The 41802-nt window shown below is 49.5% G+C and carries 36 protein-coding genes; 13 read left to right on the top strand and 23 right to left on the bottom strand.

All coding sequences use genetic code 11. From position 1 onward, the window contains the following. Window positions 1-115 precede the first annotated feature (115 nt). From NGM62_RS16195 to NGM62_RS16175, 5 genes are all read right to left on the bottom strand, one after another. A complete protein-coding gene (locus tag NGM62_RS16195) occupies window positions 116-796 on the bottom strand; it encodes a DUF3823 domain-containing protein (RefSeq protein WP_262249306.1) in 681 nt (226 codons plus the stop codon). A gap of 11 nt (window positions 797-807) precedes the next feature. Continuing rightward, on the bottom strand, window positions 808-2736 hold the full coding sequence (locus NGM62_RS16190) for a RagB/SusD family nutrient uptake outer membrane protein (RefSeq protein WP_262249305.1): 1929 nt from the start codon (window positions 2734-2736) through the stop codon (window positions 808-810). Window positions 2737-2748: 12 nt separating this feature from the next. After that, the gene (locus NGM62_RS16185; RefSeq protein ID WP_262249304.1) at window positions 2749-5958 is read right to left on the bottom strand and encodes a SusC/RagA family TonB-linked outer membrane protein; all 3210 of its coding nucleotides are present in this window, start codon (window positions 5956-5958) and stop codon (window positions 2749-2751) included. Window positions 5959-6124: 166 nt separating this feature from the next. Next, on the bottom strand, window positions 6125-8101 hold the full coding sequence (locus tag NGM62_RS16180) for an alpha-L-arabinofuranosidase C-terminal domain-containing protein (protein ID WP_262249303.1): 1977 nt from the start codon (window positions 8099-8101) through the stop codon (window positions 6125-6127). A 31-nt stretch (window positions 8102-8132) separates the two neighbouring features. Continuing rightward, window positions 8133-10064, bottom strand: a complete 1932-nt coding sequence (locus NGM62_RS16175; protein ID WP_262249302.1) for a glycoside hydrolase family 97 protein — start codon at window positions 10062-10064, stop codon at window positions 8133-8135. Window positions 10065-10407: 343 nt separating this feature from the next. On the opposite strand from NGM62_RS16175, the gene NGM62_RS16170 reads away from it, so the two are divergent. From NGM62_RS16170 to NGM62_RS16150, 5 genes are all read left to right on the top strand, one after another. After that, window positions 10408-11106, top strand: coding sequence for an NUDIX hydrolase (locus NGM62_RS16170; protein ID WP_262249301.1), 699 nt, complete (start codon window positions 10408-10410; stop codon window positions 11104-11106). Between the two features lie 107 nt (window positions 11107-11213). Continuing rightward, window positions 11214-12872, top strand: coding sequence for a ribulokinase (locus tag NGM62_RS16165; RefSeq protein WP_262249300.1), 1659 nt, complete (start codon window positions 11214-11216; stop codon window positions 12870-12872). A gap of 13 nt (window positions 12873-12885) precedes the next feature. Next, window positions 12886-13584, top strand: a complete 699-nt coding sequence (locus tag NGM62_RS16160; protein ID WP_262249299.1) for an L-ribulose-5-phosphate 4-epimerase — start codon at window positions 12886-12888, stop codon at window positions 13582-13584. Window positions 13585-13673: 89 nt separating this feature from the next. Then, the gene (araA, locus tag NGM62_RS16155) at window positions 13674-15173 is read left to right on the top strand and encodes an L-arabinose isomerase (protein WP_262249298.1); all 1500 of its coding nucleotides are present in this window, start codon (window positions 13674-13676) and stop codon (window positions 15171-15173) included. A gap of 84 nt (window positions 15174-15257) precedes the next feature. Next, window positions 15258-16235, top strand: a complete 978-nt coding sequence (locus NGM62_RS16150; RefSeq protein ID WP_262249297.1) for a sugar phosphate isomerase/epimerase family protein — start codon at window positions 15258-15260, stop codon at window positions 16233-16235. Window positions 16236-16321: 86 nt separating this feature from the next. Here NGM62_RS16150 and NGM62_RS16145 read toward each other — a convergent pair whose 3' ends face one another. The 4 genes from NGM62_RS16145 to NGM62_RS16130 form a co-directional block, all read right to left on the bottom strand. Next, window positions 16322-17470, bottom strand: a complete 1149-nt coding sequence (locus NGM62_RS16145) for an aldose epimerase family protein (protein WP_262249296.1) — start codon at window positions 17468-17470, stop codon at window positions 16322-16324. Window positions 17471-17601: 131 nt separating this feature from the next. Beyond that, on the bottom strand, window positions 17602-21111 hold the full coding sequence (locus tag NGM62_RS16140) for a PVC-type heme-binding CxxCH protein (protein WP_262249295.1): 3510 nt from the start codon (window positions 21109-21111) through the stop codon (window positions 17602-17604). An 87-nt stretch (window positions 21112-21198) separates the two neighbouring features. Further along, the gene (locus tag NGM62_RS16135) at window positions 21199-22332 is read right to left on the bottom strand and encodes a Gfo/Idh/MocA family oxidoreductase (protein ID WP_262249294.1); all 1134 of its coding nucleotides are present in this window, start codon (window positions 22330-22332) and stop codon (window positions 21199-21201) included. A 47-nt stretch (window positions 22333-22379) separates the two neighbouring features. Beyond that, entirely contained in the window at window positions 22380-23246 is an 867-nt protein-coding gene (locus NGM62_RS16130; RefSeq protein WP_262249293.1) for a sugar phosphate isomerase/epimerase family protein, read from the bottom strand. Between the two features lie 318 nt (window positions 23247-23564). Here NGM62_RS16130 and NGM62_RS16125 point away from each other — a divergent pair, with 318 nt between their 5' ends. Next, on the top strand, window positions 23565-24440 hold the full coding sequence (locus tag NGM62_RS16125) for a helix-turn-helix transcriptional regulator (RefSeq protein ID WP_262249292.1): 876 nt from the start codon (window positions 23565-23567) through the stop codon (window positions 24438-24440). Between the two features lie 118 nt (window positions 24441-24558). Here the strand turns inward: NGM62_RS16125 and NGM62_RS16120 are convergent, their stop codons facing one another. Both NGM62_RS16120 and NGM62_RS16115 read right to left on the bottom strand, forming a co-directional pair. Then, window positions 24559-25701, bottom strand: coding sequence for an acyl-CoA dehydrogenase (locus NGM62_RS16120; protein WP_262249291.1), 1143 nt, complete (start codon window positions 25699-25701; stop codon window positions 24559-24561). Further along, window positions 25698-26225, bottom strand: coding sequence for a VOC family protein (locus NGM62_RS16115; RefSeq protein WP_262249290.1), 528 nt, complete (start codon window positions 26223-26225; stop codon window positions 25698-25700). The genes NGM62_RS16120 and NGM62_RS16115 overlap by 4 nt, the downstream gene beginning before the upstream one ends. Before the next feature lie 58 nt (window positions 26226-26283). Between NGM62_RS16115 and NGM62_RS16110 the strand changes: the two genes are divergently transcribed. Then, the gene (locus tag NGM62_RS16110) at window positions 26284-26706 is read left to right on the top strand and encodes a secondary thiamine-phosphate synthase enzyme YjbQ (protein WP_262249289.1); all 423 of its coding nucleotides are present in this window, start codon (window positions 26284-26286) and stop codon (window positions 26704-26706) included. Between the two features lie 62 nt (window positions 26707-26768). On the opposite strand, the gene NGM62_RS16105 is transcribed toward NGM62_RS16110, so the two are convergent. The 9 genes from NGM62_RS16105 to NGM62_RS16065 form a co-directional block, all read right to left on the bottom strand. Further along, a complete protein-coding gene (locus tag NGM62_RS16105; RefSeq protein ID WP_262249288.1) occupies window positions 26769-27458 on the bottom strand; it encodes an OmpA family protein in 690 nt (229 codons plus the stop codon). A 77-nt stretch (window positions 27459-27535) separates the two neighbouring features. Further along, window positions 27536-28285 (bottom strand): carboxypeptidase-like regulatory domain-containing protein, encoded by a 750-nt coding sequence (locus NGM62_RS16100; protein WP_262249287.1) that lies wholly within the window; start codon window positions 28283-28285, stop codon window positions 27536-27538. Between the two features lie 63 nt (window positions 28286-28348). Further along, window positions 28349-28747: a hypothetical protein gene (locus NGM62_RS16095; RefSeq protein ID WP_262249286.1), complete on the bottom strand. Its 399-nt coding sequence runs from the start codon at window positions 28745-28747 to the stop codon at window positions 28349-28351. Window positions 28748-28776: 29 nt separating this feature from the next. Next, entirely contained in the window at window positions 28777-30198 is a 1422-nt protein-coding gene (rlmD, locus tag NGM62_RS16090) for a 23S rRNA (uracil(1939)-C(5))-methyltransferase RlmD (protein ID WP_262249285.1), read from the bottom strand. Window positions 30199-30232: 34 nt separating this feature from the next. Then, on the bottom strand, window positions 30233-30808 hold the full coding sequence (locus NGM62_RS16085) for a TetR/AcrR family transcriptional regulator (protein WP_262249284.1): 576 nt from the start codon (window positions 30806-30808) through the stop codon (window positions 30233-30235). Window positions 30809-31242: 434 nt separating this feature from the next. After that, window positions 31243-32280, bottom strand: a complete 1038-nt coding sequence (pheS, locus tag NGM62_RS16080) for a phenylalanine--tRNA ligase subunit alpha (RefSeq protein WP_262249283.1) — start codon at window positions 32278-32280, stop codon at window positions 31243-31245. Window positions 32281-32348: 68 nt separating this feature from the next. Next, window positions 32349-32801, bottom strand: a complete 453-nt coding sequence (locus NGM62_RS16075) for a single-stranded DNA-binding protein (protein WP_262249282.1) — start codon at window positions 32799-32801, stop codon at window positions 32349-32351. 18 nt (window positions 32802-32819) lie between these two features. Next, on the bottom strand, window positions 32820-33869 hold the full coding sequence (gene mutY / locus NGM62_RS16070) for an A/G-specific adenine glycosylase (RefSeq protein WP_262249281.1): 1050 nt from the start codon (window positions 33867-33869) through the stop codon (window positions 32820-32822). A gap of 38 nt (window positions 33870-33907) precedes the next feature. Next, window positions 33908-34657, bottom strand: coding sequence for an EcsC family protein (locus tag NGM62_RS16065; protein WP_262249280.1), 750 nt, complete (start codon window positions 34655-34657; stop codon window positions 33908-33910). Window positions 34658-34816: 159 nt separating this feature from the next. Here NGM62_RS16065 and NGM62_RS16060 point away from each other — a divergent pair, with 159 nt between their 5' ends. Beyond that, complete coding sequence (locus tag NGM62_RS16060; RefSeq protein WP_262249279.1) at window positions 34817-35452, top strand: peroxiredoxin; 636 nt, start codon at window positions 34817-34819, stop codon at window positions 35450-35452. An 84-nt stretch (window positions 35453-35536) separates the two neighbouring features. Here NGM62_RS16060 and NGM62_RS16055 read toward each other — a convergent pair whose 3' ends face one another. Together NGM62_RS16055 and NGM62_RS16050 are read right to left on the bottom strand one after the other, a co-directional pair. Beyond that, window positions 35537-36640 carry a S1 family peptidase gene (locus NGM62_RS16055; RefSeq protein WP_262249278.1) on the bottom strand — a complete coding sequence of 368 codons (1104 nt, stop codon included), beginning with the start codon at window positions 36638-36640 and terminating at the stop codon, window positions 35537-35539. 12 nt (window positions 36641-36652) lie between these two features. Continuing rightward, on the bottom strand, window positions 36653-37228 hold the full coding sequence (locus tag NGM62_RS16050) for an RNA polymerase sigma factor (RefSeq protein WP_262249277.1): 576 nt from the start codon (window positions 37226-37228) through the stop codon (window positions 36653-36655). Window positions 37229-37351: 123 nt separating this feature from the next. Here NGM62_RS16050 and NGM62_RS16045 point away from each other — a divergent pair, with 123 nt between their 5' ends. Together NGM62_RS16045 and NGM62_RS16040 are read left to right on the top strand one after the other, a co-directional pair. Further along, window positions 37352-38326 carry a polyprenyl synthetase family protein gene (locus NGM62_RS16045; protein WP_262249276.1) on the top strand — a complete coding sequence of 325 codons (975 nt, stop codon included), beginning with the start codon at window positions 37352-37354 and terminating at the stop codon, window positions 38324-38326. 163 nt (window positions 38327-38489) lie between these two features. Then, entirely contained in the window at window positions 38490-39281 is a 792-nt protein-coding gene (locus tag NGM62_RS16040; protein ID WP_262249275.1) for an amidohydrolase, read from the top strand. A gap of 170 nt (window positions 39282-39451) precedes the next feature. Here the strand turns inward: NGM62_RS16040 and NGM62_RS16035 are convergent, their stop codons facing one another. Then, entirely contained in the window at window positions 39452-39832 is a 381-nt protein-coding gene (locus NGM62_RS16035; RefSeq protein WP_262249274.1) for a hypothetical protein, read from the bottom strand. Between the two features lie 80 nt (window positions 39833-39912). Between NGM62_RS16035 and NGM62_RS16030 the strand changes: the two genes are divergently transcribed. From NGM62_RS16030 to NGM62_RS16020, 3 genes are read left to right on the top strand one after another with little or no spacing between them, the layout of a single operon-like run. Beyond that, on the top strand, window positions 39913-40410 hold the full coding sequence (locus tag NGM62_RS16030) for an RNA polymerase sigma factor (protein ID WP_262249273.1): 498 nt from the start codon (window positions 39913-39915) through the stop codon (window positions 40408-40410). After that, a complete protein-coding gene (locus NGM62_RS16025; RefSeq protein ID WP_262249272.1) occupies window positions 40397-41002 on the top strand; it encodes a hypothetical protein in 606 nt (201 codons plus the stop codon). The genes NGM62_RS16030 and NGM62_RS16025 overlap by 14 nt, the downstream gene beginning before the upstream one ends. Window positions 41003-41047: 45 nt before the next feature. Further along, a complete protein-coding gene (locus tag NGM62_RS16020) occupies window positions 41048-41746 on the top strand; it encodes a phosphoribosylaminoimidazolesuccinocarboxamide synthase (protein ID WP_262249271.1) in 699 nt (232 codons plus the stop codon). Window positions 41747-41802 lie beyond the last annotated feature (56 nt).

Here is a 41802-nt window from a genome sequence, read left to right as displayed (position 1 = left end):
CAAATATTTCAAAGAACAATTTCAGATTTTAATGGGACAGCAATGTCAAAAATATTACAAAAAAGGGTATCCACTCACTGGATACCCTTCAACTAGCGACCTCATTTGCCGCACATTACAATGCGATACGTTCGGGATGGGAATACACATATTCGGCCACACCGTTTGCTTTAACACCGATACGGGCAAAAAGGTATCCTTTACTGGCCAAAGACGCGGGTATACTCACCTGGAGATCGATGGGTTGGGTGAAATCGTCTACATCACCCGACGCTATTTCGGCGCGGGCAGCACTGTTATTCTGGTCCACAATCAGCGTCTGTCCCAAATAGATCGCCACACGCTCCAATGCGCGCGAAGTATTTACTTGTTTGACGGTAACGGTGCCCGTAATCACATCGCCGCTCCGCTGGAACGACTGGTTGGTGATAATGAAGTAAGGGTCGACAGTAATATCTATCGAAGCAGTTCCCTTAAGGTTTACATCCAACGAATCCGTATTATCGGCCCATGGGCCGTTGCCACGCAATAGTACGAGCTTGTAGTTACCATCAAACAACCTGGCGGAAAACGTTCCATCCTGATCGATATATACCGGAATCTTGGAAAACAGGTCGTACCCATGCTGCCACAGTTCCATCTGTACGCCTCCGGATCTCAATCCCAAAGGCTCACCATCGTAAACCACCCGTCCGGTAAGCATGGATGTCGGTGCTTCATAATTATCTTTTTCGCAGCCCATTACTATGGCCATTGCGATGGCGAAGAAGCAATATATATATTTGTTAACTTTCATGATACTTATAATTAATGGAATGGATTTCTCACGATTTTCGGATTGTTATCGATCACACTTTGGTCGATGGATGAGTAGTAGTTGCCCATCTGGAAAAACCGGGGTGCCCGGAAACGGGGGGCCACCATCTTCACAAATACAAATTTACCATCACGCGCAGCATCGCCGGGTCGTACCACACGGTAGGGATAAAGCGCGTAAACAACCGCGTCGGGGCTATTGGAGCTTCCATTCCAAACTTCATGCGCGGTACGCCAGCGTTTCAGGTCCCACACACGGTGGTCTTCGAAAGCCAGCTCAACCCGCCTTTCGTTCCTTATCCGTGCCATCGTGATGGTCGATGCGGTTATGCTATTGGCTCCGAAGCCCGCGCGCTCCCGCAATGTACTCAAGTACTGCGCAGCTTCGGCCTCGCGACCCAGCTCCAGTGCGGCTTCTGCGGCATTGAGATAAACCTCACCTAATCGGAACCACACCCACCATACATCACTACGGATACCCCTGGTACTGGTTCCTGGTCCTGAGTCGAGGTATTTGCGTAGATAGAACCCAGTGTTAGAAACTTCCTGTATGGAGCGGTGCGGGCCACCGGCAGCGGTCAGAAGCTTCCCATCACCGTTGGGGTACCCATCTCCGCCCCAGCTTGAGCCCAGGTCGGCTCCTTCTATGGTTTGGTACGAGCCCGATGAGGCGTTCCATGCCATCACACCGGCCTGCATTTCAACGGTGAGTCCTTTGAACGACGCACCGGGGTAGATGACCGTACCGTACAGCCGCGCATCCTTGTTGGCAAAAACATCGGTTACGTTGTCGTAATAAATGAAATCGCTATTATCTGCGGTGCGTACCTTTAGCTCGCCACTGCTCCCATCGAGGTATTCGTAGCTCTCTACGAGGTTCAGCGATGGCGTGATGTTGGACGAGCTGAGGTTATCTTCGCGGATGCTGCGCGGGATGTTATCGTAGGCAAACCAGTGGCGCTTATCTTTTGACGATAGGAAATCCCATGCAAATATCACTTCATTATTGCCGTTCTTCCTTACCACCGCCTCATAGAAGTTCTCACCCAAATCGGGGTTATTCTGGTATAATGAGTAATTGCCACTATTGATGATCTCGGCCGATGCCGCAAGCGATTGTTCGAAATATGCGGCCGCTCGATTGGCGGGTATACCCACCTCACCGCCCGGCGTGGTAATGGGCCCTCCCATCTCATTATTGTATTTGGCCAGCGACCCTGCATAGAGCATTACCCTGCTTTTCAACGCCAGTGCGGTGTATTTATTGGCGCGTGTGTTACTGCCCACATTACCCAGTTTGTCTTGGATGGCATCTATCTCACTCGCGATGAAGTCGTAGACCTCGGCTTCGGTGGCTCGCGGTGTCTGCAAATACGATGGGTCGCCACTGTAATCGTAAATAAGCTGTGTGGTAATGAGCGGCACGCCACCCATCCGTTTCACAAGCTCAAAGTAATTGTAAGCACGCAGGAACCGGAGTTCGGCGGTGAACTGCGCTTTCTGGTCCTCGCTCAGGCTTTCGGCATATTTTTCGATGTTTTCCAATGCCAGATTGATATCGCGCACCAAGCTGTAGTTCCAAACTCGCCAGCGATCGAACGAGTAGCTGACGATATTGTTTCGCCCTTCTTCATTGGAAAACCCAGACCACATGGCGTCGTCATAATCTGCCATCCTACGCCATTGGGCCTGCCGTTCCTGATTGATGTCTATCGACGTATGGTCAGGGTCGGTCAACCCCATGTCTGTGGGAAGCCGATCGTAGAAATTCGCCAGCAACCCCAAAATCTGCGTCGGATCGTTCCAGACCTGCTCTTCTAAGATAATATTCTTTGGCTTCCGTTCCAGCCAGTCTTTCTCGCAAGAGAGAAACACGACTGGAAAGGCACCGAGTATGATCAATTGATATATTCGTTTCATGGCTATCAAGTTTTAAAGCGATAAATTAAATCCAAACGTATATAGTTTCTGCTGTGGATAAACCAATCCGTTTGTACTGCTTATCTCTGGATCGATTTCAAACTTCTTTACGTTATCGAAGGAGAACAGATTGGTGCCGTTCGCGAAAATGCGTAATCCCGAGATACCCACCCTTTCGATGAGCTGCCGCGGGAAGCTGTAACCGACTTCCAGGTTACGAAGTCTGAGGTAGCGTACATTCGTCACCCAGAAATCGCTCCTGCGGTAGTTGACGTGTGTGTTCAAGTCTTTCCGCAGTGCGGGATACGTGCCGGGTATCCATTCGCTGTTTGGGTCGTAAGGGTCGGTACGCCGCCAGTGGTCGTCGGCAAAAGACCGGAGCAGATTGCCGTTATTTTGGAATGGATACTTCAACTCCCAATCCCTGAAAAACGTCTGCATACCCGCCCCTACGAAATCAAACGCGATACTGATGCCTTTCCAGGCAACACTGCCGTTTATACCGTAGTTAAAGTATGGCAGCGCCCCTTCGGCGTATCCTATCGGTTCTACGTCCAAGTCGTTGATAATGCCGTCGTTGTTCACATCTTTGAATATAAGGTCGCCGGGAAGCAGGCTGCGGTTGCCCTGACCGTCAATATTGACCGGGTGACTGTCAATCTCTTCCTGCGACTGGAATTGGCCTATTACCTGATAACCCCAATTGACACTCGCCCAACGGTCTTCCGCAGCGCGACGGTACTCGTCGTACGAGTTACCGAAACGGGGTTTGTATGTGCTGAGGCTACGTAGTCGTGCCAACGTTCCGTTCACGCCGATGGAATACTGCACATTGCCCACTTGGTCTTGCCAGGTAATCATCCCGTCCATCCCACGCGTGGCATCCGAATTAAGGTTTTCGTTTGGCAACGTATAACCCACCTCACTGGGCAATAAAACGTCATATCGTGCAGCAGGCAACCCGGTACGCCTACGTTCGAAAAGGTCGAACTGGCCGCTCAGCCGGCCGAGCACCGTGAAGTCAAACCCAATATTCTGGGTGCGGTTAGTAACCCACGAAAGGTTGGTTATCGGCAGGCCCCGCGGCCGCAGACCGCTTATAAAGTTTCCGTCTAACACGGCGTTCCGACCATCATTCACACCGCCGCCACCGAAAGTATAGCCAGGCAGGTAAGCAAATGCACCGATACCGATTTCGCTTCCCGTCTCTCCGTACGACAAGCGCAGTTTAAAATCGTCTAACCAACCCCCCACACGATTTTTCACAAAACCTTCTTCGCTAAGCCGCCAACCTACCGAAACACCGGGGAAAAACCCCCAGCGATGGTCTGGCGCATAGAGGTAAGAACCATCGTACCGGCCCAACACCTCTAAGAGGTACTTCTCGGCAAAGTTGTAATTGATACGGCCGATATAACCCGCCCGCGCTTCTACGCTCCACTCATCTGCCAGGTAATCCTGCTCGGCAAACAGCATCAATGGGATGTAGTTATTCGAGGGGATGGTATGTATCACATTATAAGAATTCTCGTTATCTGAGCGCTCGTATGCGGCGACTGCCGCAATGGAGTGCTGTCCGATTTGTTTGTCGTAGCTCAGTTGGAACTGTGCGAACCTGGCGATGACGTTTCGTTTATGCTTTTCGCGCCATGGGTTTTGGTTGCCAAAGCCCGGTTGGGTGTAATACGTATCGGTAGCTTCATCATACAGATAAGCATCATACGTATATTCAAACCCGTCGAAATCTTCATTGGTAAAGTTATATGAGTACAGCCCTTTCGCCTTCAGTCCGAATTTAAAGTCGTATTCTGCCGTGAGGTTCACATTCATCGCCCGCCACCATTCATCCACCCACCCGGTTACATCGTCTTTGTAAGTAGCCGGATTGACATTCACATTGTGCGTTTGGTGGATGTAATCGGGATTGTCATTCGCGTAAGGGCTTTCGGTAGGCCACATGCTGAATACACTCAGCAAGGGGTTGAAATAATCGTCTAGCCCCGGCACCCCCACGTTATGCCTCTTCTCTACCCGGGCGCTTATCTGGGTACCCACCGTCAGTCCCTTTGCAAGGTTACCGCTTATATTGGCTTGCAAGTTCGTTCGGTTGAAGTTAAAATCCTTAATGATCGCCTCTTGGTTGATGTGGCTCAACGAAATGTAATAGTTAGACCGCTGCGACCCACCGGAAGCGTTGGCACTCAGGTAATATTGAGGTACGTTCGGCCGCATCACCTCGTCGAAATAGTTGTAGCTTTTATATCCATTTTCCGTACCTGCTTCCCACTTGGCCAATTGTTCCGGCGAATAGAGCAACGAAGGGTCATTTCCGAAGTTTTGTGCGGATTCCAATAAGCCGCGGATGTACTGACCCGCGTTCGCGGGTTTGGGGAAACGGGTGAAATTCTGCAATCCGTAATAGCTTGTCACATTGATGCTGGTCGATTCGTTTTGCCGGCCTTTCTTTGTGGTAATCAAGACAACGCCGTTTGATGCCCGCAATCCATACACCGATGCTGAAGCATCTTTCAACACAGTAATGCTTTCAATATCCTCGAGACCTAGGTTGTTGAAGATATTCTGGCCGGAAACACCGGTATTGAAACCGAATGCGGTGGTGCCATCACTGGTACTGTATGGCACCCCGTCAATCACATACAATGGGTTTCCCAAATTACGCACCTGGATATTTGCGCCATTACCCGGCCGGGAGTCGGTCGTGCGTGCGGTGACACCCGGTACTTTGCCCACCAGGGCGCTCGTTGCGGCAACGGCAGGTGTCCGCACCAGATCTTCCGACTTGATTGTGCTAACTGCGCCTGTGATTGAAGCTTTGGTCTGTGTGCCATATCCCACTACGACAACCTCACTCAAGGCTTCATTACTTGCCTCCAGTCGGATATCTATCGTACCCCGGTTGGCTACGGCTACTTCCTGTGCGATATAGCCGATATAGGTATACACTAGAGTTCCATTACCGTCGGGCAGCCGTATTGAATAAGTGCCCGCCTCGTTGGTAGTCGTTACGTTATTGCTTCCTTTTAAGGAAACGCTCACACCCGCAATCGGCCCGCCTTGACTATCGGTAACGGTACCTTTTACTATCGTCTCTTGGAGGTAAGCCATACTATAGCCATACCCCCCTAGTATCATAATACATAGGAGTAAAACGATATGCATAACATGCTTCGCATTCGTTTGCTTTGGTTTATAGTTACTCATAACTAGTTAATTTTCTGGTTGTAAATATTTGATTCAACTAATTCCGTAAGTACCCTAAGCCGTCACGGCGGTGGATTGACAAACAGCACATATATAATGTTCATAAAACACTTATTTATTTAAAAAATCATACCCTGACCATCTTACCCCCAGCCATACCTTATGCTTAGATTTTAAACCTGAACACGTTAAATGAATACGGGCTCACTTCCACACGGGGGCTTCGATGGTTAATGACTATTTCCCGCTCTTGGGGACTAACGGCCAACGGCGCTTCTATGGAGTTAACCGTATCCAAATCATCGCTGCGCATTTCAACATGCACAGCCGTCTGTGCGACGTGGTCTGCCCCGGACAATTCAAGTTGGATGGCAATCGGATAATCTGATCGGTTCACCACCTTGATAATCAGCTCATTTGTTTTCTTATCTACTACCGCCGACGCGAACAAATCTCGTTGGCCTGCTACTGTGTCTCCTTTCTCGGTCAATTGCACGATATGTGTCCCCTTATTGGTTGAATACAGCTTCTGCACATAGTAATTGGGGGTACCGTACACAGTGAGGTTATCTACCCAAATGAGATCGGGGGTCCACTGCCAGCCATCGACATGCCCAAATAAAGGAGCATAGGATGCCAGCGTAACGATATCTGCATTTCGTTCCAACCCCGTAAGGAAGGCAGCTTCGGAAAGTGCCGTCAACCAGTTATTTTTATTGTCGGGGCTAGCTATGGCCACACTCTGTGCGGCATATTCCCCTGCGAAGATTCTGGGTCCGTTGCGGTCATAGTTATCATAACGTGCGGCATTGTCGAAAAACCATTGGGGTGGCCGGTAATAATGCTCATCAATAATATCGACACCCAGATTACGTAGTGCCGAATCGAGATAATTGAAGCGGTCTCCATTGGGATCGGTGCCCGAGCTAGCTACTATGGCGATTTCGGGATGCCGATTCTTCATCGCCTGTTGGAAAACCGCTAGCCGCTCGACATATTGCGGCCCCCAATTTTCATTGCCTATACCGATCATTTTGAGGTTAAAGGGCTCGGGATGGCCCATGTCGGCCCGCAATCTACCCCATGTGGTGGTGGTATCGCCATTCGCAAATTCAATAAGGTCGAGCGCGTCCTGTACATAGGTGTCGAGCTGATCAAGGGGTACCACTTCGGCGGTATTGAATTGGCACGCCATGCCGCAGTTGATAATGGGTAACGGCTCCGCACCGATATCTTCGGCCAGCTGGAAATATTCGAAGAAGCCGAGGCCGAACGTCTGGAAATAATCTGGTGTTGGCCGATGTTTGAACTCAAAATTCCAGCGATTGATCACCATTTGTCGTTCTTCCACGGGTCCTACTGTTTTCTTCCATTGGAATCGCTGTGAGAGGTCGTAGCCTTCAACGATACATCCACCGGGGAAGCGGAGGAAACCAGGCTCCATGTCGGCCAATAGTTGCACCATATCGGCACGGAGCCCACCCGGCCTTCCTTGCCACGTATCTGCGGGGAAAAGGGAAATCATATCGAGATCTATTTCTCCGTTACCTTCAAACCATATATTCAAACGTGCCTTCGGGTGGGTCGCTGTGGCATGGAAACTGGTGATTTGCTGTTGCCAGCCTCCGGTAACGGCAGCAGGTTCCAGCCTGCCGGCACCGATTACTATGCCTGCCGAATCTACCAGTTCGAGCCGCAAGCTGATTCCGGGTACGTGCTGTCGGTACATTATCGAAAAATCATAGCGCACCCCGGCCTTCACCCCCATACCACGGAAACCCTCATTGCCCAAGCCCAAACCGCTGCTCCCGATAGCCATGGTATTCACCCGCAAAAAACGTGGGTTCTTCGCATGGTGCTCCTGTCGGTTGAGTACCAACAGTGCTCCCTCGACAGGGGCACCAAGGGGGTGCCATCCCATCATCGGCCTGAAAAACTCAAACGATCGGTTCTTTACCAACTCAGCATATATACCGCCATCCGCACCCAAGTTGATGTCTTCGAAAAACACCCCCCACATCTGCGGGCTTACTTCTCCGATCGGTCTATCGATTGCAATATCAAATATCCGTTCCTGTGCCCCCGCATAAAAAACGGAAATTGCCACAAAGCAGATAATGATGATGTAACTCGTTCCCTTCATATTTAGCTATTTAATTTCACCCGGTTTATCGTCATTCCAATACGATGATAAAGCCTCCATTGGGTTTGACGTCTACCGGTTGCTTCTCAAGTGAAACCATTTTGCGTTCAAATAAACCAGGTTGTTGACCATCCGTAATCAGTATAGCTTTCTCCACGCCCTCGAATACGGACAGGTCTACTACAATACGTTTCGATTCGGCCTCGCCATTAATACCAGCGATGTACCACCGACTACCCGACCTTCTGGCTACGGTAGCGTCGTTGCCGGGGAACCCGTCGATGAAACGGACATCGTCCCACGTATCGGGCAAGTCACGCAAAAAAGCCTTCACATATTGGGGTACCTGCGCCATGCCTTCGGGCGATTCGGCATAATGCTGGATACCCGATACAAATAGTACACTTGTTGCCAGTTCGAATGCAGCCGTAGTGCGGCGCTTCACCCCTGTGCGTACTTCCGACAAGTTCATCGGCGTATAGTCCATCGGGTCGAACGCATTACGCGTAAAAGGCAAGATGGTGGCATGTGTAGGCTGTTTATCCGCATCGTCTTGGGAAAACGTGACCATCTCAAATCCACGAACCGCTTCCACCGTCATCAGGTGAGGGTAGGTACGCGACCAACCGCGGGGCAGTGTGGCACCGTGGAAATTGACGAGCAGGCCATGCTTCGCGGCATCTTCCAGAATATCGATATAGTATTGGATAACAGACCGTCCATCGCCGCCGAAAAAGTCGATTTTAACCCCTTTTATCCCCATGGATTTGATGCGGGAAAACTCTTCGTTCCGGCTTTCGGAGGTAAGCAATCGATCCTTCGGGGTGTATTTCACGGTATTCCAGCTCCCTGCCGAATTATACCACAGCAATAACCCCACCCCTTTCGTAGCAGCATAGTCGGCCAGTTCCTCAATCTTACCGTAACCGATCTTTTCATCCCAGTTGACATCGATTAAACAGTACTGCCACCCCATATCGGCGGCGAAGTCTATGTACTTACGTTGTTCATCATAGATGATATAGTCGTCCTTTGAATTGATCCAGCTCCACGAGGATTTACCGGGCTTAACGATATCTTCGGTGATGGCTATCGCCTTGCCGGCTACATCAAGCCCCAGGTTGGATTCGACAATCGTAGCCAACGATCCCACCGTGATGACACGCCAGGGTGAGTAAAAAGGTTCATCTGATTCCGGTAACAGCCCGCCATCAGGCATCACTTCTCGGGTATCGGGGAAACTGATCCGGTATTCCCCACCGGGTGAGCCGGGCCGTAGTCGTGTCGCACAATACCGCCCATCCAAACCTGCTTCCGTAATCAGCACCCAGGTGCTGTCCACTTGGAATAATGCCGGGTAAATCCACCCCGTACCGGACGGTTCCGCCGTGCCCACCGGTATGCCTTGTTGATAATGTTCCTCGTACGACGGGTTGGTTTGCTCCCATCCCGATTTTGCTACCGCCATGGGTTGCAACCAGGCCCTGGCGTCAGCAGGGAACCGGAAAGAGGTAAGCTCCTCGTTGATGGTCATACCGCCAGCTGGCGGATCGGGGAAATAGTATCTGAAGGCCACACCATCGTCCGATACCTGGAAAATCAAATCAGATCGCGCTCCGGTGTCATCGCGCATCTGCAATACCAGCCGATTAGCCCAATAGATGTTCGACCGCCGCTTCCCGGTCCGAACTTCATATTTGTCGGTTACCCGGACCAAGTCGGACGCTGCTTCAACATGGATTTGACTCCAAACAGGAATACCCGTACCCCTCAAACCAAGCTGGCTGCTTTCTAATACGACAACGCCGTTACGCATAATCGAATAATACAATTGCCCCACCCCGGCGTGTGCAACGACGACCTCCAAACGACCGTCGGGGCTGGAAACAGCATAGTGGGAGCCATAGGCAGCCGAAATGCCGAGGTAAAAGAACATGCCGAAAAGGAAATAGATACGGTACATAACTTATGGCTATTTTGCCTATAATTGAATCCACCCCCTTTGCAACGAGGAAAGTGTTCCACTAAATTCGAACATTTTTCAATAAACGTCAAGAAAACAATTAAGTAATTTTAAACATATCCTTTTTTTGGCTTACTAAAAATCTCATTTGCAAATACTTAAAATTTAACCTTCCTTTGTGTTTTTGCGTAGCCAATTGCACAGCATGATAAAATAATGTCACTTCATGATAACATAACGGCATGATTTGAGACCGGATTGACAGATAAAAAGCTTATTATCGCCTGATAATCCCATTTTAATCTATTATTATTGCATTTGACGAACAGCGATTGCCTGCATTATGACAAAATACACGAAACAGAACCGTATCCTAGTTGCCGTAGACTGCATCATTTTTGGATTTGACGGATACAATCTTAAACTACTGCTGATAAAGAGGGGGTTCGAGCCCGAGAAAGACAAATGGAGTTTGATGGGTGGTTTCGTCCAATCGGACGAACGCCCGGAAGATGCGGCCTCAAGAGTATTGAAGCAGCTCACCGGGTTGAAAAACGTTTATATGGAACAGTTACTGGTATTTGGTGAACCCGACCGTGATCCGATTGAACGGACGATCAGTATTACCTACTTTGCACTTATTGATATAAAGAAATACGAGAAGCAAATCGGCGACAACTACCGGGCCGAATGGTTTCAATTGGACCGGCTGCCCAAGCTCATTTTCGACCACGATAAAATGGTGCAGCACGCCAAGAATAGACTGCGTTATAAAGCCGCACTGCACCCAATTTTATTTGAGCTGCTGCCCGAAAAATTCACCATCCCGCAAATCATGACCCTCTACGAGCAGGTTTACGACGTGGAGCTGGATAAACGTAACTTTACCCGGAAACTCCGCTCAACCGGATTGCTCATCAAACAGCTCGATAAAGACAAGGAAAACTCAAAAAAAGGTGCATTTTATTATAAACTGGATAAGGCCACCTACAAAGAGAAGTTCACGAAATTCCTGAATTTCGTATCGAACCCTGAATATTGAAAACGTATAACTAACATAATAATTAAAATATTATTACGTTTTTCTTTTAATTCTCACTAATTAAATGTTACTTAGACACGACTAATCAATTAATAACGGCAAATAGAATGATTGCAACTTATGTCATCGGTGTTGATTTCGGAACAGATTCGGTACGGTCTGTTTTGGTAAACACTGAAACCGGCGAGGAGCTGGCAACATCGGTATTTGAATATCCCCGGTGGAAGGCCGGTTTGTATTGTGATGTGACCAACAATCAATTCAGGCAACACCCGTTGGATTATATCGAGGGACTGGAACACACGATACGGATGTGTGTTAACCAGGTGGGGCAGGCTATCGCGCAGCATGTGATTGGTTTATCGGTGGATACCACAGGGTCGACGCCGGTAGCGGTAGATCGGCGCGGTGTCCCGCTTTCATTACTTCGGGAGTTCTCGGAAAACCCGAATGCTATGTTTGTGCTGTGGAAAGACCATACGTCGGTAAGCGAAGCTGCTGCTATCAACGCCCACGCGGAACGCTTTGAGACAAATTACCTCCGTTATGTAGGGGGTATCTATTCATCCGAGTGGTTCTGGGCCAAGTTGCTCCATGTACTCCGTGAAGACGAAAAAGTAGGGACTGCCATCTACTCTTGGGTAGAACATTGCGACTGGATTCCGTTCCTACTATGCGGGGGGAAACGTGCCCAAGATATCAAAAGAGGGGTCTGCTCGGCAGGGCACAAATCATTATGGGCTGAAACATTCGGCGGATTCCCACCGAACGATTTTTTTGCATCACTGGACCCCCTATTGGATGGGTTTAGGGATAAATTACCAAATGAGACCTTCACAGCAGACCAAGCTGCCGGTACATTGAGCCCCGAGTGGGCACAAAAACTCGGTCTCAGCACCGACGTGGTTGTCGGTATCGGAGCTTTCGATTGCCACATGGGAGCCGTGGGTGGGCAAATCGAACCGTATTACCTCAGCAAAATCATCGGTACTTCTACCTGCGATATCCTCGTCGCCCCACAGGGCGACATGAAGGGCAAACTGATAGCGGGCATTTGCGGGCAAGTCAATGGCTCCGTGATACCGGGTATGGTGGGCCTCGAAGCAGGCCAGTCTGCATTTGGCGATGCATACGCATGGTTTAAGAACCTGTTGGCTTGGCCTCTGAAAGGTTTATCAACCCACGGCACTGTAGACCCGGCCACGATTAACGCACTCGAAGACAGTCTGCTCTCGGAGCTCAGCAAGGAAGCCAGCTTAATTCAGCCCACAGCTGGCAGCGAACTAGCTATCGATTGGCTTAACGGGCGGCGCACGCCCGACGCCAACCAGCTCGTCAAAGGTGCCTTCACCGGGATCAGCCTCGCCTCAGATGCACCCCGACTGTTCCGTGCCCTAGTCGAAGCCACGGCCTTCGGAGCAAAGAAAATAGTAGACCGATTTACCGGACAGGAAATCCCCGTGAAGGGCCTGATTGCACTGGGCGGGATACCACGTAAGTCACCCTTCGTAATGCAAGTAATGGCTGATGTCATCGGCATGCCCATCAAAGTGCACCGGTCTGAGCAAACCTGTGCCATCGGTGCTGCCATGTTTGCGGCAACGGCAGCCGGTAGGTTCGACCGGGTAGAAGACGCTATGCAGCAAATGGGCCAGGGTTTCGATAAGGTATACCATCCTAACCCCGCGCACCACGCCTTATATACAGACCGATACGTCCGCTATACAAGTGTGGGCGACTTCATTGAACGTCATCTAACAAACTAATGAGCAAATTACCATGAGCATGTATGAAGCAATAAAACACGACGCCTACCGGCAGAACATGCAGCTCCCCCAGCTCGGCCTGGTGCTGTTTACTTTCGGGAATGCCAGCGTGGCCAACCACGCCCTAGGTGTTTTCGCAATCAAACCGAGCGGCGTCGCATACACCGACCTGACACCCGAAAAAATGGTCGTCGTCGATTTCGACGGGAAAATTGTGGAAGGTGACCTGCGCCCTTCGTCTGATACCAAAACTCACGCGGTACTTTACAAACACTGGCCCAGCATCGGTGGTATCGTGCATACACACTCCACCTACGCAACTGCTTGGGCACAAAGCCAACGCGATATCCCTATATACGGAACGACCCACGCAGACCACCTTACAACAGATATCCCCTGCATACCACCCATGGCCGATGAAATGATCGCCGGTGATTATGAATATGAAACGGGGTTCCAGATCCTCAATCATTTCGAGCAAAACGGACTAGATTACAAAGAAATCGAAATGGTGCTGGTTGGGAACCATGCACCGTTTACATGGGGTAAAACGGGCGAAAAAGCCATCTACAACAGTGCTGTACTAGAATACATCGCGAAAATGGCCATGCTTACCGAGGGAATCAACCCCAACGTACCACGGCTTAAAGATTCACTCATCAAGAAACATTACGAGCGGAAGCATGGAGCGGGGGCTTACTATGGGCAGTAGGGTGAGACAATAGACAGCAGACAATAGACAGCAGACAATAGACAGCAGACAATAGACAATAGACAATAGACGCTAGACAGCATAAATACATGATCGATCTTAAACAATTTGAAGTATGGTTCCTAACGGGGAGCCAACATCTTTACGGGGAAGAGACCTTAAAGCAAGCTGCGGCACACGCAGCAGAAATTGCTCATTACTTGAACCACGTGCCGCAGATTCCTGTCACGGTCGTTTTCAAACCGATTGTCAAAACGCCGGAGGAAATCCATGCGGCTATCGCCGAGGCCAACCAAGCACCTTCCTGCATCGGTATCATCACATGGATGCATACCTTTTCGCCGGGCAAAATGTGGATCAGGGGCTTAGGCATCCTCCGGAAACCGTTACTTCATCTCCACACGCAGTATAACCGGGATATACCCTGGGAGACCATCGACATGGATTTCATGAACCTCAACCAGAGTGCCCACGGCGATAGGGAGTTCGGCCACATCGTTTCCAAATTGCGCATCAACCGAAAGGTCGTTACCGGATATTGGAAACAGGAAGATGTGATCGAACAGATCAACGTGTGGACACGTGCGGCGGCTGCTTGGCACGACTGGCAGGGTGCACGGTTTGCCCGCTTCGGTGACAACATGCGCAATGTGGCGGTAACAGATGGTGACAAAGTGGATGCCGAAGCAAAATTCGGATTTTCGGTAAACACATACGCCGTGGGAGACTTGGTCGAGGTGATCAACGGCGTTTCCAATGCCCAGATAAACGCTCTCATCGATGAATACGAGCAGATGTACACACTCTCTACCGCTGTCAAAACCGGTGGAGAGAAACACCAACATGTCCGCGATGCCGCCCAGATCGAGATCGGTCTCCGCAATTTCCTCGTAGCTGGCGGCTTTAAGGGATTCTCGAATACGTTCGAAGATCTGCACGGAATGAAACAACTACCGGGCATCGCTACACAACGGCTGATGCAGGCTGGGTTTGGCTACGCCGGCGAGGGTGATTGGAAAACGGCGGCGCTGGTGCGAGCCGCAAAAGTAATGGCAGCCGGTATGCCTGGTGGCAATGCTTTCATGGAAGACTATACCTACCATTTCGATCCGGAAAACACCCTCGTACTCGGTGCCCACATGCTGGAGGTAGACCCCGCATTGGCAAATGCCAAACCGTCGCTTGAAGTGCATCCGCTGGGCATAGGCGGGAAAGACGACCCCGCACGGCTTGTATTCGATGCCGCCGCAGGCCGCGCATTGAATGCAAGCCTCGTAGATATGGGCAACCGCTTTCGGCTTGTCGTAAACGACGTGCAGGGCCAAGCCCCCCAACGGCAGCTACCAAAGCTTCCGGTGGCGCGTGTATTCTGGAAACCGCTCCCCGACATGCAAACTGCTTGCTCGGCCTGGATCTATGCCGGCGGTGCGCACCACACAGTGTACAGCCAAAATCTCTCGGTACAGCACTTCCAGGATTTCGCGGAATTAGCCGATATCGAACTGCTCCACATCGGCGAGCACACCGGCTTGGCCGGTTTTATAAAGGAAATCAGGTGGAATGATCGATTCTACCATAATATTCATTAACAGTGTGTTAATGCGTAACACGATGATATTAATTTTGTTTTCACCATCTCAAACACCTACATTAGCTAAGTAAAAAACCGAACAATGGATAACAGACGTACATTCCTGAAACAAGCAGGAATTAGCATGGTGGCTGCTTATTTGAGCCCCTCCCTCCTCGCTTGCTCGTCGCAACAAAAACCAACAGGATCGCTACGCGAAGTCGGCCTGCAGCTCTTCACCTTACGTGACCAGCTAGCCGATGACCCCGCGGGCACGCTCGCCCGAGTGGGCGAGATAGGCTACAACCATGTGGAAACTTTCGGCCCTGAAATCGGTACCGACGGGAAAGCCGCTTTCTGGGGAATGGATGTACCTGCACTGTCTGCACTCCTCACAGCGAACAACTTGAAGACACACAGCGGACACTATGATGTGGGTGATTTCCTCACTCCAGGGAATGGTGACCAAGATGCGTTGAAAGCTTATATCGATACGGCAGCTGAATTAGGCCAGCACTACCTGATTGCTCCAGTACCCCCTATCCTCCTGATTGATAAACTGACAGCAGACGACTACCGCTTCATGGCCGATCAGCTTAATCTGGGAGGCGAATTGGCTGCTAAATCAGGATTGAAGATCGGATACCATAATCATTTCTGGGAGTTCCGTACCCTGTCAGACGGCAGTAGGGGGTTGGATATCCTGATTGACAACACCGATAGCGACCTGGTAGCGTTTGAACTGGATTTATTTTGGAGTGAAAAATCCGGAACGGACAGTGTGGCGTATTTCGAAAAACACCCCGGGCGCTTCCCTCTTTGGCATATCAAAGACATGGACAAAAGCAACTCAGCAACCATAACGGGCAGTGACTACGACTCGAAACCGTTTATGGAAATTACGAAAAACATCACCTACGCTGAGGTTGGAACAGGGAGTATTGATTTCAAGAAAATAATGAAAGAGGCCGATATCGCCGGGCTCAAATATGTTTTCGTAGAACAAGATCTCATCACAACCGACCCTTTTGAAAGTATTACAAAAAGTTACCGTTACGTAAAAAACGATTTGATAGGCTAATTAAGCCACCGTTATAAAAAATATTTCCCGCCACTGTGAAAGGTAGCGGGAAACATTATTGAAGATTATTGCTAACCAAAAGCCTACTACCTGAACTGGTAAATTGTCTTTGTGGTATATGTTGCACCGGGCTCCAGAACCGTGGAAGGGAATTCCGGATGGTTCGGTGAATCCGGGAAATGCTGGGTCTCCAAACAGAATGCGGAGCGATAACCATAGGTTTTTCCACCTTTGGCATGTTGTATATTGTCCATGAAGTTGCCACTATAGAACTGCAAACCGGGCTCTTCGGTCAGGATATCCATTATAATACCTGTCTTGGGGCTTTCTACAGTAGCCACCAACTGCAGTCCTGGGTCTTTCTTCAACACGAAATTGTGGTCGTATCCCCCACCGAGCGACAGCTGTGCGTCCGGTGCATCGATACGCGCACCGATGGCAGTGGGCTGGCGGAAATCGAAGGGAGTCCCTTCTACAGAGGCAATTTCACCCGTAGGAATGAGTGTCTCGTCTACCGGAGTATACCCATCGGCGCGGATGGTCAGCAGGTGATCCAAGATGGTGCTGTCGCCCTCCCCACTGAGATTAAAATAAGCGTGATTTGTTAAGTTCACCACCGTAGCCTTATCGCTGGTTGCATGGTAAGTGATTTCCAATCCATTGGTGGCCGTCACCGTATAAGTCACAGTGGCTTGCAACATCCCAGGGTAACCAGCATCACCGTCGGGCGATTCGTATTTCAGTTCGAGGCTGCTATCACTCACATGCTTCACTTCCCAAACTTTCGAGAAGAATCCGGTGGTACCGCCATGTAGGGAGTTCGGACCGTTGTTTATTTCCAACTGATATTGCTGCCCATCCAGCTCAAACTGCCCTTTAGCAATCCGGTTACCATAGCGTCCCACAACAGCCCCGAAAAAGCCATCGTCCGGTTGCTGGTAAGCAGACAAGCCTGCGTAGCCTAACACCACATCCACGAGGTCTCCGTTCCGGTCTGGAACATGTAGGCTGACCACACGGGCGCCGTAATTGGTGACTGCAGCCACAACCTCACCATTGGTCAACGTATACAGTTCGACAGAATCACCGCCTGCTGACGATTGGAAATCGGTGGGCGACACGGTCAAAACAGATGAGCTATCGGTGGCTGATGATTGCTCTTGAGACGGGTTACAGGCCCATACACCACCCATCGCAAGGACAACGGCAATCGATTTACTTACTTTTTCTATCATTATTATATTTTAAATTGGGTTAATAATGCCTATACGCACAAAGATAGAAGGAAAATCAGCACATAAAATAATAGTCCACGATTTTTCTTAAATACCAGCCCCCAAAATTGCATCTGTCCACTTGCCACGAATTACCTCGTTACCTTCATTATGCCGTGCATAATACGCCAATGGCCCGGGAAAGTACATACATAAGGATATTCGCCCGGTGTATCCGGCACCGTCAACGTCAGTTCGTAGCTCTCGTCTGGGTTGACAAGCGGCGTGCTGAACAATACATCTGAAGTCGTAGGGATATACTGCATCTCGACGCCATTGGGCTGTTTGGCCAGCGCATCGGCAGCCTCACCCACCTTCTCCAAGCTGCCCGGCTTCAATATCAACAGGTTGTGCTGCATGTGGTCAGGGTTCTCAAAGATAATCTTCAGCGTTTGCCCTGTCTTGGCAGTGAAATTGGTCACATCGTATTTCATCTCACCAATGACGGCCTTGATGGTAATCGTATTGTCGGCTACCACAGTCTCGCCCTCATCGGTCGTATGCAGGTTGACCACTACGAGTCTTGTATTTACCAATTCACCCGTAAAATGGAAGTCATCGGGATAGTCGCCAACGTTGGGGAGCAGTTCATCCGTACCCCACTGCTGCCGCCGATTATGCGCCACCCGGATGACCCCGTCGGGCACTTTCGGGAACAGCCCCAGTGTATTGCCCTCGGCAACCTGCTTATTGTCGATAGATAGGCTCATTTTGCCGCCCGTGAGCAACGAAGCTTTCACCTTAAATTCGCCGGGCAGCTCGTCGGTCGATTGGATAATCGTTTTGTGACCGTTCTGGTTTACTTGGAAGTTTACCTTACCGTCTTTCATATACACAGCATATCCATTCCGGCTATCTCCTTGCGATACCAGCACACCTTCAACCAATATCCGTCGCATTTCAGGCGACCGCACCTCGGTGACGAAACTGACTTCCTGATTGGCAAAATCGGGGATTTGGCGCCCGCCTACTGCACCGCCGCGTTCGGCACCCAGTGGAAGCACCGTCATACTTTTACCGGCAAATATCCGCTCCGCTAGTGAGCCATCCGTGTTAGAGAGATCGGGATGGCCAATCTGTTGGTGGTACTCGCCCATGAACGCTTGTCGGTGCACAGCGCCAGCAATAAGCAGGGCGTGAGAGATCCATTTATCTTGGATGTTCTCGGGTTGCTTTACGGCATCGAAGATGAGCTTACCGATTTCGACCGAGGGTGCCGCATCCGACAGTGCGAGGAACGCAGCTAGGCGCACCCGCAAGTCGGGGTCGTTCGTAGCGCCTGATGCGATCAACTGCTGAGTCACATTGCCTTGGTTTATGGGCAGCGTTTGTACAGCGGCCCGACGAACACCAGCCGCGGGATGCTTCAATGCCCCGATGACCACATCCAAGCTCTCCTCGTCGGAACCATCGAGTAAACCTAATCCGTGCAAGGTCCATATCGCGTGTACCGCCGGCCCGTTGGTATTCACGGCATCTACGGATTCATCGCGGATTAGCCGATACAGGTTACCGGCTACTTCCGTATCACCCGACTCGACCAATAGCCGTTGGGCCGTAAGCCGCCAGAACATGTTGTCATTCTGGAGTGCGTCAACCAATGAACGCGGGCGTTCGGGGGTTAACTTCACGGGCTTATACCGTTTGGCATCTTCATGCACCAACCGGTAGATACGCCCCTTGGTATTATCCCGTAGAGGGTCGATATATGCGTTACCTTCCCCATTTTCGAAACCATCGGGCGTGGGGTTGTGCTGGATAATGAAATTATACCAGTCTAAAATCCAAAGGGATCCATCCGGTCCCACCTTGGCAGCAACCGGGCCAAACCAGTTGTCGGAACTCGCTACCATATTCCAGCCATCACCTTTCTCTTTAAAGCCAGCCCCCACTTGCTCAAGCACATGTCGGTGCACCAGCCTACCCGTAGGCTCGGAGATGAAAGCCACCCGGTTCCAGTACTCCTGCGGAAACGCCCGCGCTGTATATAAGCTATGCCCCGCCGCTGCGGTAAACCCACCATGTACGTCTACTTGCCTCAACTCCTTGGTGAGTACGTGCATAGCATAATGCCCATCAATTTTTTCGATACCCCGCTCACGCAGATTTGCTTTTTCATAATATCGTGCAGGAATAGCGAAGAAGTCGCTATGCTCATTATTGGCTGTTGATATAAACACATCAAACTCTTCCGAAAAGCCAAGCCCCCACGTATTATTGGTGGTATTACCCAAAAATTCGAAGTGCTCCGCGCTGGGATCGAACTGATAAACCCCGGCACCAAACCGGAACGGCTGGCCGCCGATGGTTCCCTCAAATCCGGAGTAACCTACGGTTCCCCATATCTTGTTATCCAATCCATACTGTAGGTGCGATGGACCCGCGTGGGTATCGTAAGTGCCCCAGCCGTCGATCAGTACTTCGCGTACATCAGCCTTGTCGTCCCCATCGGTGTCTTTGAGAAATAGAAAGTGGGGTGCCTGTGCAACGATGATACCACCATTGGCGAAAGTAAAAGACGTAGGAATATTCAGCCCTTCAGCAAAAACCGTGAATTTATCTGCTTTACCATCGCCGTCGGTGTCTTCGCAAATCGTAATGCGATCGTCGCCCTCGCTGTTGTCATTCCGTACCGTATTGGGGTAATCGACCGTTTCCACAACCCACAGCCTACCTCGCTCGTCCCATTCCATGGCGATGGGTTTCCTGATATCGGGTTCACTGGCAAACAGCTCCAATTTGAAGCCGACCGGTACCTGGATCAGTGTTTGCGATTCTTCCGCACTCAACGGTAGCTGGTAGCGCGGTGGCGGGTCGCGGCGCTCGTAGTTTGGCATACGTCCTTCTTCGTACTGTGGCTGGGCAACGGTATAGGCATCCATCCGCTGCACCGCCTCTTCACCTACCGCCCATCGAATACCACTTTTAACCAGTTGGAGGAATCCGGGATTACGGAACGTTCGCTCGTCATGTCCGAAAGCGGTATAAAACACCCGGCCTTTCCCATATTCCTTCACCCAAGTATAGGGTTCACGGCCCGTGCTGTCCACCCGCTCCATCAACACTTCAATATCATCTGCGATATGGTCGTGCACATACGTCTCATCCCATTCGGTCTCAAACCGGGTCACGCCCTCCATTGCGGGGTGTTCGGGTTTCACAATTTCTGCTGAAAATGCTCCACCTCCATGACTTTTGAACTGTCCGCCAATCAGCGCTACAACCTCCGGCGAATTACGGAAGCAGTAGGAGGCCGAGTGTAGGGGGATGAATCCCTTACCCGAGGCCACATAGTCTAACAATGCCTTTTCCTGGCCCGCACTGATAGAATCGTGGTTAGCATAAAGAATCAGTCCATCGTACCGATGGAGGTCTTTCCGTGTCAAATCCTCGGGATCTACAGAGTAGGTGATGTTGATCCCTTCAGGGAAATACGCTTGGGCCAAAATGCCGGCCAGTAACTCTGAATCGTGGTGCTTGCTGGCATGGCCAAGAAAAAACAGCTCCAACCGCCTCGGCCCATCATCACTGTGCTGGCCACCGCAGTTCAAAAAAAACAGCGGCACTGTGGCCAACACCAATAGGTTAATTAATCTTTTCATTTTATTGTTTGAACGACGTTTATTGATTTATAACAAGCTGTGCTTTCATTAAATCGACGGCATTTTTCGCTTAGCCTATGCCGATTGTTATCGGACCGCCAAGGTAAAATCTGGCAAAGCGATACGTTCGCCTCCTTTCAGTGCCGATTCATGTGCCAAGATACCTACGCAGGTTATGTTGGCCGACTGCCGCGCATTCGGGAAAGGCTGCCGGCCCTCCGTTAATGCGCTGATAAACTCATGTACCAAATGAGGGTGGGATCCACCGTGGCCCGCGCCTTGGATAAACGAAAGGTGCTGGTTGTCGTCCTCATCGTACACGCCGCCAGTAGTAAAGTGCTGAATGGGTTCGGGCAACAGATGAGCATAGTCTGGGCACACCACTTCCTCTGGAATTTCAGGCTCGGGCTTTTTGGCGGTATGCACCACCAGCGGGTTACCTTCTATCAATGGCCACTCCACGGCTTTCTTAGAGCCATACACTTCAAAGCTTTCACGGTATTGGCGTGCAGTATCGAACAACGAACGATATACATGGGCACTCAGATCCGAATCTTTGAATTTGATATGGGCACTCTCTACCGCAAATTTGGATCCATAGTAATGATGCAGCTCTTCGCGGATTGTCCCCGAGCCGAAACACGATACATACTCAGCTTCGCTTCGCGTAAGTCCCAGCACCGGCCCCACGCAGTGGGTAGCATAATGCATAGGGGGCAACCCCGGCCAGTAATTCGGCCATCCGTCCATGTCTTGCTGGTGACTGGCCTTTAGGAATTGTATCCTGCCCAATTCACCTTTCTCGTATAGTTCTTTCATGAAAAGGAATTCGCGGGCATATACCACGGTTTCCATCATCATATAGGTCAACCCGGTTTCTTCGGTTGCTTCCACCAGCTGGCGGCACTCCTCAACCGTAGTGGCCATGGGCACCGTGCACGCCACATGCTTACCGGCCCGGAGGGCTTTTAGCGATTGCTCGGCATGGTTGGGTATCGGCGTATTGATATGAACTGCATCGATCTGGTCATCTTTCAGTAGCTCGTCATAATCACGGTACCGCTTTTCTATCCCGAAAGCATCACCTATTTTATTCAGGCTTTCCTCATTCCGCTGGCATATAGCATACATATTGGCATCAGGATGCTGCTGGTAAATAGGGATGAACTCCGCCCCGAATCCCAAGCCAACAATGGCCACATTAATTGGTTTTTTACTCATATTTTTTTGTTTTTTCTATTTCTTGCTATTGTAACTAACAAATTTTGTCAACGACCTGTCGCCCAGTTTTTCAAAAAGGTATAGCCATCGCTCGCAAACGTATCTTGGCTCTCCGCCAGGTCACGCCAGATGCACACCGCGGCAGCTAGCTCCTTATTGGCTGGCGTAAAGCTTTCAATCGACACCACCCCTCGATAGCCAATAGCCGTCAGCCCACGGAAATAAGCATCCCAGCTCGCGTTGCCGGTGCCCGGGGTCCCCCGATAATTTTCCGATACCTGGACATGAATCAGCTTATCACCCGACTTGATAATGGCGGCCTCAGGGTCCGGTTCCTCGATATTCATGTGGAACATATCGAGGCATATTTTAGCAGCAGGATGATTGATATCCCCTATCAAACGAAGCAAATCGTCCACGTTATTGATCAAATCCGATTCAAAGCGGTTCAACGACTCGAGTGCGATCTCCAACCCTCTGCTGGCAGCATTTTCACAGACCATACGTAAATTGGTTACCGCTCGTTCCCACTCAATAGCACGTTGCTCCGGCGCCACCATTCGAGCCTTTCCTACCGCCGAATACATCGGCCCGGCAAAAAAATGTGACCCCAATTCGGCGGCGATGTCGAGGCATGTCTCGATATAATCCAAGCCGGTACGTTGCAGGTGCTCGTCGTCGCTCGTCAAATCCCTTGTCGGTCCGAACGCCCCACAGATAATTGCCTCCAACTGGTTGTCGGCCAACGCAGTCTTTACCGTAGGGATGTCAATCAATGCAGGATCTTCTACCGCGATTTCGACAGCGTTGTAGCCTAATGCGGCGATTTTCTCAAACAAACCGGCCGCATCTTCTGTGCGGAATGGGGATGTCCACAACCACGTGCTCACACCTAATTTAACGTTCAGTGACATAACTGGGTAATGCTATTTTAATATAGTTTACTTATTTTAAGATTTTTATGCCTTTAATAACACCGCATTGGGCCGCCTTTCGAATAAGGGACAGCCTAATCGATCATTCAGACTAATTGTATTTGCTAAGGTAATGGTTTACTCAATTTCTGCACACCTATTAATTAACAAATGCTGACTGTATTTTATCTAATTAATGTCAATGTAACACGATTAGCGGATAATTAGCTAACATTTTCTTTACAATAATGGAAATATCGGCGGTTTAACTACCTTTAGAACCGCCAATATGACCAAGGAGAAATTATCATGAATATTGTGGTAAAAAAAACGGCCATCCAGAAAACGAGAATCCCAGAATCCAACATCTTCTTTATCCGGGAGCTGCACGACAGGCATTTCGACCCCACATGGCATGCCCATTCGGAATATCAGCTTTTCTTAGTGGTGGAGGGAACGGGCACCAAATTCATCGGTAATACGGTGAAACCATTCGATGGTGGCGATTTGACTTTTCTCGGCCCCCACATCCCACACCTTTGGCGCAGCGACGAGTGTTATTTCGATCCGCAAAACGAAGAAGTCAGCCGTGGGCTGGTTATCTATTTTAATGGTACCGCTCTCGGTCAGCTGATCGAAAAGCAAGAATTCGATCAGCTAAAAACCCTATTGGATAAAATCCGGCGCGGAATGGAAATATACGGAAATACCGCCCACCAAACAGCAGTATTGATGCACGAACTCGTACATTTACATGGTTTGGAAAGCATCATCCACTTATTCCGGATATTTAATTTGCTTGCCAAAAGCAAGGAATACCATCTGTTGCATGACGACATGGTGCATTACAAGCTGAAAGACGTCGAAACAAACCGTATTAATATTGTTTATAACTATGCGGCCAAGCATTTCAAATACAAAATCACATTGGAAGAGGTTGCCACATTGCTGAATATGACACCCACATCGTTCAGTCGTTATTTTACGATGAAGACCAGCAAGTCGTTCTCATATTTCCTCACGGAACTACGCATCCGTAATGCCTGTAAGCAGCTCTCTACGGAAGAAGCGAAGACGATTGCCCAGATTTGCTACGAATCCGGCTTCAATACCCTTTCAAATTTCAACAAGCAATTCAAAACGTTCATTGGGATGACACCCACCGAATACAGGCAGAAGTTCCTGACTCTTTGATTTTTTGATACCCTGATTTACATTTCAAATCGTTTCCTCAATGCTATCCCGTAAATAGCTGGACTCCCTAAATGCACGGCAACAGCGCCGAAGTCATAAGCATGGAAAAACCGACACTTCAATCGTGCAGCAACTCCCTAGCGATAACCATACGCTGGATTTCGGAGGTGCCCTCATAGATCTGCGTGATTTTAGCGTCACGCATCAGGCGCTCTACATGGTATTCCTTCACGTAGCCGTAGCCACCATGTATCTGCACCGCCTCCACGGTGGTCCGCATAGCCACTTCAGAGGCGTACAATTTGGCCATGGCCGCCGCCTGGGTATAGGGCTGTCCGTGGTCCTTGAGCCATGCTGCCTTGAGGCACAACAGTCGTGCAGCCTCGATTTGGGTAGCCATATCGGCCAATTTGAACTGAATGGCTTGGTGGTTAGCAATGGGTTTGCCAAACGTCTGGCGCTCTTTGGCGTAATCGCGGGCAAGTTCATACGCTCCAGCTGCAATACCAAGCGCCTGTGCTGCAATACCAATGCGGCCACCTTCCAACGTTTTCATCGCGAATTTGAAACCAAAACCATCTTCACCGATCCGATTTGTCTTCGGCACCCTGACATCATCGAACAGCAGGGAATGTGTATCGGATCCCCGTATGCCCAACTTATTCTCATTCGGGCCGATGGTAAAGCCTGCCATGCCTTTCTCCACGATGAGCGCATTGATACCATGGTGCTTTTTTCTTGCGTCCGTTTGTGCGATGACCAAGTACGTAGATGCTGTACTGCCATTAGTGATCCAGTTTTTGGTTCCGTTGATTAGGTAATAATCACCTTTATCCTCGGCCGTGGTACGCTGCGACGTAGCATCTGAACCGGCCTCGGTCTCGGAAAGGCAAAATGCACCTATTTGTATTCCGGCGGCCAGGGGTTTGAGGTATTTTTCCTTTTGCTCTTCCGTGCCGTAGGCCTCCAGGCCGTAGCATACCAGCGAGTTGTTGACAGAGACCACCACCGACGCCGAGGCATCGATTTTGGAGAGCTCCTCCATCACCAACACATAAGAAACTGTATCGAGCCCTGCACCGTTATATTTCGGGTCGACCATCATCCCGAGAAAGCCCAATTCACCAAGTTTTTTTATCTGCTCTGTGGGGAATTGTTGCTTTTCATCTCGCTCAATTACGCCGGGTTTGAGTTCTTGCTGGGCAAAATCACGGGCAGCATCCCGTATCATCCGTTGTTCTTCGGTGAGCTCAAATATCATAATATAGGTTTTTTTGTGTGTGGTCGCCCCTGTTCCAGCTCGCGCAATAGGTTTTGTAAATCCAACCTACGGGTATACATATCGAGCGATCCATCGGGCTTCGACGGCCAAAGTGCCTTAGGTCTATCCCAATAGAGCTCTACACCGTTTTTGTCGGGGTCGTCCAAATAAAGAGCTTCGGATACACCGTGGTCACTGGCACCTGTCAGTGGGTACCCTGCTTCCACGAGTCTCTTGAGGATAGCGGCTAGGTCTTTTCTAATGGGATACACAATGGCCAGATGGTATAACCCTACCCCGTAAGCGGGAGCCGGCGGAGCGCCCTCGCTCTGCCAGGTATTCAGGCCGATATGGTGGTGGTACCCACCCGCAGATACAAAAGCTGCCTGCTCACCATAGCGTGTAGTCAGCTCGAAACCCAGCAGCCCGCAATAAAATTCCAATGAGCGCTCCAAATCAGACACTTTCAGGTGTACGTGGCCAATGCGTGTACCAGCCGGGACAATGTAGTCGTTGTTGTTCATATTCACAAATCTAACTAAATAGGAGATGATATACAATATTTTCTATCTTGTCACACGTATGGAAATCGTTCAACAACAGGTAACATTGCGGGCCCGCCCACGGGGCTTCCACCTCATCACGGCAGACATCGAAGATTGCCTTTCAGCTATCAAGCGTTGGAAAGCCGGTATATGCCAGGTATTCATCCAGCATACATCTGCTTCGCTTACAATCAATGAAAATGCCGACCCTACGGTACGTATTGACTTCGAAACCTATTTCAACAAGGCGGTTCCCGAAAACGACCCTGATTATCGGCACGGTTATGAAGGGCCCGACGATATGCCGGCCCACATCAAATCGTCGGTGATGGGCTCTTCGGTGACTATCCCAATTCGGGATGGCAGACTGGCGTTAGGGACTTGGCAGGGGATATACCTTTGTGAGCACCGGAATCACGGTGGTAGCCGCCGGTTGATGGTTACCGCATGGGGCAATTAAAAAATGCGACCGTACTTACGTAGGCCGCATTCTCTTGATTTGTCTTGTACATTATAACCCGCTTATGAACCGACTTGGCTCAATGCCTCTTCTTTCATCTTGTCGTTTGCTACGATCACGATTTCCACCCGGCGGTTCTCTGCCCGGCCTGCCTCGGTATCGTTATCAGCAATGGGCTCGTGGAAACTACGGCCCTCTGTTTTAACCCGGCGTCCGGCCAATCCTTCCGAAACAGCAAAACTCTTTACCGACTTGGCCCGGCGCTCGGAAAGCCCCTGGTTATAATTATCCGTACCGGTGTTGTCTGTATGGCCAATCACCAAGATATCCGTGTCCGGGTTGTTATTTAATGACTCCACTAATTTCGCAATATTTTCCTTGGCTGCGGGCTTAAGGTCGGTTTTATCAAAGTCAAATAAGATGCCCGAATCAAACTTTACGATAATCCCTTCATCTGCCTTGATGACTTCAGCTCCTGCTACGGTTCGCTCAATCTCGGCTGCCTGTTTATCCATTTTCTTACCGATGAGCCCACCTGCTACACCGCCGATGGCGGCACCTGCGATTGCGCCAACGGCAGTGTTGCCAGCTTTACTACCGATTAGCGCCCCTAATGCCCCGCCAGCAACTGCCCCCGTGGCCGCACCTTTTTGTGTATTGCTCATGGATTGGATGGTACCGCAACTACTCAACAGCATTGCTGACGTTGCCACGGATAACCCAAATAATACTATTTTCCTATTCGTAATCATAACACTAATGTATTGTTTTTGGAGTAAGTGCAAACCGGATGCCAAAATGCACTATTTTCAACCGCGGCCGACTGGGTTTATTGATCTGGCTCTCCCCCTAGCTTGGGAAGTTTAGGGGCGGCAGGGCGGCTGTCCCGATCAAATTGCCTGAAAGACTGCATAATATAATTGGTTATATCATAGTCGCCCCAATACTGTACCTGCTCGTACGATGGCCGGTACCAAAACATAAAGTTGGTCAGGTCATCACCGGTGAGACCGGTAAGCTCTTGGATTTTTGTCCGGCTGAACTTCCGATCCACATCGGTTTCGGCAAGCTCTCTCTCCATATAGTTGCTAAACCGCCTTGCATTACGGGGCGTGCGGCCCAGCAGCTCGTAGAGGGAAGTAATCGGATTAAAAACATAGGCTAGCGCCGGGGGTTTCCCATCGAAGTACACCCCTTGCTTCCGATAACCGCGCATGGCGTCGCGGAGCTCTGCCTCTTTACTCGTTCGATTTACGTCCACCTCGTCCAGAAGGATACTCCCGGGTTTCATATCAATAAGAATATCACTTAATGTTTTGACCTCGGTGTGGACCGCTTCGTATCCCATCAGCAATACGTCAAGAGTATCGCCCACCGACGCAGTGATTTCAAAAGTACCCAAGCTGTTCGATACCGCAGATTGGCCTGTGTTGGTATTGGTAATGGTGGCACTCCCCAGCCGCTTGCTCGTCCCCGCTTCAACCACAATACCCCGGATAGGACCGGTCTCCTGCGCATCCACCCGGATAGGCAAAAACCACATCGAAACGAACAGCACAAGCAGACTACGGTGAATCATAAATGCGTTAGACTACTTATTCTATCAAACGTTTAATATCAAAGGTTACTAACGCTATCGGCATCATTTTTTATAGGGATAAAATACAAAGTTGGCGCCTTCGGGTACAACGACAAACAAACACATATAATCTTCCGGACGTTTGTATTTTTTGATGAAATGAGCTTTCCGGTCCTCCTTAATCACACCCCGTTCCACGAATTCCTCAAAGGTAGAGGCATGGATCGTCCAGTTGGTTCCCAGCTCGTCTTTATCCAATATCAACTCCCCAAGGGCCACTTCGTGCTGGTGGGCGATGAAAATGGGGTAAGCCGATAAGCCCTCGGCCATAATTTCCACAGCGATTTCCTTGATAGATTCGCTGTAAAAGTCTAAATCCACCTGCAGACTCTTCAGCGGGCTTTCTTTTTTCGGCTGCCCATCGTCACCGGCTTGCACACTAAACAAATCTTTTAAATCCATAGCTATTAACGTTAACTATTCGGCTACCTTTAGCCATTCAGTGTAAGTAACACCACGTTTTCAACATGTTGCGTATGCGGAAACATGTCGACTGGGCGGATGCGCTTTACCGTGTAACGTTCGGCAAGCAGTGCCAGATCGCGCGCCTGTGTTGCCGCGTTGCAGCTTACATATACCAATTTGGGTGCGGCCATTTCGAGCAACCTGGTCACCACGTCTGCATGCATCCCCGCCCGCGGAGGGTCCACGATAACCACATCGGGCTGGCCGTGTGCAGCAACGAAATCGGCTGTAAGCACATCTTTCATGTCCCCTGCATAGAATTTAGTATTTCGGATGCCGTTGATTGCCGAATTGATTTTTGCATCTTCAATAGCGGAGGGCACATACTCCACACCAATAACTTCACCCACATGCCGCGCGATGAAATTAGCTATCGTACCCGCACCGGTGTATAAATCATAAACCCGCTCCCATCCTTCGAAACCAGCGAAATCGCGGGCTATTTTATAAAGCTCGTAAGCCTGTACTGAATTGGTCTGGTAGAAAGACTTGGCCCCGATTTTGAACCTCAGGCCTTCCATTTCTTCGAAAATGTGGTCACGTCCGAAGTACGCATGGATATCCTGATCAAAAATAGTATCATTCCTCTTCTGGTTGACCACGTAAAGCAACGACGTAATCATCGGAAATTCCCGCTGGAGAAAGGCCATGGTCCTCTCAATGGTGTCTGTGTCGGCATAGGCAAAAACGACAATCACCATCAGTTCACCTGTCGAGGCCGTACGGATGATCAGGTTTCGCAACGCTCCTTCATGCTGCCTTAAATCATAAAATGAAATATCGTTTTCCAACGCAAACGATCGCAGTCCGTTACGGATGGCGTTTGATGGATCTTGCTGCAAATAGCAATGTTCGATATCGAGGATTTTATCAAAGCGGGAAGGTACGTGGAACCCCAAGGCCCGCATTTCCATATTTTCATCCGTAGCGCCGGCGATATCGGCATCGGTAAGCCACCGTTTGTTTGAAAACGTATATTCCAGCTTATTGCGGTAGTAACGTGTCTGCGGCGCGGGGAGGATAGCCTCCATCGAAGCGGTATTTACCTTACCCACGCGCGTGAGCGCTTCGTCCACAGCTTTTTGCTTATAAGTCAGCTGCGCGGCATAGTCCATGTGTTGCCATTTACAGCCACCGCACACGCCGAAATGGTCACAAAACGGGGCCACCCGATACGGTGACGGTGTTGTGATTTGGCGCACCCGCGCCTCCGCAAAATTCTTTTTCTTACGGCTCAACTCCACATCGACAACATCGCCTGGGATAGCCTTGTCGACAAAAACCACGAGATCGTCGACTTTCGCGACGCCTTTGCCTCCCTCGGCAATATCCACAATCGAAACACCTGCCAGCAACCGCTGTCCGGCTGTAAACCTTTTTCTGCTCATAAAACGTACAAAGGTACGGGTTTTTTAAAAAAGGCTACGCTACCGTAGCTTTAACTAGATAAGGGAGAATCTCGTTCTGGAAAGAAACAAAGTTCTTCCGGACGTCGGCCTCACTAACAGAGGTAAAAGCGAATGAAAAAACAATGTTCTTACTCGCTTTGATGAGGAAAGTAAGCTTTTCGGGCGATACAGCGCCGCCTATTTCCGCATTATTGATAAAGGAACTGATAAGTAGGAATTCGAGGTCGTCAGACAATGTACGCAGGTATTCCTGGGTGTTGGCTGACTCGCGGATAAAATCCCAGCCCAGAAATTCATTGCATATTGCATAGGTAAGGCGGCTTACACGTAGGATTGTATTGCCCAAGTAGGTCTCCAAGTCAGCTTCCTTGTTGTATTTGCTCAATAGGTCTGCCACGCTTTCGCGGATATAATCCATCAGGATCGCATGCAACACGAGCTCCTTGCTGTCGAAATACTTATAAATGGTTGCCTTAGCGATTTTTGCCCGGCGTGCAATTTCATTGACGCTGGTTTTCTTATAGCCATAACGCCTGAAAAGCTCGCGAGCCGCCTTTTTTATCGATTCTTTTACTTTATCAGCTTCCATCAATTAATTTGAAACGATTAAGATGTCCTGGGTCCTCCTTACGTAATAGGGTCTCAGTGGGCATTCAGCAATATCAGATGGCGAACCATTCGTTAAGATATATTTCGCACCCGAACATGGATCTATGGCAACTGGTCCCTGGCCGTCAAGTTCTACCGCACACTGTTTTTCCGGGTTTACGGTACTGCATCTGTCAAACGCCACATATTGGCCTTCGCCTACCTGCATAATAATGATTCCGGCAACTCCCCCATACTCGGGACCTAAAGCAACCGGCTGCATTAGCAACCGGAGCTCATTAAATTCCACTAACGACACGGTCTTTTGAAAAGTGACGTAGTCTATCACGTTACATCCACCCTTTTTGCATCCGGGCAGCGAGAGGCACGCGATAAACAGAAAGAATACCTGACCTTTGGTCATCGGGATTACACTTATATCAATTCCGTTTCGAACTGGCGCAAGAACCGCACATCGTTTTCGGAAAACAGCCGGAGGTCTTTGATTTCGTACTTGAGGTTGGTGACTCGCTCAATCCCCATGCCGAACGCATAACCACTGTATTTCCCCGGGTCGACACCGCAATTCTCGAGTACGTTGGGATCTACCATTCCGCATCCCAGAATTTCCACCCAACCGCTTCCCTTACACATGGCACATCCCTTGCCCTTGCAAATAGTACAGCTGATGTCCATCTCTGCAGAAGGCTCGGTAAATGGGAAATATGATGGGCGGAAACGCACCTTCGTACCGTCGCCGAACAGCTCCTGTACAAAGAAATAAAGGGTCTGCTTCAAATCGGCGAACGACACATTTTCGTCGACATAAAGCCCTTCCACTTGATGGAAGAAACAGTGTGCCCTTGCCGATATCGCTTCATTACGGTACACCCTACCGGGCATGATGGCACGGAACGGCGGTTGGCCATTCTCCATCATCCGCACCTGCACAGATGAGGTATGCGTGCGTAGCGCAATGTCGTTACCATCTTGCTTCTTGATGAAGAATGTGTCTTGCATATCCCGGGCTGGGTGTTCCGGCGGGAAGTTAAGGGCTGTGAAATTGTGCCAGTCGTCTTCTATCTCAGGCCCCTCAGCCACCACAAAGCCCAATTTTTTGAATATCTCAACGATTTCTTTTCGAACCAGGGAAAGTGGATGCCGCGACCCGATTACAAACCCTTCGCCGGGTAATGTAAGGTCGTCCGTATTAACCTTTTGAGTGGCTTGGCTAGCGGCAAATTGTTCCTGCATAGCCTTATATTTCAGCTCCGCAGCCAGCTTGAGTTCATTCAGGTCTTTACCGAGCGTGCGTTTCTGTTCGGGCGAAACGGACTTAAACTCTTCAAACAAGTTCCTTATCACGCCTTTGGCCACCAAAAACTTCAATCGGAAAGCCTCGGCATCTTCCTGAGACTGCGGCGCAAACTGTTTAATTTCCGCTGCGTATTGTGCTATCTTCTCATGCAACATGACGCCAAATATATGAAATTCTATTCAGCTATCTATTGATAACCTGTCACGGGTTGGCGGGACCTTTTTCAAAAAAGGGAATCATCGCCATCATTCTCTTTGAAATCCACCGATGTGTCTTCACCATCGCTCTTCTGCGGGGTTTGTTCCGCAGCCTGCGTTGTACCTGTGTTGGCCGGTGCCTCGAAATCACTCTTGCGTCCCAGCAGTGTGAAATTGTCGGCAACCACTTCAGTGGTGTACCGTCTTATCCCCTCTTTGTCTTCATACGTCCGTGTACGCAATTTACCTTCGATGTACACCAATTTTCCCTTAAACAGGTATTTGGCGGCAACCTCAGCCAGCCCGCGCCACATGACGATGTTATGCCATTCGGTTTGCTCTACCCGGCGGCCGTCTTTATTGTACATCTCGGATGTTGCCAACGGAAAGCTGGCTACGGTGACATTTCCTTCTAAATGGCGAATCTCCGGGTCCTTGCCCAAGTGGCCTACTAAAATAACTTTGTTGATTCCTGACATAATTTAGGTGTTTTTTGGTTAACCATACAATCTTTTTAAAAAAGAATAAATCAGCTTCGGTTTAGCTAAAGTACCTAAATCTTTAATAAAAACATAGCTCCAATCCATATTTTTATCGTCAACGTCATGGCACCGGTCTACAGCAACGAATTGTGCAAACAGGTTTTGGTGGCTCAATACGTGTTTCACAGGGCCATCCAGTAACCGTAACCCGGCGCTCCGTCCGAAATGTGCCACAACAGCGTTATCGGCAGCTAGCTCATGAAGCTCCATCTTGCGGGGTGTCTCTATCAACGGCAGTTCATACAGACTCTCCCAAATGTCACCTTTCCCCCGTTTGTTCATCAAAATGCGACTGCCGTCTTCTACCACAAAATAATTGAAATACCGATTGCGGCTTGCTTTTCCCTTAAGTTTCACGGGCAACTGGTTGACGCGGCCCATTTTCAACGCCCGGCAATCCAGCCGCAACACACAGTTCCCGCAATCGGGATTTTTCGGGCGGCATTGCAGGGCACCAAACTCCATAATCGCCTGGTTGTATAATCCCGGGCATCCTTGGTCCAGCAGCTCTTGGGCCAGCTCCGAAAACATCCGTTTTCCTCCAGTAGAATTTATCGGTTCATCGATTCCAAAATACCTCGCCAGCACCCGGAATACGTTGCCGTCTACCACAGCCCGCGGCTCATTGGCCGCAAAAGAAGCAATTGCCGCGGCAGTGTACTCACCAATGCCCTTTAGTTTCACAAGATCATCATATCGACTGGGGAACACGCCGTCATGCCCTGCCACCACCACTCTTGCGGCGTGATGCATATTGCGCGCCCTGGAGTAATAGCCCAATCCCTGCCAATGCAGCAATATCTCACCCTCGGGGGCCGCCGCAAACGATGCCACATCTGGGTAGTTCGAGAGGAATCTATTGAAGTAAGGGAGCCCTTGCTCCACACGGGTCTGCTGCAAGATAATTTCCGAAAGCCAGATTACATACGGATCGGTGGTATCACGCCACGGCAAGTCCCGCTTATGTTGGTTATACCATGCAATGATGTCATTGGAAAACGCCATGTGGCAAAGGTCTCTTTTTTTTAGCTTGTCTCCAATATCTAGCTTGTTTCTAACATTCGCATCCGGTAGCAATTCATGGCTGTGGCACCCAGCTGCTGCACTAGCCGATAATTAACCACCACCCCTACGGCAGCACCGACTATTGGAATCAATTGCGCCATCTTCGCCAAATCAATATAATCACGATATTCCAGCTGGAAGGTACGCCAATCGAAACTATCGATATTATCGGGCAGCGTTTCGGCATAAGCATCCCAAGTACATAGTCGGTTATACACTGCTGCACGGTGCTTATGGCTTGAGAATGCCAGCTGGAATACGGTGAGCAAAAAAAGCCGCTCTTTGTACTGCCGGACATCATAACCATAGACCGTAGCAATGTCAAACAACATTTTCATTTTGATAGCCACTAATGCCGGAAAATCAGCAATCCCCATTAGAATCCCGCCCGCCCCGGTGACCGCCCCCTCTACGGAAGCCGTTTTTTTATAAGTGTCGATAAGTTTCCTGATGTGGCCCTCGCGGAGTTGGAAGCTCCCACGGGCATGTACTGATCTGACCGTATACGTTGCACCGAACAACACACCTTTCACCTTTTTTTCAATGGTAAACGTAATGGCTTGATGGACCTTTTCCGGGATGAGGCCGTTCAGCTTGTCCTGGATATTCTTCGCCCAAACAGCGCCTATTGGCTGTTTTTTGGTCATTTTGTATTGCCAAAATGCCAACTCAATCATAACCTTCTTACGGTACAATGATGACATGCCCGCGCTCCAGTCGTGTTCCATCCGCTATTAGACAACCGGCAAACAACGATGTTACAGGGCCGCTAAAGCGGAGTACATGCACAGAAATTCAAAAAAAAACCAGATAATCTTTGCATTGCGAGAAAATCTATTAATTTTGTAGACTACAAATTCATCACCATTAATTAGGAGGAATTACATATGAGTTTAAGATTAGGTGATACCGCGCCGAATTTCAAAGCGGTAACAACGATAGGAGAAATCGACTTCTACGACTACACGGAAGGGAAATGGGTAGTCTTGTTTTCACACCCCGCAGACTACACCCCTGTGTGCACTACCGAGTTGGGCCGCACCGCGCAGTTGAAGAGCGAGTTTGAGAAACGCGACACCGTAGTGCTTGCGGTGAGTGTCGATCCTGTCGATAGTCACCACGGATGGGTAAAGGATATCAACGAAACGCAGAACACGAATGTTGAGTTCCCGCTCATTGCCGACCAAGACCGCAAGGTGTCCGAGTTGTACGACATGATTCACCCCAATGCATCGGCCACAGCCACGGTGCGCTCGGTGTTTATCATTGGCCCAGACAGGAAAATCAAGTTGACGCTAACCTATCCGGCCTCAACCGGACGGAATTTCCAGGAGATCCTGCGGGTTATCGATTCCTTGCAGCTTACCGCTTACCATAGCGTAGCTACACCGGCCGACTGGGAGCACGGGGACGATGTGATTGTATCAAACGCCATAGCTACGGAAGATATACCGGCAAAATTCCCGAAAGGACATAAGGTGATCAATTCTTATATCCGCACCACGCCGCAGCCGAATATCTGATGGCGGCAGGTTGTTAAAACAATCAACAAAAAAAGCGATTGACATCACATCAACCGCTTTTTTATTTATCTCACCAGTCTCAATCTAATATACTTTCACGAGGTACACGTAATCTTGTATCTTCTTAACCTGCTCGGTACGCCGCAATCCGCCCAGTGTGTTCTTTTTACCGATGACCAGCTCCTGGTCGAGCGAATCTGTGGGTACTGCCGCGATTGAGTTCAACAGTGCTTCGGTTTTAATAGCGAATGACGCGCCATCGATACCGGTTTGTTTACCACTTATAATGCCAATCACGTTGCCTCTGCTATCGAGTACCGGCCCGCCACTATTCCCCGGGTTTACTGGGATAGATATTTGATACGCGGTGGTATCACCTGCATAGCCGGTGCGGGAGCTGAGGTAACCCTGCCCGTATACCACTTCATCTCTTGGGTACCCGATGGTGTATACATCTTCACCGAGTTCCGAAGGGGTTTCCTTGAAGGTATACGGCACATTTTTCAACGGCGTGTAGGTGCTGTCATTGATACGCAGTAATGCCAGGTCGTGGGTCGGGTCGATATAGATCACATTTGCCCTGAATGAATCACCTTTTACACTTTGTAGGTGTACGGAATCTGCACCCCTTACCACGTGGTAATTGGTGACCACATAGCCGTTTGCCGAAATGACAAACCCGGTACCTCCAAAGTTGCTTGCCGACCGGTCATCGCGCTGCTTACCACTGTTAATGTTGCGGATTACCGCGTTTTGCGCATTCACGTTTTTCTGCACGGTATTCATGTCCCGGCGCAATGCACTGTAATTCGACGTCGTCTTCTGGATGGTTTGGTAATAGCCCGACAGCCATAATGTCGAAAAAACGGCTAAGATAGCCACACTCGCAGCAACCAATGAGTTGACTTTAAACTTATTCCAAAGAGTCACAATCATTGGCTCTGCACGCCCGGCATCCTTGTGGGCCCCGGCATGGTATTGCTCGCCAACCTTAGCTAGCTGCTGCTTAAATACCACACGGTCCGCGTATGATCTCAACTGTTGCAAAAACAACCGATGGGTTGCGAGCTGTTCGGCAGCGGTAGCGTTTTCTTCGCAATACCGCTCAAAGGCAATCCGCTCGGGGCCTTCCATTTCATCATTCAGGTACCTGTCAATCTCTTTAATAAACTCCTGCTCATTCATCATACCCGTATTAACTTACTTTATCGTTGTAAAAAACAATTTCTTTAACCGTTGTAAACATTTATATTTCTGGGTTTTCGCATTGTTTGCGTTTGTATAACCGAATTTATCGCAGATTTCCTGCATCGACATATCGGCTATATAAAAATCATATATAATTGTCCGGCAGGGTTCGCCCAATTCACTTAGCGCCTGTTCCATCATCGTCAATTGTACATCCTTCTCCTCATGCAGCGCCAGATCTTCCTCAACAGCAATGGTATCTTCGTACGCCGTTACATCATGGAACGTACGCCCTTTGCTTCCCAGCTGTTTGAGCCAAAGCCGCCTGCACACCGAGTAAATGTAAGTCTTCAGGCGGCTGGTCAATTCAAAATCCTGCTGTTTAACTTTGTCGTACAACACGATAACAGCCTCCTGGAAAACATCTTTTGCCTCCTCTTCGGTGCCGCTGTTTTTGACAACCATATTCAGCACCACCGGGAAGTAATCGCGGTACAGCCGTTCCAAACTATCCGCATCGCCACGTGCTACCCCCTCGACGATCGCCTCATCCGCTTCCAGCGCAATAGCTTTACTCCATTTACTCACTGATTAATACGATTTTGTTCAAATAGTAACCCTTATATCCCTCCAAACCTAAGATATTTTTTCCGATTTTGAAACGGTGTCCCCCACCGGATATTCCTTATCTTAGCCGCAAATTAACGATCCATGTACGACATCGATGTATTGCAGCAGCGGATTTCCAAAGGATTGGCAGACCTCGATATCCCCAACAAGCCGGCCAATCTTTACGACCCGGTACGGTACATGCTCCAAATCGGGGGCAAGCGTATCCGACCGTTACTCACCCTGATGGCTGCCGATCTCTTCTCCGCCACCGATATCGACGCGGCGTTGCCTGCAGCAATCGCAGTCGAACTCTTCCATAATTTCTCATTGGTCCATGATGACATCATGGACAACGCACCATTGAGGCGCGGCCACCGGACTGTGCACGAAAAATGGAACTCTAACGTCGGTATCCTTTCGGGCGACAACCTGCTCATCATGGCCTATGCCCAGCTGGCAAAATGCCCACCCGATAATCTGCCTGCTATCCTCGAAACCTTCAATACGATGGCTACGCAGGTGTGCGAAGGGCAGCAACTGGACATGGATTTTGAACGGGTCGCTACCGTGAGCGTCGATGAATACCTCCACATGATCCGGCTCAAAACGTCCGTACTGCTGGGGGCCGCATTGAAAATAGGTGCACTTTTGGCCGGTGCCAAAGAGGCCGACGCACAGCTCATCTATGATTTCGGCGTTTACGTGGGTATCGCCTTCCAACTGCAGGATGATATCTTAGATGTCTACGGCGACCCCGAACGGTTCGGCAAACAGCGTGGGGGCGACATCCTCGCCAACAAAAAAACTTACCTCTTAGTAAAAGCACTGGAACTAGCAGAGCCTACAACAAGGTCAGCATTAGATAACTGGCTGGCCGACCATTCCAATCCGTCGGAAAAAATCAGCGGTGTAACGGCCATATACGACGCACTGGATGTTCGGATGGAAGTGGAGGCTGCCAAGCAGCTCCACATCAATAAGGCCTACACCGCTTTAGACGCCATCACTGTGGAGAGTTCGCGTAGAATTCCACTGCGGCAGCTTGCAAACACCCTGCTCGACCGCGGGCAGTAATCGACGATACCCAACAATACGTTAAAAAAATACCGCGGATAGGCCCCGCCATAACTGGCAGTATAATTGCGGGGAAGGTGCTATCAATTTCAATGTTTATCTATTTATCACTAACTTGTGCTTTTTGCAAGTGGCAGCGAATAGAAACCCATAGCTTACTGATATGGATGCACTAAAAATCACGACTTTCCAGGCGTACCTTTTTTGGGAAAATATAGAGAAGAACCTAAGTAACCTCGCTTTGAGGCTTTCCGCAATCCGTGAAAAGACCGATTTAATCATCCTCCCGGAGATGTTCAACACGGGGTTTACGATGAATGTGGAGCAATGTGCCGAAAAAGCCGACGGAAAGACTATGCACTGGATGTTGGAGATGGCACAGAAATACAACTGTGTTGTGGCTGGCAGCCTCATAATCGAAGAGGAGGGCCGATACTACAACCGGTTTGTGTGGATGACTAAGGATGGGAATTACATCACTTATGACAAGCGCCACCTATTCGGCATGGCCGGCGAAGACAAGGTGTTCACCGCCGGCACCCAACGGGTCATCGTTGACCTCAATGGATGGAAAATATGCCCGATGGTCTGCTATGACCTCCGCTTCCCGGTATGGTCGCGCAACCTCAACGGCGCGTACGACGTACTGCTTTATATCGCAAGCTGGCCTGATAAACGCTCTTCACACTGGCGGAGCCTGATTCCCGCACGCGCAATCGAAAACCAAGCATTTGTTATCGGCGTAAACCGCGTGGGCCATGATGGCAACGAAATTTACTATTCCGGAGGCTCGATGTGTATCTCGCCCGCAGGCGATGTGGTGTACTATAAACCAGAATATGAAGACCTCTACACATTTACCATCTATCGGCGCGATTTGGACGATACCCGGAGGGACCTACCTTTCCTTAAAGATATGGATGAGTTTAATTTGAATATTGGGAATAAGTCGTAAGTTGTTAGTCTAGTGTCTAGTGTCTAGTGTCTAGTGTCTATTGTCTAGTGTCTATTGTCTAGTGTCAAGTGTCTAGTGTCTATTGTCTAGTGTCAAGTGTCTAGTGTCTATTGTCTAGTATCTATTGTCTAGTGTCTATTGTCTAGTGTCTATTGTCTAGTGTCTAGTATCTAATACGGCCGTTCGAGGATGATTGATTTAATCACGGCATCACGTAGGTCGAAATCCTCCGCATCCAATACCGGCAGCACATCAGCTTCCGTATCCACCACTAGCCGTTGCGGTATCAAGGGGCGTTCCCCTGCACCACGTGGAACCTCAGCCGAGCCCACAACGCCCGAATAACGTTCAAACTCAGGTTTAACAGCAGGTGGCGGTACTGATTGTGCCGACGGCGCAGTTGCCGTATCGATATATTTGGCATTATCTTCGGGCAGCGGCGGTTGGCCAGGATTTCTCTTCCGCGCTTTATCTTGCTCTTTTTGGTAATTGGCGTACGCCTGGAACGCAAAGACGACAATCGCTATAAGTATGGGAATAAATGTTTCCATCGACCTAAAGGTAGGAATTATATTCTTTACTTTTGTAACATCAACTCTCCATAAATGTCTAATCGATGTAACTGCCGTTCATGAATAACCAACGACAACTGTTCCAGCGATTATTTGAAGAAAACTCCAAGCGGGTTTACCACCTGTGTTATGGCTATACCGGCGACAGCGACTCGGCAAACGATTTGATGCAAGAGACGTTTATCAAAGTGTGGCAGAATCTGGACAAATTCCGCAACCAATCGCAATTTTCAACGTGGATATACCGTATTGCCATAAATACTTGCCTATCCTACCTACGCACAGCAAAACGACGGGCTACCGAAGAGCTGAACGATAACATCATAGAAAACTACACTGAGGAGCCATCGGAAAAACAAGAGCAAATCGCGTTGCTCTACAAGTCCATCGCACAGTTGGAGGAAAACGAGCGGATCATCATCACCATGGTGCTGGACGAAGTGCCCTACCCCGAGATTGCCGAAGTAGCAGGCATCTCTGAGGGTAATCTGCGGGTAAAAATACATCGGATAAAACATAAGCTAACAGAAATATACAATAGCAATGAAAGGGTTTGATCAGATACAACAGCTTTGGCATGGGCAGGCGCCCGAACCGAACGTTAGCTTTGAAAACGTATTAAAACGCATCAAAGCCAGTCGGTCGTCCTTGGCCAAAAAGCTGTTCTGGCAGAGTATCTCAATGGGCGTGGCGGTAGCAATCCTACTTTGGATGTGCTTCTCCGTCGAGTTTTCCACGTGGACCACCTACTTGGCCATTGCCATCATGATGGGGTGCATCTGCTATTATTTCGCAAGCCAACTCCGCGATTACCATGCAATTAGCAATAGTGGAAACCTGCTGTCCAAACCCCAGGATTATATCCTTTACCTCAAAACCTTTCAGCAGAAGCGCTACCGGTTCAATACGCGCAACTACACCGTCTACGAGGTCTGTATCGCTATCGCATTTGCATTATACGGCATTGAAATGTATTTCGCGCTACCCCTTTGGACATTCATCGGACTGGGCATATTTGTTGTCTTCTGGTTCGTGATCTGCCATGTTGTATTCATGAAACAATTCATCCGTAACGAACAAGCACGCATTGCTGAGATGATTGGCAACCTGGAGCGGATAAAAGACCAATTTGCCGAAAACGAAGAGTGATAAAAGGGCAAATAATACTACTTTTGCCAAAAATCATTTTATTCCATGGAACTACTTTATACGGGTAAAACAAAAAATGTATATCGGGCTGAGGCTTATAAGGTGCTGTTGCAATTCAAAGACGATGTGACGGGCGAAAATGGGGTATTCGATCCCGGGGCGAATACGGTAGGCCTGACAATCGAAGGTGCCGGTAAATCGGGACTGAGAATGACCAAACATTTCTTCGAACTGCTGAATGCCAAAGGTATCCGTACCCATTATATCCGAGCGGATGTGGAGCAGGCCACCATGACCGTGCGCGAAGCCAAGGTTTTCGGCAAAGGACTTGAAGTAATCTGCCGCTATCGGGCGGTAGGCAGCTTCATCCGCCGTTATGGGGCCTACTGCGAATCGGGACAGCCATTGGACGCATTTGTGGAAATTACTATCAAAGACGACGAGCGTGGAGACCCCACCATATCGGCGGACGCACTACACATGCTCGGAATCCTGTCGCCACAGGAATATGACGCGCTGACCGCGCAGACGAAAACGATATGTGGTATCATCAAAGACGAACTCGCAACGAAAGGGCTTGAGCTATATGATATCAAACTTGAATTTGGACGCGATGCCGAAACTGGCGATATCATGCTGATCGATGAGATATCAGGGGGCAATATGCGGGTTTATAAAAGCGGCTCCTATGTTGCACCGCTAGCGCTTGAGAAAGCATTTTTAGACGAGAATATTTCTCACTGACGTCTATATTTATGGTTCTATGACGATTTGTATGGCTAAATTAGCTGATCAACCAA

Source organism: Parapedobacter soli, assembly GCF_025460835.1.
In the GTDB taxonomy this organism is placed as follows: Bacteria; Bacteroidota; Bacteroidia; order Sphingobacteriales; family Sphingobacteriaceae; genus Parapedobacter; species Parapedobacter soli.
Note: the sequence above shows the minus strand (reverse complement) of the source record. Positions and strands in the feature narration are given on the sequence as shown.

Excerpts from the sequence above, each read along its gene's own strand:
- NGM62_RS16195 (WP_262249306.1), bottom strand. The coding sequence starts at position 796 with ATGAAAGTTAACAAATATATATATTGCTTCTTCGCCATCGCAATGGCC.
- NGM62_RS16190 (WP_262249305.1), bottom strand. The coding sequence starts at position 2,736 with ATGAAACGAATATATCAATTGATCATACTCGGTGCCTTTCCAGTCGTG.
- NGM62_RS16185 (WP_262249304.1), bottom strand. The coding sequence starts at position 5,958 with ATGAGTAACTATAAACCAAAGCAAACGAATGCGAAGCATGTTATGCAT.
- NGM62_RS16180 (WP_262249303.1), bottom strand. The coding sequence starts at position 8,101 with ATGAAGGGAACGAGTTACATCATCATTATCTGCTTTGTGGCAATTTCC.
- NGM62_RS16175 (WP_262249302.1), bottom strand. The coding sequence starts at position 10,064 with ATGTACCGTATCTATTTCCTTTTCGGCATGTTCTTTTACCTCGGCATT.
- NGM62_RS16170 (WP_262249301.1), top strand. The coding sequence starts at position 10,408 with ATGACAAAATACACGAAACAGAACCGTATCCTAGTTGCCGTAGACTGC.
- NGM62_RS16165 (WP_262249300.1), top strand. The coding sequence starts at position 11,214 with ATGATTGCAACTTATGTCATCGGTGTTGATTTCGGAACAGATTCGGTA.
- NGM62_RS16160 (WP_262249299.1), top strand. The coding sequence starts at position 12,886 with ATGAGCATGTATGAAGCAATAAAACACGACGCCTACCGGCAGAACATG.
- araA (WP_262249298.1), top strand. The coding sequence starts at position 13,674 with ATGATCGATCTTAAACAATTTGAAGTATGGTTCCTAACGGGGAGCCAA.
- NGM62_RS16150 (WP_262249297.1), top strand. The coding sequence starts at position 15,258 with ATGGATAACAGACGTACATTCCTGAAACAAGCAGGAATTAGCATGGTG.
- NGM62_RS16145 (WP_262249296.1), bottom strand. The coding sequence starts at position 17,470 with ATGATAGAAAAAGTAAGTAAATCGATTGCCGTTGTCCTTGCGATGGGT.
- NGM62_RS16140 (WP_262249295.1), bottom strand. The coding sequence starts at position 21,111 with ATGAAAAGATTAATTAACCTATTGGTGTTGGCCACAGTGCCGCTGTTT.
- NGM62_RS16135 (WP_262249294.1), bottom strand. The coding sequence starts at position 22,332 with ATGAGTAAAAAACCAATTAATGTGGCCATTGTTGGCTTGGGATTCGGG.
- NGM62_RS16130 (WP_262249293.1), bottom strand. The coding sequence starts at position 23,246 with ATGTCACTGAACGTTAAATTAGGTGTGAGCACGTGGTTGTGGACATCC.
- NGM62_RS16120 (WP_262249291.1), bottom strand. The coding sequence starts at position 25,701 with ATGATATTTGAGCTCACCGAAGAACAACGGATGATACGGGATGCTGCC.
- NGM62_RS16115 (WP_262249290.1), bottom strand. The coding sequence starts at position 26,225 with ATGAACAACAACGACTACATTGTCCCGGCTGGTACACGCATTGGCCAC.
- NGM62_RS16110 (WP_262249289.1), top strand. The coding sequence starts at position 26,284 with ATGGAAATCGTTCAACAACAGGTAACATTGCGGGCCCGCCCACGGGGC.
- NGM62_RS16105 (WP_262249288.1), bottom strand. The coding sequence starts at position 27,458 with ATGATTACGAATAGGAAAATAGTATTATTTGGGTTATCCGTGGCAACG.
- NGM62_RS16100 (WP_262249287.1), bottom strand. The coding sequence starts at position 28,285 with ATGATTCACCGTAGTCTGCTTGTGCTGTTCGTTTCGATGTGGTTTTTG.
- NGM62_RS16095 (WP_262249286.1), bottom strand. The coding sequence starts at position 28,747 with ATGGATTTAAAAGATTTGTTTAGTGTGCAAGCCGGTGACGATGGGCAG.
- rlmD (WP_262249285.1), bottom strand. The coding sequence starts at position 30,198 with ATGAGCAGAAAAAGGTTTACAGCCGGACAGCGGTTGCTGGCAGGTGTT.
- NGM62_RS16085 (WP_262249284.1), bottom strand. The coding sequence starts at position 30,808 with ATGGAAGCTGATAAAGTAAAAGAATCGATAAAAAAGGCGGCTCGCGAG.
- pheS (WP_262249283.1), bottom strand. The coding sequence starts at position 32,280 with ATGTTGCATGAGAAGATAGCACAATACGCAGCGGAAATTAAACAGTTT.
- NGM62_RS16075 (WP_262249282.1), bottom strand. The coding sequence starts at position 32,801 with ATGTCAGGAATCAACAAAGTTATTTTAGTAGGCCACTTGGGCAAGGAC.
- mutY (WP_262249281.1), bottom strand. The coding sequence starts at position 33,869 with ATGGCGTTTTCCAATGACATCATTGCATGGTATAACCAACATAAGCGG.
- NGM62_RS16065 (WP_262249280.1), bottom strand. The coding sequence starts at position 34,657 with ATGGAACACGACTGGAGCGCGGGCATGTCATCATTGTACCGTAAGAAG.
- NGM62_RS16060 (WP_262249279.1), top strand. The coding sequence starts at position 34,817 with ATGAGTTTAAGATTAGGTGATACCGCGCCGAATTTCAAAGCGGTAACA.
- NGM62_RS16055 (WP_262249278.1), bottom strand. The coding sequence starts at position 36,640 with ATGATGAATGAGCAGGAGTTTATTAAAGAGATTGACAGGTACCTGAAT.
- NGM62_RS16045 (WP_262249276.1), top strand. The coding sequence starts at position 37,352 with ATGTACGACATCGATGTATTGCAGCAGCGGATTTCCAAAGGATTGGCA.
- NGM62_RS16040 (WP_262249275.1), top strand. The coding sequence starts at position 38,490 with ATGGATGCACTAAAAATCACGACTTTCCAGGCGTACCTTTTTTGGGAA.
- NGM62_RS16035 (WP_262249274.1), bottom strand. The coding sequence starts at position 39,832 with ATGGAAACATTTATTCCCATACTTATAGCGATTGTCGTCTTTGCGTTC.
- NGM62_RS16030 (WP_262249273.1), top strand. The coding sequence starts at position 39,913 with ATGAATAACCAACGACAACTGTTCCAGCGATTATTTGAAGAAAACTCC.
- NGM62_RS16025 (WP_262249272.1), top strand. The coding sequence starts at position 40,397 with ATGAAAGGGTTTGATCAGATACAACAGCTTTGGCATGGGCAGGCGCCC.
- NGM62_RS16020 (WP_262249271.1), top strand. The coding sequence starts at position 41,048 with ATGGAACTACTTTATACGGGTAAAACAAAAAATGTATATCGGGCTGAG.